58 protein-coding genes and 3 pseudogenes (1 of these 61 only partly in view) are annotated in these 55,932 nt (G+C 53.1%); 15 read left to right on the top strand and 46 right to left on the bottom strand.

The window, feature by feature from the left end:
- The 3 genes in view from fabG to fabZ are tightly spaced (at most 15 nt apart) and all read left to right on the top strand, a layout consistent with a single transcriptional unit that may run on beyond the window.
- Positions 1 to 416, top strand: partial view of a 3-oxoacyl-[acyl-carrier-protein] reductase gene (gene fabG / locus DW937_RS12850; RefSeq protein ID WP_120121174.1) — the 3' portion only. The gene continues 334 nt to the left of window position 1, outside the view; 416 of the gene's 750 nt are visible here — the last part of the coding sequence; the start codon falls outside the window, past its left edge; its stop codon occupies positions 414 to 416.
- Between the two features lie 15 nt (positions 417 to 431).
- Entirely contained in the window at positions 432 to 1,670 is a 1,239-nt protein-coding gene (gene fabF / locus DW937_RS12845; protein ID WP_097774745.1) for a beta-ketoacyl-ACP synthase II, read from the top strand.
- Positions 1,671 to 1,673: 3 nt separating this feature from the next.
- Entirely contained in the window at positions 1,674 to 2,144 is a 471-nt protein-coding gene (fabZ, locus tag DW937_RS12840) for a 3-hydroxyacyl-ACP dehydratase FabZ (RefSeq protein ID WP_005939736.1), read from the top strand.
- A 102-nt stretch (positions 2,145 to 2,246) separates the two neighbouring features.
- Here the strand turns inward: fabZ and DW937_RS12835 are convergent, their stop codons facing one another.
- From DW937_RS12835 to DW937_RS12805, 6 genes and pseudogenes are all read right to left on the bottom strand, one after another.
- Complete coding sequence (locus DW937_RS12835) at positions 2,247 to 2,387, bottom strand: hypothetical protein (protein ID WP_242959377.1); 141 nt, start codon at positions 2,385 to 2,387, stop codon at positions 2,247 to 2,249.
- Positions 2,388 to 2,389: 2 nt separating this feature from the next.
- A complete protein-coding gene (locus tag DW937_RS12830) occupies positions 2,390 to 2,872 on the bottom strand; it encodes a peptide-methionine (S)-S-oxide reductase (protein WP_097774744.1) in 483 nt (160 codons plus the stop codon).
- Between the two features lie 209 nt (positions 2,873 to 3,081).
- The gene (locus tag DW937_RS12825) at positions 3,082 to 3,579 is read right to left on the bottom strand and encodes a hypothetical protein (protein ID WP_120121172.1); all 498 of its coding nucleotides are present in this window, start codon (positions 3,577 to 3,579) and stop codon (positions 3,082 to 3,084) included.
- A complete protein-coding gene (locus DW937_RS12820; protein WP_120121170.1) occupies positions 3,560 to 5,065 on the bottom strand; it encodes a DNA methylase in 1,506 nt (501 codons plus the stop codon). Before DW937_RS12820 ends, DW937_RS12825 begins: the two co-directional genes overlap by 20 nt.
- Positions 5,066 to 5,481: 416 nt before the next feature.
- Complete coding sequence (locus tag DW937_RS12810) at positions 5,482 to 8,328, bottom strand: transporter substrate-binding domain-containing protein (RefSeq protein WP_120121167.1); 2,847 nt, start codon at positions 8,326 to 8,328, stop codon at positions 5,482 to 5,484.
- 194 nt (positions 8,329 to 8,522) lie between these two features.
- A pseudogene (locus DW937_RS12805) lies at positions 8,523 to 8,687 on the bottom strand (relaxase); the annotation flags it as partial.
- Between the two features lie 262 nt (positions 8,688 to 8,949).
- Between DW937_RS12805 and DW937_RS12800 the strand changes: the two are divergent.
- Positions 8,950 to 10,080, top strand: a complete 1,131-nt coding sequence (locus DW937_RS12800; RefSeq protein ID WP_120121165.1) for a sodium ion-translocating decarboxylase subunit beta — start codon at positions 8,950 to 8,952, stop codon at positions 10,078 to 10,080.
- 13 nt (positions 10,081 to 10,093) lie between these two features.
- On the top strand, positions 10,094 to 10,222 hold the full coding sequence (locus DW937_RS12795) for an oxaloacetate decarboxylase (protein ID WP_097778264.1): 129 nt from the start codon (positions 10,094 to 10,096) through the stop codon (positions 10,220 to 10,222).
- 110 nt (positions 10,223 to 10,332) lie between these two features.
- Here the strand turns inward: DW937_RS12795 and DW937_RS12790 are convergent, their stop codons facing one another.
- Positions 10,333 to 10,803: an Hsp20/alpha crystallin family protein gene (locus DW937_RS12790; protein ID WP_097778265.1), complete on the bottom strand. Its 471-nt coding sequence runs from the start codon at positions 10,801 to 10,803 to the stop codon at positions 10,333 to 10,335.
- 425 nt (positions 10,804 to 11,228) lie between these two features.
- Between DW937_RS12790 and DW937_RS12785 the strand changes: the two genes are divergently transcribed.
- Positions 11,229 to 11,999 carry a threonine/serine exporter family protein gene (locus DW937_RS12785; RefSeq protein ID WP_120121163.1) on the top strand — a complete coding sequence of 257 codons (771 nt, stop codon included), beginning with the start codon at positions 11,229 to 11,231 and terminating at the stop codon, positions 11,997 to 11,999.
- Positions 11,996 to 12,457 carry a threonine/serine exporter family protein gene (locus DW937_RS12780; RefSeq protein WP_097778267.1) on the top strand — a complete coding sequence of 154 codons (462 nt, stop codon included), beginning with the start codon at positions 11,996 to 11,998 and terminating at the stop codon, positions 12,455 to 12,457. Before DW937_RS12785 ends, DW937_RS12780 begins: the two co-directional genes overlap by 4 nt.
- A 535-nt stretch (positions 12,458 to 12,992) precedes the next feature.
- On the opposite strand, the gene DW937_RS12775 is transcribed toward DW937_RS12780, so the two are convergent.
- Positions 12,993 to 15,092, bottom strand: a complete 2,100-nt coding sequence (locus DW937_RS12775) for a PTS transporter subunit IIABC (RefSeq protein ID WP_120121161.1) — start codon at positions 15,090 to 15,092, stop codon at positions 12,993 to 12,995.
- Positions 15,093 to 15,185: 93 nt separating this feature from the next.
- Positions 15,186 to 16,034: a PRD domain-containing protein gene (locus DW937_RS12770; protein ID WP_120121159.1), complete on the bottom strand. Its 849-nt coding sequence runs from the start codon at positions 16,032 to 16,034 to the stop codon at positions 15,186 to 15,188.
- Between the two features lie 672 nt (positions 16,035 to 16,706).
- Between DW937_RS12770 and DW937_RS12765 the strand changes: the two genes are divergently transcribed.
- Positions 16,707 to 17,837 (top strand): SLC13 family permease, encoded by a 1,131-nt coding sequence (locus DW937_RS12765; protein WP_120121210.1) that lies wholly within the window; start codon positions 16,707 to 16,709, stop codon positions 17,835 to 17,837.
- A 23-nt stretch (positions 17,838 to 17,860) separates the two neighbouring features.
- Positions 17,861 to 18,514, top strand: a complete 654-nt coding sequence (locus tag DW937_RS12760; RefSeq protein ID WP_120121157.1) for an NAD(P)H-hydrate epimerase — start codon at positions 17,861 to 17,863, stop codon at positions 18,512 to 18,514.
- Positions 18,515 to 18,705: 191 nt separating this feature from the next.
- On the opposite strand, the gene DW937_RS12755 is transcribed toward DW937_RS12760, so the two are convergent.
- A complete protein-coding gene (locus DW937_RS12755) occupies positions 18,706 to 19,602 on the bottom strand; it encodes a selenium metabolism-associated LysR family transcriptional regulator (protein WP_165852936.1) in 897 nt (298 codons plus the stop codon).
- 185 nt (positions 19,603 to 19,787) lie between these two features.
- On the opposite strand from DW937_RS12755, the gene yedE reads away from it, so the two are divergent.
- The 3 genes from yedE to DW937_RS12740 are packed head-to-tail and all read left to right on the top strand — an operon-like array spanning position 19,788 to position 21,377.
- Entirely contained in the window at positions 19,788 to 20,888 is a 1,101-nt protein-coding gene (yedE, locus tag DW937_RS12750; RefSeq protein WP_120121154.1) for a YedE family putative selenium transporter, read from the top strand.
- Between the two features lie 21 nt (positions 20,889 to 20,909).
- On the top strand, positions 20,910 to 21,131 hold the full coding sequence (locus DW937_RS12745) for a sulfurtransferase TusA family protein (RefSeq protein WP_097778273.1): 222 nt from the start codon (positions 20,910 to 20,912) through the stop codon (positions 21,129 to 21,131).
- Between the two features lie 9 nt (positions 21,132 to 21,140).
- Complete coding sequence (locus DW937_RS12740; protein WP_097778274.1) at positions 21,141 to 21,377, top strand: DUF3343 domain-containing protein; 237 nt, start codon at positions 21,141 to 21,143, stop codon at positions 21,375 to 21,377.
- A gap of 72 nt (positions 21,378 to 21,449) precedes the next feature.
- Here the strand turns inward: DW937_RS12740 and DW937_RS12735 are convergent, their stop codons facing one another.
- The 6 genes from DW937_RS12735 to DW937_RS12710 all read right to left on the bottom strand — a co-directional run bounded on the left by DW937_RS12735 (position 21,450) and on the right by DW937_RS12710 (position 25,738).
- Positions 21,450 to 21,827, bottom strand: coding sequence for a desulfoferrodoxin family protein (locus DW937_RS12735; RefSeq protein WP_120019626.1), 378 nt, complete (start codon positions 21,825 to 21,827; stop codon positions 21,450 to 21,452).
- Between the two features lie 426 nt (positions 21,828 to 22,253).
- Positions 22,254 to 23,081 carry a purine-nucleoside phosphorylase gene (locus DW937_RS12730; RefSeq protein ID WP_120121152.1) on the bottom strand — a complete coding sequence of 276 codons (828 nt, stop codon included), beginning with the start codon at positions 23,079 to 23,081 and terminating at the stop codon, positions 22,254 to 22,256.
- A gap of 32 nt (positions 23,082 to 23,113) precedes the next feature.
- Complete coding sequence (locus DW937_RS14950; RefSeq protein ID WP_165852935.1) at positions 23,114 to 23,359, bottom strand: multidrug transporter; 246 nt, start codon at positions 23,357 to 23,359, stop codon at positions 23,114 to 23,116.
- Positions 23,360 to 23,363: 4 nt separating this feature from the next.
- Complete coding sequence (locus DW937_RS12725; RefSeq protein ID WP_347561912.1) at positions 23,364 to 24,071, bottom strand: EFR1 family ferrodoxin; 708 nt, start codon at positions 24,069 to 24,071, stop codon at positions 23,364 to 23,366.
- Between the two features lie 381 nt (positions 24,072 to 24,452).
- Positions 24,453 to 24,662 carry a hypothetical protein gene (locus tag DW937_RS12715; protein ID WP_097774733.1) on the bottom strand — a complete coding sequence of 70 codons (210 nt, stop codon included), beginning with the start codon at positions 24,660 to 24,662 and terminating at the stop codon, positions 24,453 to 24,455.
- A 92-nt stretch (positions 24,663 to 24,754) separates the two neighbouring features.
- Positions 24,755 to 25,738 carry a Gfo/Idh/MocA family oxidoreductase gene (locus DW937_RS12710; protein WP_120121151.1) on the bottom strand — a complete coding sequence of 328 codons (984 nt, stop codon included), beginning with the start codon at positions 25,736 to 25,738 and terminating at the stop codon, positions 24,755 to 24,757.
- A gap of 195 nt (positions 25,739 to 25,933) precedes the next feature.
- Between DW937_RS12710 and DW937_RS12705 the strand changes: the two genes are divergently transcribed.
- Positions 25,934 to 26,488, top strand: a complete 555-nt coding sequence (locus DW937_RS12705; RefSeq protein ID WP_120121149.1) for an isochorismatase family cysteine hydrolase — start codon at positions 25,934 to 25,936, stop codon at positions 26,486 to 26,488.
- A gap of 424 nt (positions 26,489 to 26,912) precedes the next feature.
- On the opposite strand, the gene DW937_RS12690 is transcribed toward DW937_RS12705, so the two are convergent.
- The 13 genes and pseudogenes from DW937_RS12690 to DW937_RS15225 form a co-directional block, all read right to left on the bottom strand.
- Positions 26,913 to 27,998 (bottom strand): hypothetical protein, encoded by a 1,086-nt coding sequence (locus DW937_RS12690; RefSeq protein ID WP_120019621.1) that lies wholly within the window; start codon positions 27,996 to 27,998, stop codon positions 26,913 to 26,915.
- 165 nt (positions 27,999 to 28,163) lie between these two features.
- Complete coding sequence (locus DW937_RS12685) at positions 28,164 to 28,697, bottom strand: AbrB/MazE/SpoVT family DNA-binding domain-containing protein (RefSeq protein WP_133300982.1); 534 nt, start codon at positions 28,695 to 28,697, stop codon at positions 28,164 to 28,166.
- A 176-nt stretch (positions 28,698 to 28,873) separates the two neighbouring features.
- The gene (locus DW937_RS12680; protein WP_005922522.1) at positions 28,874 to 29,110 is read right to left on the bottom strand and encodes a hypothetical protein; all 237 of its coding nucleotides are present in this window, start codon (positions 29,108 to 29,110) and stop codon (positions 28,874 to 28,876) included.
- Positions 29,111 to 29,170: 60 nt separating this feature from the next.
- Positions 29,171 to 29,416: a type II toxin-antitoxin system PemK/MazF family toxin gene (locus DW937_RS12675; RefSeq protein WP_243111481.1), complete on the bottom strand. Its 246-nt coding sequence runs from the start codon at positions 29,414 to 29,416 to the stop codon at positions 29,171 to 29,173.
- A 94-nt stretch (positions 29,417 to 29,510) separates the two neighbouring features.
- Positions 29,511 to 29,954, bottom strand: a complete 444-nt coding sequence (locus DW937_RS12670) for a hypothetical protein (RefSeq protein ID WP_243111480.1) — start codon at positions 29,952 to 29,954, stop codon at positions 29,511 to 29,513.
- 25 nt (positions 29,955 to 29,979) lie between these two features.
- Positions 29,980 to 30,471, bottom strand: a complete 492-nt coding sequence (locus DW937_RS12665) for an HD domain-containing protein (protein WP_005922554.1) — start codon at positions 30,469 to 30,471, stop codon at positions 29,980 to 29,982.
- A 53-nt stretch (positions 30,472 to 30,524) separates the two neighbouring features.
- On the bottom strand, positions 30,525 to 31,343 hold the full coding sequence (locus DW937_RS12660; RefSeq protein ID WP_120121145.1) for a 4Fe-4S dicluster domain-containing protein: 819 nt from the start codon (positions 31,341 to 31,343) through the stop codon (positions 30,525 to 30,527).
- A 394-nt stretch (positions 31,344 to 31,737) separates the two neighbouring features.
- Complete coding sequence (ade, locus tag DW937_RS12650) at positions 31,738 to 33,477, bottom strand: adenine deaminase (protein ID WP_120121143.1); 1,740 nt, start codon at positions 33,475 to 33,477, stop codon at positions 31,738 to 31,740.
- A gap of 172 nt (positions 33,478 to 33,649) precedes the next feature.
- Positions 33,650 to 34,684 (bottom strand): alcohol dehydrogenase, encoded by a 1,035-nt coding sequence (locus tag DW937_RS12645; RefSeq protein WP_120121141.1) that lies wholly within the window; start codon positions 34,682 to 34,684, stop codon positions 33,650 to 33,652.
- Positions 34,685 to 34,790: 106 nt separating this feature from the next.
- Positions 34,791 to 35,648 carry a YitT family protein gene (locus DW937_RS12640; RefSeq protein ID WP_005946315.1) on the bottom strand — a complete coding sequence of 286 codons (858 nt, stop codon included), beginning with the start codon at positions 35,646 to 35,648 and terminating at the stop codon, positions 34,791 to 34,793.
- Positions 35,649 to 35,898: 250 nt separating this feature from the next.
- A complete protein-coding gene (locus tag DW937_RS12635) occupies positions 35,899 to 36,363 on the bottom strand; it encodes an Hsp20/alpha crystallin family protein (RefSeq protein ID WP_120121139.1) in 465 nt (154 codons plus the stop codon).
- Between the two features lie 277 nt (positions 36,364 to 36,640).
- Positions 36,641 to 36,790: pseudogene (locus DW937_RS12630) on the bottom strand (ADP-ribosylglycohydrolase family protein); the annotation flags it as partial.
- A 14-nt stretch (positions 36,791 to 36,804) separates the two neighbouring features.
- Positions 36,805 to 38,004, bottom strand: a complete 1,200-nt coding sequence (locus DW937_RS15225) for a macro domain-containing protein (protein ID WP_120121137.1) — start codon at positions 38,002 to 38,004, stop codon at positions 36,805 to 36,807.
- A gap of 114 nt (positions 38,005 to 38,118) precedes the next feature.
- On the opposite strand from DW937_RS15225, the gene DW937_RS12620 reads away from it, so the two are divergent.
- Entirely contained in the window at positions 38,119 to 39,000 is an 882-nt protein-coding gene (locus DW937_RS12620; protein WP_341474312.1) for a DUF5131 family protein, read from the top strand.
- A gap of 19 nt (positions 39,001 to 39,019) precedes the next feature.
- Here the strand turns inward: DW937_RS12620 and DW937_RS12615 are convergent, their stop codons facing one another.
- The 8 genes from DW937_RS12615 to DW937_RS12575 all read right to left on the bottom strand — a co-directional run bounded on the left by DW937_RS12615 (position 39,020) and on the right by DW937_RS12575 (position 45,622).
- Positions 39,020 to 39,472 carry an aminoacyl-tRNA hydrolase gene (locus DW937_RS12615; protein ID WP_005946299.1) on the bottom strand — a complete coding sequence of 151 codons (453 nt, stop codon included), beginning with the start codon at positions 39,470 to 39,472 and terminating at the stop codon, positions 39,020 to 39,022.
- Between the two features lie 12 nt (positions 39,473 to 39,484).
- Positions 39,485 to 40,072 carry a pentapeptide repeat-containing protein gene (locus DW937_RS12610; RefSeq protein ID WP_120121135.1) on the bottom strand — a complete coding sequence of 196 codons (588 nt, stop codon included), beginning with the start codon at positions 40,070 to 40,072 and terminating at the stop codon, positions 39,485 to 39,487.
- 87 nt (positions 40,073 to 40,159) lie between these two features.
- Positions 40,160 to 40,936, bottom strand: a complete 777-nt coding sequence (locus DW937_RS12605; RefSeq protein WP_097778293.1) for an HAD family hydrolase — start codon at positions 40,934 to 40,936, stop codon at positions 40,160 to 40,162.
- Positions 40,921 to 41,382: a DUF523 domain-containing protein gene (locus DW937_RS12600; RefSeq protein ID WP_117535089.1), complete on the bottom strand. Its 462-nt coding sequence runs from the start codon at positions 41,380 to 41,382 to the stop codon at positions 40,921 to 40,923. Before DW937_RS12600 ends, DW937_RS12605 begins: the two co-directional genes overlap by 16 nt.
- An 85-nt stretch (positions 41,383 to 41,467) precedes the next feature.
- Entirely contained in the window at positions 41,468 to 41,767 is a 300-nt protein-coding gene (locus DW937_RS12595) for a helix-turn-helix transcriptional regulator (RefSeq protein ID WP_120019612.1), read from the bottom strand.
- A 331-nt stretch (positions 41,768 to 42,098) separates the two neighbouring features.
- Entirely contained in the window at positions 42,099 to 42,446 is a 348-nt protein-coding gene (locus DW937_RS12590; protein ID WP_120121132.1) for a desulfoferrodoxin family protein, read from the bottom strand.
- Between the two features lie 198 nt (positions 42,447 to 42,644).
- Positions 42,645 to 43,973, bottom strand: coding sequence for a 6-phospho-alpha-glucosidase (locus tag DW937_RS12580; RefSeq protein WP_120019610.1), 1,329 nt, complete (start codon positions 43,971 to 43,973; stop codon positions 42,645 to 42,647).
- Positions 43,974 to 44,026: 53 nt separating this feature from the next.
- Positions 44,027 to 45,622: a PTS transporter subunit EIIC gene (locus tag DW937_RS12575; protein WP_097778297.1), complete on the bottom strand. Its 1,596-nt coding sequence runs from the start codon at positions 45,620 to 45,622 to the stop codon at positions 44,027 to 44,029.
- A 264-nt stretch (positions 45,623 to 45,886) separates the two neighbouring features.
- Here DW937_RS12575 and DW937_RS12570 point away from each other — a divergent pair, with 264 nt between their 5' ends.
- A complete protein-coding gene (locus DW937_RS12570; protein WP_097778298.1) occupies positions 45,887 to 46,639 on the top strand; it encodes a MurR/RpiR family transcriptional regulator in 753 nt (250 codons plus the stop codon).
- Between the two features lie 199 nt (positions 46,640 to 46,838).
- On the opposite strand, the gene DW937_RS15445 is transcribed toward DW937_RS12570, so the two are convergent.
- From DW937_RS15445 to DW937_RS12525, 9 genes and pseudogenes are all read right to left on the bottom strand, one after another.
- Positions 46,839 to 46,967, bottom strand: a complete 129-nt coding sequence (locus DW937_RS15445) for a hypothetical protein (RefSeq protein WP_256372185.1) — start codon at positions 46,965 to 46,967, stop codon at positions 46,839 to 46,841.
- A gap of 63 nt (positions 46,968 to 47,030) precedes the next feature.
- Entirely contained in the window at positions 47,031 to 48,113 is a 1,083-nt protein-coding gene (locus tag DW937_RS12565; RefSeq protein ID WP_120121130.1) for a hypothetical protein, read from the bottom strand.
- Positions 48,114 to 48,131: 18 nt separating this feature from the next.
- Positions 48,132 to 48,650 carry an O-acetyl-ADP-ribose deacetylase gene (locus DW937_RS12560; protein ID WP_097778300.1) on the bottom strand — a complete coding sequence of 173 codons (519 nt, stop codon included), beginning with the start codon at positions 48,648 to 48,650 and terminating at the stop codon, positions 48,132 to 48,134.
- A gap of 10 nt (positions 48,651 to 48,660) precedes the next feature.
- Complete coding sequence (locus DW937_RS12555; protein WP_112144633.1) at positions 48,661 to 49,188, bottom strand: isochorismatase family protein; 528 nt, start codon at positions 49,186 to 49,188, stop codon at positions 48,661 to 48,663.
- Between the two features lie 114 nt (positions 49,189 to 49,302).
- Complete coding sequence (locus DW937_RS12550) at positions 49,303 to 49,521, bottom strand: HFLK protein (RefSeq protein ID WP_120121128.1); 219 nt, start codon at positions 49,519 to 49,521, stop codon at positions 49,303 to 49,305.
- A gap of 83 nt (positions 49,522 to 49,604) precedes the next feature.
- Positions 49,605 to 51,860, bottom strand: a complete 2,256-nt coding sequence (locus DW937_RS12545) for a DEAD/DEAH box helicase family protein (protein ID WP_120121126.1) — start codon at positions 51,858 to 51,860, stop codon at positions 49,605 to 49,607.
- Between the two features lie 495 nt (positions 51,861 to 52,355).
- Positions 52,356 to 52,691 carry a helix-turn-helix transcriptional regulator gene (locus DW937_RS12540; RefSeq protein WP_097778303.1) on the bottom strand — a complete coding sequence of 112 codons (336 nt, stop codon included), beginning with the start codon at positions 52,689 to 52,691 and terminating at the stop codon, positions 52,356 to 52,358.
- A 629-nt stretch (positions 52,692 to 53,320) separates the two neighbouring features.
- Positions 53,321 to 54,486: pseudogene (locus DW937_RS15485) on the bottom strand (N-domain protein, SNF2 family); the annotation flags it as partial.
- A 1,067-nt stretch (positions 54,487 to 55,553) separates the two neighbouring features.
- Positions 55,554 to 55,910: a TnpV protein gene (locus tag DW937_RS12525; RefSeq protein WP_120121208.1), complete on the bottom strand. Its 357-nt coding sequence runs from the start codon at positions 55,908 to 55,910 to the stop codon at positions 55,554 to 55,556.
- Positions 55,911 to 55,932: the final 22 nt, after the last annotated feature.

The raw sequence follows: 55,932 nt of genomic DNA, 5'->3' as shown, positions 1-55,932 counted from the left end.
TGCTGAACGCAAACCTTAAGGGTGCGTTCCTCTGCTGCAAGGAGGCCGCCCGCCGCATGGTGCGCCAGCGCTGGGGCCGCATCGTGAACCTTTCCAGTGTGGTGGCCCTGCGGGGCAACGCCGGCCAGACCAATTACGCCGCCAGCAAGGCGGGCCTGATTGGCCTGACCAAAAGCCTTGCCCGCGAGCTGGCAAGCCGCAATGTGACCGTGAATGCGGTCGCGCCGGGCTTTATCGAGACCGACATGACCGCCGCCCTGCCGGAAGCCGTCCGTGCCGAAATGGCAAAGGGCATCCCCGCAGGCCGCGCAGGAAAGCCGGAGGATGTGGCAAATGCAGTGGCATTTTTTGCCGCAGAACAAAGCAGCTATCTCACCGGGCAGGTGCTCTGTGCAGACGGCGGCATGGCAATATAAAAGGAGAAAACTCTCATGGAAAAACGCAGAGTCGTGATCACCGGCCTTGGCACCGTGAACCCGCTGGGCAACAACACCGCCGACAGCTGGGCCGCTGCCAAAGCGGGCAAATGCGGCATCGGCCCCATTACCCAGTTCGATACCACCGATTTTAAATGCAAGCTGGCAGGCGAGGTGAAGGGCTTTGACCCGGAAACCATCGTGGACAAAAAGGAAGCCCGCAAGATGGCCCGCTTTACCGTTCTGGCCCTTGCTGCCGCCGCCGAAGCGGTTGCAGACAGCGGTCTGGACACCGAAGCGGAAGCCAAGCAGATCGGTGTCATCCTTTCCAGCGGCATCGGCGGTCTGCCCACCATTGAGGAGCAGCACACCCGTGGTGAAGAGAAGGGCATGGAAAAGGTAAGTCCCTATTTCGTGCCCATGTCCATTGCAAACATGGCGGCGGCACAGGTGGCCATCCGCTTTGGTCTGAAGGGCATGTGCACCTGCCCGGTGACGGCCTGCGCCGGCGGCACCAATGCCGTAGGCGATGCCTTCCACCGCATCCGTGACGGCTACGAGACCGCCATGGTCTGCGGCGGTGCAGAGAGCTGCATCAGCCCTCTGGGCATCGGCGGCTTTACCAGCATGAAAGCGCTTTCCACCGCGACCGATCCGGATGCAGCCAGCCTGCCCTTTGACGCGCGGCGCGGCGGCTTCGTGATGGGCGAAGGCAGCGGTGTGCTGGTGCTGGAAGAGCTGGAGCACGCCCGTGCCCGCGGTGCGCACATCTACGCCGAGGTGGTGGGCTACGGTGCCAACTGCGATGCCTACCACTTCACCGCCCCCGCCCCCGGCGGCGCAGGTGCCATCGACTGCATGGCGCTGACGCTGGCGGATGCAGGCATCGCACCGGAGCAGGTGGATCACATCAACGCCCACGGCACCGGCACCCACATGAACGATGCCTGCGAGACCGCCGCCATCCATGCGGTGTTCGGCGAACACGCAAAGCAGCTGACTGTGGTGAGCACCAAGAGCATGACCGGCCATCTGCTGGGCGGTGCGGGCGGCATCGAAGCCGTATTTACAGCGCTGGCCCTGCATGACCAGTTTGCGCCGCCCACCATCCACTATGAGCAGCCCGATCCCGAATGTGATCTGGACTATGTGCCGAACACTGGCCGTGCGCAGGCCATGACCTACGCACTGAGCAACAGTCTGGGCTTTGGCGGGCACAACGCCTGCATCGCCCTGCGCAGATGGGAGGGCTGACCCATGGCAGAACCCCGCACCGTGCGTGCAGACGCAAACGCCCTGAACAGCGAGGAGATCGCGGCGCTTCTGCCGCACCGCTATCCCTTTGCCCTTGTGGACCGCATTCTGGACTACGAGCCGGGCCAGTGGGCCATCGGCCGCAAGTGCGTGAGCCGCAATGAGGAATTTTTCTGCGGACATTTTCCCGGCCAGCCGGTGATGCCGGGAGTGCTCATTCTGGAAGCACTGGCCCAGACCGGTGCCGTTGCGGCGCTCAGCCTGCCGGAGAACAAGGGCAAACTGGCCCTCTTCGGCGGCATCAAGAATGCCCGCTTCCGCAAGCAGGTCACCCCCGGCGATGTGCTCACCCTGCACTGTGAACTGGTAGAGCAGCACGGCCCGGTGGGCGTGGGCAAAGCCTCGGCGTGGGTGGACGGCAAGTGCGCCGCCACCGCCGAGCTGACCTTTGTGCTGACCGACCCCAACGCCTAAAAACACCCCTGTGAGTTTAAAAAAGCTCACAGGGGTGTTTTCCGTTATTTTACCATTGAGAAGCCGCTTCGCTCTCTCAGCCAAGCGCCACATCCAGAACCATCAGTGATGCCCCACCAGATAGGCCACCCGGTCGATCTGCGCCGCCGTCATGCCGGTATCCGCCAGAAATTCCCGCACCAGCGGAGCACTCTCCTGCTCCTGATACTTTCCATTGGTGTTACTGCAATGGTAGGATCGCATATTTACTGATTTCTGTATCTGTTCAGGACAGCATCCGGGATATGGCAGTAACTGCAGTCTTCAGGGTGCCGTTCCAGATGGTGCTGATGCTCCTCAGCGCTCCGGACATAATTTGTCAGCGGCAGCACTTCCAGCATGATCTTGTCCCGGTCCTCTCGGCCGTTTATAAAAGCTCTTGCTTCTTCCAGATGTCTGGGATCTGTACTGTACAGCCCTGTCCGGTACTTTTTTCCAACGTCCACGCCCTGTTTGTTCAGGCTGTAGGGGTCGATGATCTCAAACAGGTGTGCCATCAGTTCTGAAATGCTTGTGTTTTTCTCATCATAGACCACTTTTACGCATTCTGCATATCCATCGTATGGGCCATCCAGAGAACTCGTTGTTCCGTTGGCTCTGCCGGCTTCCGTCATCTGTACACCAGGCACTGTGTCAAAAAAATGCTGTACGCCCCAAAGGCATCCGCCTGCGATATAGACCGTTTCCATCTTGATTTTCCCCTCCTGTTGATCATATATCAGCTTTGCTCCTATTCTACCACGCTTTCCCACTGTCGGAAAGATGTCGGAACACAAAAATGGCCCCGGAGGGCTTATCGCAGCTCTCCGGGGCCGCTTTATGTGCGTTTTGCTTCATCTGAAGTCATTTTACTGAAAGAGCTGTCCCATAAATATCCCTTTCAGCATTTTCTCTCATCTCATTCTTCTCCGATGCCCAGATACGCATCAATGTCCATGATACCCTCCCCGCCGAGTTTCACCAGATTTTCAAAGGGCACCACGGTGTCTCCCACCTGCAGGGTGCGGAACACCGGATCGATGCGGTCCGCTTTTCCGGTCAGGGTGATGTAGTTGCCCACTGCGGGAACCTCCGGGTGGGCGGTATCCTCCTTGAAGTACCGCACTGTGATGGTCATGCCCTTGGTGACCTGTATCAGACGATCGGACAGAGCCGACATTTCTTCCTCGGTCAGAATGCGCTTGGGTACCCGCTCGGTGCGCTGCTTTTCTGCGGCAAGCTGTTCGTCATAGCCCCGCAGTGGAGAGAAGGGCGAAAAGATTTTGGCACGGTTCTGAAGGGTCATGCGAGGGTGCTTGCGAAGGGATTCTTCCGTCCGGGGGCGTTCCATCTCTATGATGTCCCCGTACTTTTGGGCGGTCTCCCGCCCAATTTTGCTATTTTTGTAGTTTTTCATCCGAACCTCCTGCGCTGTGACCGCCGATCTGCGCATTGCGCTGGCGCATGGTGGCACCCTCCTCGTAGCTGCTGGCTTTCAGCACAGCGTTTTTGCCGTACTTGTTCTTGATGCCCAGCATGGCTTGCTGGAGCTTTTTCTCCTTTTCCAGCTTCTTGGTGTCGGTGAAAAAGTCCACCTGATAGATGCCCTCGTCCGGCGTGACCTTATTGGCGTTGATGGTAATGCGCCGCACCGTCAGCGCCGGGTCGGTGATGCGCTCAAACAGCTTTGCGCTTTCGTTGATGAGGGTGCTGCCCAGATTGGTGGGGACATCAAACCGGACAGTGCCGTGTGCCGCCTTTGGGATAACTCTGCCGTAGCGGTCGGTCTGGGTCAGACCACGATAGCCGCCCTTGTCCACGTTCTCCCGGTCGTAGCCTACTTCCAAGGTGATGGATTCCGTCACCAGCTTTTTTTCGGTGAGCCGGAACATCAAGATTTCCGCCATTTCCCGGACAATGAGCTTTGCCTTATCGTTGGGGTAAGGGCAGGTCAGCACCTGCCCCTCGCTGATGCTGTTGGTGCTGGGCTTGTAGCTTTTGATTTGCTCTATGCCGCAGGGCTCGCAGCCCCATGCGTGGTCAATAAGGATTTCTGCATCTACGCCGAAAATCTCATACAGTCGATCTTCTCCGTGGATAGAAAACCGTGCCAAGTCCCCCATCGTATAAATGCCGTGTGCTTCCAGCTTTTTCACTGTGCCGGGACCTGTCATCCAGAAATCCGTCAAGGGGCGGTGGCTCCACAGCAGATACCGATAGGACTGCTCGTCCAGCTCCGCAATGCGGACACCATCCTTGTCCGCCGGGATGTGCTTGGCTACGATGTCCATGGCCAGCTTTGCAAGGTAGAGGTTGGTGCCGATGCCTGCCGTTGCGGTGATGCCGGTGTTGTACAGCACCTCCCGCACCATGGTCATGGCAAGTTCATGGGCACTCATGTGGTAATAGGGCAGATAGCCCGTCACATCAATAAAAACCTCGTCGATGGAGTAGGGGTAGATGTCTGCCGGGGACACATATTTGAGGTAAGTTTTGTAGATTTGGGTGGACACGTCCAGATACCGCTGCATCCGGGGCGGTGCAACGATGTAGCTCAAGCCCAGCGCCGGGTCTGCGTTCAGGGCGTTGGCATCGAAAGAGGTGCTGGCAAAGTGGTACTTGCCATCCTCTCCCCGAACTGCCTTTTTCTGCCGGATGGCAGTCTGCAGCCGCTGGGCGTTGACCTCTTTCACCCGCTGGACAGCTTCAAACAGCCGCGCTCTGCCGGGTATCTTGTAGGCTTTCAGGGAGGGCGATACAGCAAGGCAGATGGTCTTTTCGGTGCGGGAGGCGTCCGCCACCACCAGATTGGTGGTCAGGGGGTCCAGATGGCGGTCTACGCACTCTACCGAGGCATAGAAACTTTTCAGGTCGATTGCCAGATAGGTGCGCTGTGCTACCATACTTCAGCCCTCCTTTGTATAAGACACAACCATTTATCTTATTATAATAAATCTTTACGCTGTTTTCAAGATGAAGCGGCTATTTTATCTGTGATTCAGACAACAAAAAAGAGTGAAAGCATTTCAATCTGAAACGCTGTCACTCTTTTTAAGGGCTGCTGCCCTGTTTAATACAAGATTCCTCAAAATGTGATGTCCCTGTTTGCCCAGATACAGCTCCACGATCATCCGTCCGTTTTTGGTGTTGCAGAAATCCTCTCTGCAATAGCCGCAGAGCTTTCCATCTGCCTGTGCCACATATATAAACTGAAAATACCGCTGAGGACATCTTCCAACTGGAAAAGTTCCTCGGCGGTATTCGTTTAGCGGGTGCATTACGGCCTGCGGAGGTTCTTATGCAAAACTTTCTGTCCACATCAAAGGTATTTCTGGATGGTCGGCACAAGGATATTCATATTGATCGGCTTTGCGATATGATCGTTCATTCCGACATCCAATGCTGCCTGTTTATCTTCGGAAAAAGCATTTGCCGTCATGGCGATGATAGGGATGCCCGCCTTTTGGGGGTCATCCATCCTCCGTATCTTCTTTGCCGCATCGTAGCCGTTCATCACAGGCATCTGGATATCCATAAGGATCATCTGATACGTTCCGTTCGCAGCCTTTTCCAGCATATCCACACATTCCACACCGTCTTTGGCGCGGTCTACCGTGCAGCCCTCTTCCCGCAGCAGTTCGACGGCGATCTCCGCATTGAGGTCGTTGTCCTCGGTCAGCAGGATCCTTGTACCGCACAGGCACTTTTGATCCGAAGGGTTTGTTTCTCGTTTCGCCTGTGTTTCATCCCCGGACGCAATGCGGCAGGGAATGGTCACAGTAAACTTGGAGCCAACACCGATCTTGCTCTCCACTTCCACGGTGCCGCTCATCAGCTCAACCAGTTTTTTCACAATGCCCATTCCAATGCCGCTGCCCTCCACCTTGCTGACGGTGGAAGTGCGTTCCCGTTCAAAGGGTTCAAAGATATGCTTCTGGAACTCCTGCGACATTCCGATGCCGTTATCGGCAACCGTGACCACCATATCGCACCAGCCCTCTTTTTTGCCGGGCTTCTGCGTGACATCGCAGTGGATCGTGCCGCCGGCTCCCGTGTATTTGACCGCGTTGCTGACAAGGTTTGTACAGACCTCGGTCAGGTGCGGAATATCCGCATAGACATACGGATACAGCAGATGTGCTGTCACCGTAAGCGTCTGCCCCTTGCTGTCTGCCTGATTCTGGAACATCGCAACGCAATTACGGAAATCCTTATCGACATCCGAAACAGAATACTCCATCTCCGTCTTGTCATTCTCGATCCGGGCAAGATCCAGAACGTTGTTCAGCAGCATCAGCAGGTTCTGTCCGCACACCTGAATGTTCTCCATGTATTTTTCCAGCTTTGCAGGGTCGTCCAGATGCCGGGAGGCAAGGTCTGCATAGCCGATAATGGCGTTCATGGGCGTGCGGATATCATGCGACATATTGAACAGGAAGGTGGATTTGGCGCGGTTCGCACTCTCCGCGTTTTCCACAGCGACCTGCAATTTTGCATTCAGTTCCTGCGTATCGTTTGCGGCTTTTCTTGCAGCAGCTTCGGCTTTACGCGCCTTCTGGAGCAGCTTCAAAATCGTGAGCAGAACAACTGCAACCGCAATGCTGCTGACCAGCAGAACCATAAAGAAGTTATCCTTTATAAAATCGATCAGGGTAACCTTCCGCGAGGAGCTCTTATACATCGCCAGAGAGCTGGTAAGCATATTGGCTGGCATTGCCTTGATCGTTTTGTTCAGGATGGACAGCAGGCTGCGGTTTCCGCTATTGACCGCAAAGCAGGAATTGGCAGGGTTAGGCAGCGGAACGCTGTAAAAGCCGTATTTCTTACTGTAATTTCCCTCACTGCTGATCCCGGTGACAAAACAGTCTGCCTGTCCGTCCTTGACCAGTTTTATCGCATCCTCCTGTGTATCGCAGTCCACGATTTCCCACTGCGGATAATAAAACGCAATGTACCTTGTTAGGGAAATCTTGTTTTGGGGAACGGCAACGCGGTTCACTTCGTTTTCGATAAAGAGCTGTTTGTTCGTGACCGCCATCATATTGGAGGTCCACGTTGTGTTGGTGCAGGCAACGCGATATTCTTCAGCCAGATTGGGACTCTGGTCGAAATGGAAGACCATGTCGATCTCGCCTGATTTCAGCGCATTGAGTTCCGCCTCTTTGTCGTCATAGCCGACCAGATGGAATTCCAGCTCCTGATTGCCCAGACAATCTGTTGCAAACTGAATATAATCCGTGATTGTCCCGGTAATCTCCCCGGTGGCAGGGTCATAGGTGCTGACGCCGCGATCACTCGTCAGAAAGCCCATTCGGATCGCACCGTGCTTTCTGAGCCACGCCTTTTCCTCTCCCGTAAGGATGGGCTTATAATCCAGCGAGAAATACTTTTTACACAGATCCGCCGTATAAAAAGGAGCCGCTTCGTCCAACGCGCGCATCGCATTGTCCAGTTCTTCCTTGAGATCAGAACGGTCTTTGTTGAGCACATAGTAGATGCTGGATTTTCCCACGCGGGTTATGGTCGAGATGCCAAGCTCTGCCCATAAGGATTCTTCCAGCGAAACAAAGCAGTCGATCTCGTGGTTTGCCAGCTTTTGCTTCACATCCTCGTTGTTGGAGATGTTGACGTGCTGCGTTTTTATGCCGTATTTTTCCTCCCATTCGGTCAGCATCACTTCCGGTTCCGTTCCCATCAGAACACCGACCTTTTTGCCGTTCAGCGTTTTGAAGTTGGAGGCGGAGATGTCTGCACGCGAAAGATCGACGTAGAGGTAATATTTTTCTTCCCCCATCGGCTCGTCCGAAAACAGCATTTCCTCAGCGCGATCCTCCGTATAAGAAATACCGCCCATGATGTCGATTTCGTCGTTTTTGAGCTTTTCGAAGCAGTCTGACCAGTCGCAGGTCACATATTCGAACTGCCAGCCTGTATAGCCGGATAAGGTCTGCAGTAATTCGTAGCCGTAGCCCTTTCTTGCGCCCTTCTCGTTGCAATAGTTGAAGGTGTCCTCAAACGAGCCGACGCGGATGATCTTTATTGGGGCGGTTTCTGCGACAGCCTTCACAGGGAGCACGGCTGACAGCAACAGCAGCAGACTCAGCAGCGCACAGACGCTTTTCCGTGTCAGGGAGCGCATGGTTTCGCTCATTCCAGAGTTTTTCATTTCATCCAATCTTTCTCCGCCCCAGACGGTCTCATTCCGTTTTATTTCCATTGCACAGGTTTCGAGAAGTTCATGGCAGCCTTGATCGCATCCTGTTGTCAGCAGCTTTTTGAACAGTATATATACCAACGTATCTAGCATGTATTGTAACATTATGACAGAAGCATTTCAAGAGTTTATGCTTGTGAACACTATTTGGTCAGAAGTTCTGCGAACTCTGCATCCAACTCCTTGACCTTCGGCAGTTTTTGCAGCCCGGCTTCGTCAAAGGCAGCTTTCGCCGCCTTGTGCAGGGTGATTGCCTCCCGGTGAGCTTCCAGAAAGGCCTTGCTGTAATCAGCTTGCGTGAACCACAGCGGAAAGACCCTCATAAGATACAGAAAAGATTTCTGTATTTTTCTTGACAGTTTTCCCATATTCTGTTTTAATACATCTGATAAAAGGGAGTAAAGGGCAGTGTTCCGGCTTATTCTTCGGGAGACTGCTGCATGGCAGCGTCATCACGGCAGAAATGCCCGATGTCATGTGTTCGCTTGAGACTTTTGTCACAGACAAGGTGCTGTGGCGGGAGTCTCTTTTTTCTTGTCACCGCACCGGAGCACAATAGGAGGCAAGAAAACTATGAACTTTCTGAACACATTCGCAAGTCTGTTTTCCAATTTTGGAAACCTGACCTGGCAGATGGTGGTGATGTGGGGCATTGGTGCATTGCTCATCTACCTTGCCATCGCCAAAAAGATGGAGCCGAGCCTGCTGCTGCCCATGGGCTTCGGAGCCATTCTGGTCAATCTGCCGCTGTCCGGTGCCATCACGCAGGGCGATACCGTAGGCCCCATTTCCTCCCTGTTTGAAGCAGGCATGTCCAACGAGCTGTTTCCCCTGCTGCTTTTCATCGGCATTGGTGCTATGATCGACTTTGGCCCCCTGCTGGAAAAGCCGTGGCTCATGCTCTTTGGTGCCGCAGCGCAGTTTGGTATTTTCTTCACCCTGTTTCTGGCAGGCTTCTTCTTTGATCTGAAGGATGCTGCTTCCATCGCTGTCATTGGTGCAGCGGACGGTCCCACCGCCATTTTTGTAGCTAACACCCTCAACTCCCAGTACCTTGGTGCCATCATGGTGGCAGCGTACAGTTACATGGCTCTGGTGCCCATCGTGCAGCCGCCGGTCATTAAACTGCTGACCACCCAGAAGGACCGCCGCATCCGGATGCCCTATGAAAAGGGCAATGTCAGCCAGCTGACGAAGATCCTGTTCCCCATTGTGGTAACCATCATTGCCGGTATGGTAGCTCCTGCCAGCGTAGCTCTAGTTGGTTTTCTGATGTTCGGCAACCTGCTGCGGGAGTGCGGCGTACTGAACGCCCTCAGCGAAACCGCGCAGAATGTGCTGGCAAACCTCATCACCATCGTGCTGGGCCTGACCGTGGCCGGACAGATGACCGCTGACAAATTTGTCCGGCCCGATACCCTGCTCATCCTTGCACTGGGTCTGGTAGCCTTCGTTTTTGATACCGCAGGCGGCGTGCTGTTTGCAAAGCTGCTGAACCTGTTCCTGCCCGAAGGCAAAAAACTGAACCCGATGATCGGTGCAGCCGGCATCTCGGCCTTCCCCATGAGCGGCCGTGTGGTCAACAAGATGGGATTGGAAGAAGATAACCAGAATTTCCTGCTGATGTACTCCATCAGCGTCAACGTTTCGGGGCAGATCGCATCCGTCATTGCAGGCGGCCTGATTCTGACCCTGATGGCTTAACGGAGGTACACTTATGCTTCATCTTTCTTCGTGGATGACCACCATGCCCATGATGCTCATCGGCATGGTCGGCATTCTTCTCGTCATTGGTGTCATTGTTCTGGCTGTGATGCTGCTCAACCGGCTGACAAGTCGGAAATAATTCATCCCATCAAGTAGAGATATCAGAATACAAAAACCCCCGAAGAGCTTTTTACGGTTCTCCGGGGGTTGGTTTTATGCGCCGGTGTTCCTCACACCGGTGCACAAACGTTATTCGATTTCAATGAGATTGGGATTCGCAGGCAGAGCCTTCTGCTGCTGCGGTGCGGGCAGCACGATGTGCAGGATGCCATCCTCGAACTTTGCGTGGATGTCCTCCTTCTTCACGGCATCACCCACATAGAAGCTGCGGGCACAGGTACCGGAGAAGGTCTCACGGCGCAGATAACGGCCATCGTTGTCCTTCTCATCATTGGAGTGGCTGCGGACGGCCTGAATGGTCAGGTAGCCGTCGCTCAGTTCCATCTGAACGTCTTCCTTCTTGCAGCCGGGCAGGTCAACAGCCACATCATAGTTGCCATCGGCGGTCTGCTTCACATCGGTTTTCATCATGTTTGCGCCGCGCTTGCCGAAGGCTTCACGCTCTTCACGATTCATTGCACGCTCCAGCGCACCGTCGTTCCAGAACGGATCAAAGAAATCATCGAACAGATTTTCATGGAAAACAGCAGGCATAAACATAAAACAACCCTCCAATCCCGGCGTTCGGGTCGGGCATAAAATCAAGATCGTGCATCAGGAGCGGAGTCTTCCCGGGAGCCTTGCGGTTCCCTCATGCCCCTTTCTCCTGAGCACGCCACTGTTATAGCACCGTTTATTAGCAGTGTCAATAGTAGAGTGCTAAAATTCATAAAAGAATAATACTTTTATAATATTTCATGCAATTCTCGGCAAAATCGTTTGCACTGGATTCAATTTTTTCTTCTCTGATCGTAGTCTTTCGCTGTGACAGAACGGATGCAAGCCGTTTCTTCAGAACCAGGCGATCCATTGCCCGCGTAAACCATGCAGTTGTCAAAAAGTCTCTCTGTCCTTGCAGCGTCTTGCGTTCTGCCGGTCCACCCGCTATAATAATGTGGAAACCGAGATGAAAAGAGAGTGATATTGTGGAAGAGACCGAGATCAGTCATTTTCTCCACATTCTGGTCCGAATGGGCGAAGCTTTACAAAACAGCGGCGCAGAAGTATTCCGCGTTGAGGACACTTTGAACCGGATCGCAATCGCCTATGGGGCAGAAGATGTGAATGTATTCGTGATCACATCCAGCATCGTGGTCACGCTTACCATGCCCTCGCTGCCGCCGCAGACCGAGACCCGCCGCCTGCGTCACGCTGCCAGCAATGACCTGCTGACCTTGGAAAAGCTCAATGCGCTCAGCCGCCGTATCTGCACAGCGCCTCCTTCCATAGAAGAGTTTCAGCGCCAGCTGAATGCCATTCTGGCACAGCATCCGGACCCAAGACTGCATCTTGCCGGCAGTGTGTTGGCTGCTTCCAGTTTTGCCATCTTCTTTGGTGGAAATCTCTGGGACGGCCTGCTGGCCGGCGGCATTGCCGTTCTGATTTGCTGGATGGAGCGCTATCTCTCGCCTTTTTGTATGAATGGCGTAGAATTTCAGTTTATAGCATCCTTTCTCAGCGGTGTCTCCACTCTGCTGCTCTGCCGCTTTGGGATGCAGTTTCATGCCGATAAAGTTCTGATTGGCATCATCATGCTGCTGATTCCCGGCATCATGCTGACAAATTCCATCCGGGACATCCTACTTGGGGACATTATTTCCGGCTCTCTTCGACTGGTGGAAGCCATTCTGATGGCCGCCACCCTTGCACTCGGCATAATGGCCGCCATCTGGTTGATGGGAGGAATTTCCGCATGATACAGGTTTTTTCGCAGTTGCTCAGTGCTGCCCTTGGTTCGGTCGGTTTTGGACTGATCTTCAATCTGAACCGGCGCTACTTACCCGCCGCCGGTGTAGGCGGACTTCTGGCATGGCTGGCTTATCTTCTTGCCGCCAACACCCTGCGCAGCGTCTTTCTTGCCAATCTGTTGGCCGGTTTCTGTACCGCTCTGTATGCCGAAATTCTTGCCCGATGCTGCAATGCACCCTCTACGCCTTTCTTCATCACCGCTGCCATTCCCCTCATTCCCGGAAGCACCCTCTATTACTGCATGAACGCAGTCGTCTCCAATGATTTGTCTGCTGCAGGGCATTTCGGAGAGCAGACCTTTCTGGCCGCTCTTGGAATTGCCGGCGGTATGGCAATCGCATGGTGTCTGGCCGATTTGAGCCGGAAGCTGCACGCACTTGCAATCCGTTCTTCGGGAAAGCAGTGATCTTCCACATTGAAGAATGCCCCTGTCAGCTTTGGTTTCATCCCACACAGCTGACAGGGGCAATATTGTTATAACATTTTGATAAAATCGCTTTTAACGCTCATTCTGAAGGGCTTTCCGGGGAGCCTTTCAGCTCTCCTTTTTTGCCTTCTCCCGAGCATGCCACTGTTCTATACCGCGCCGTTTATCAGCAGCGTCCATAGCAGAGTGCCAAAGTCCGCAAAAGAATCATACTTTTTTAAATCCATGGAATCTTTTTTATACAAATCACCGTTTTTTTCGTGCAAAGCCAAATTGTCGATCGGGAACGGATCCTATAACGCCAACTGTGATTGCATCAATAACCGCTGATGTAGGCGGCAGGGCATCCTGTGCGCTGTGATCCATTTTTCGTTCCTCCCTCATGTGGTTTTCTTCATCCTAAAAAAATGAGATAGGCAACCCCTTTTGGGGAAGTCTATCTCATTTTTTCGTTGGGGCTATTTTGCAACAGCCCCCTTTATAACAACCCTGCCTTACAGTTTGGGAGAAACGCTTAGTGCTTCAGTTCCAGCAGCGCATCGCCCTGCTTTACGGTGCCACTGGCTTTAGCCGCGACAGCGGCATAGTCATCGGTATTGCAGACAATGAGCGGCGTAGTCACGGGATAGCCTTCGGCCTTAATGGCTTCCAGTTCAAAGCGGATCAACGGCTGGCCTTTCTTTACCTTGTCGCCCTCGTTGACGAGGTAGGTGAAGTGCTTGCCACCCAGCTTGACCGTATCGATGCCGATGTGCATCAGCAGTTCGGCACCGTCAGCCGTGGTCATGCCCACGGCATGGTGGGTCTCAAAGGTGGAAGAGATCTCGCCGTCAGCAGGTGCCACCAGTTCACCATCGGTGGGCTCAATGGCAATGCCGTCCCCCAGTGCACCGCTGGCAAAGGCTTCATCCTTCACATCGGCCAGCGGCACTACAGTGCCGTTCAGGCAGGCAGACAGCACGGTATCCTTTGCTGCGGGGGCCGCCGGGGCGGGTGTTGCGGTCGCCGCCGGGGTCTTAGGTGCATTTTCCAGATAATCTTCCAGCTTTGCCTTGATGACGGCCACCTTGGGGCCGTATACCACCTGCACACCGTCGCCCTTGCAGATCACGCCGGAGGCACCGGAGGCCTTGAGCACATCCTGTTTGACCAGCGCAACATCCTTGACGGTGCAGCGCAGGCGGGTGGCGCAGCAGTCCACGTCGGACAGGTTGTCGGCACCGCCCAGACCTTCTACGATCAGGGCGCTGACCGGATCATCCCCTGCGGGGGCGGTGCTGCCGGAAGCGGCGCTGCGGGCGTTCACGTCCGCACGGGTGTACAGCTTGACTTCCTCGGCATCGTCACGGCCCGGGGTCTTGTAGTTGAACTTGGAGATCATAAAGCGGAAAATGATGTAGTACAGCACAAAATACACCGCACCCACAACGACTACCCAGATCCAGTGGGTCTTGGCGTTGCCCTGCATCGCGCCGAACAGCACCAGATCGATCAGACCGCCGGAGAAAGTCATGCCCACGCCCACGTTCAGGATATGCATGAGCATGAAGGACAGGCCCGCCAGCACGCAGTGCACGGCGTACATGGGCAGAGCCACAAAGATAAAGGTAAATTCCAGCGGCTCGGTGATGCCGGTGAGGAAGGCGGTCAGGGCTGCGGAAAGCAGCAGGCCGCCTGCCGCCTTTTTCTTTTCCGGCTTGGCGCACTGGTACATCGCCAACGCCGCGCCGGGCAGACCGAACATCATAAAGGGGAACTTACCGGCCATGAAGCGGGTAGCGCTGACCGAGAACACCGTGGTGGACTTGGAGGCCAGCTCTGCAAAGAAGATGTTCTGGGCGCCGGTCACGGTCACACCGTCGATGATGGCGGTGCCGCCCACAGCGGTCTGCCAGAACGGCATATAGAACACATGGTGCAGGCCGAAGGGGATCAGTGCGCGCTCCAGCAGGCCGTAGATAAAGGTGCCTGCGTAGCCGGAAGCCAGCACCAGTGCGCCCAGCGCAGCAATGCCGTTCTGCACCACCGGCCAGATGTAGAACATGGCGATGCCGACCACCAGATACACGATGGAACTGATGATGGGCACAAAGCGGGTGCCGCCGAAGAAGGCCAGCACCTGCGGCAGCTCAATCTTATAGAACTTGTTGTGCAGGGCTGCCACGCCCAGACCGACCACGATACCGCCGAACACGCCCATCTGCAGGGTGGTGATGCCCAGCATGGTGGTGGTGGAGTTGGCGGGCATTGCGTCCACGCCGCCTGCGGCGTTGATCATGGCCTGAATGGCCGTATTCATAATGATATAGGCCACCGCACCGGACAGAGCGGCCACCTCTTTTTCCTTGCGGGCCATGCCGATGGCCACGCCCATGGCGAACAGCAGGGCCAGGTTGTTGAACACGGCGCTGCCGGTCTGGCTCATCACGTCCAGAATGGTGTAGATCAGGGTACCGGGGTGGATGACGCTGTTCAGGCCATAAGCCGCCAGCATCGTCTCGTTGGTGAACGAGCTGCCAATGCCCAGCAGCAGGCCCGCCACGGGCAGCAGTGCAATGGGCAGCATAAAGCTGCGTCCGACACGCTGCAGCACGCCAAAGATCTTGTCTTTCATCTTCAGTTCTCCTTTTCTCAAGTTCGTATCCAGCATATATATCCACACGCAGGCGTGGCCTGCGGAGAATCAAAGGTACGGCAGGCGGGCGGCTTATTTCCCCATCCGAATCCGTTTCAGATGGATCGTAAGGAACACCAGTTCCTCGTCCGAAAGCTCCTTGTGCCATGTGTTGCGGACATATTCCGCAATGCAGCAGGCGCATTTGTAGTGTTCGCTGCAATTGCGGGCGATCAGGGCGCGGAACACTTCGTCGTGGGTATCGTTTTCCTGCTCCTGCTTTCCTTGAAATACGCGTTGCGCAAAAAAGCGCAAATGCACTGTAAAGCGGCTGAAATCCAGTGCATCCCGGTCAAAATGGCAGTTGTAAAAGTATTCCACTACCTGCACGCAGCCATCCACAAAGCGGGTGACATCGTTCACCACGCTCATGGTGGTGTTGAGCTCCGCATTGACGATGTGCAGCGCAATGAAGCCACCCTCGTCGTCCGAAAGGTCTGCATGGCAGCGCTGGCGGATGGTGGCAAGGCACTCCATACCAAGGCGATACTCTTCCGGGTAGAATTCCCGAATGGGAGCCATCAGCGGGTTGGAAAAGCGAATCCCCTGCTCGCTGCGCTGGATGGCAAAACTGATGTGGTCGGCCAGCGTGATGAGCAGGCTTTCGTTCAGCGGGTAGTTCACCCGACTGCGGATCATTGCCACCAGCTCATCGGTGAGCAGCAGATGCTCATACGGGATCTGTTCCAGAAGTTCCACCAACTTCTGCTGCACGGCAGGGCTGGTCATGCGGTAGCTGCGCTCCACGGTTTCAGCCTCAATTTTATAGCCCGGCTTAACGCCAAAGCCCAGACCGCGCCCGGTGACGATCAGCTCACAGCCCGTGGGATCCACCACGCGCAGAATGTTGTTGTTGATCGGTTTTTTGACGGTATATTGCATTGTTTCTCCTCCTCAAGTTGAAAAAGGCAATAAAAAAGACCATCCTCGACACAGCAAACATACCGAAGGCTGAAACACGCTTTCGGCTTGTGCTATGCAGAGTTGGTCTAGCCCGCCAAACGGTAACAATCCAACGACGCTGCTCACGTACATTTTTCTTTTTTGTAAGGCACGAACAAATTAAGCACTTGAATGGAAATTTATTCTATGCTTGATTACAATACCATATTCTTTGCGGAGTGTCAAGATGGGAACGGGTTTCTTTTTCACTTTATCAATTTTGCCCAAACTCAGGTGATTTTCTACAGCAAATTGACAAGTAAGAATATTCCTTTTTTGCTTTATATGTGCAGTTGTTTTCAATCGAGATCATTGCGGAGAAAGCTGTGCTCCATCTCGTAACTCATCACCTTCACAAAAATTCTTTTCATTGTTTCTCGTTGCAACCACCTGCTTGGCACACCCTGTTTTCATTTAACTGCGTTTTCTTCTTCCTCAACGACCTGTTCCGCGCATTTCGTTGCACTGGCATTTTCAATGAAACATCCAACTTTTTGAATTGCGCTGTTCCATCACTCACCGCTGCAAAAAACTTGCATTTTGTTCCACATCTACTATACTAAAGGATGTATCGATTATTCTTGAAAGAAAGCGGATGCTATGGAATTTCAAATGAAGTTAAAGCGATTTCTCAAACAGGAGACCGTTCTTTCGGTCGCCGCCGTACTGGCCGTGCTCTCCATGTTCTTTGTGCCGCCGGATGCAGACTACCTCGGTTACATCAACCTGCGCACGCTCGCTATTCTATTTTCCCTAATGACCATCATGGCCGGACTGCGGCGGCAGGGCGTTTTTGACCGGATGGGCCGGGCGCTGTTGGCACGGACCGGCAGCACCTTGCAGCTGGTGCTCGTTCTGGTCGGACTGTGCTTCTTCGGGAGCATGATCATCACCAACGACGTTTCCCTGCTGACCTTTGTCCCCTTTACCTTTGTGGTGCTGAGCGGCCTTGCGCCGGACACCCGCCGGGCGCTGACCATCCCAGTGGTGTGCATGCAGACCATCGCGGCCAACCTTGGCAGTATGCTCACGCCCATCGGCAACCCACAGAACCTCTACCTCTACGGCAAAAGCGGAATGAGCATGGCGGAGTTCCTCCTGCTCATGTTCCCCTACACAATCGTTTCGCTGCTGCTTCTGGTGGGCTGGGCGGTCGCGGTCTGCCGCAAACAGGCATCCTCCTGCATCGGTGCGCTCCCGGAGCAGCCGAACACCACCGCAGACCGGAAAATCATCCTGCTGGATGCGGTGCTGTTTGCGGTCTGTCTGCTGGCGGTCGTCCGGGTATTGCCCTACGGCGTTGCCTTTGCCGCTGTGCTGGTCTGTACCCTCTGCGCTGACCGCTCCACTCTCCGCAATGTGGATTACTCCCTGCTGCTGACCTTTGTGGCATTCTTCGTTTTCATCGGCAATCTGGGGCGCATCCCGGCCTTTTCGGGCTGGCTGCAAGCCATCCTCGCCGGGCGGGAAGTGCTGGTGGCAGTTCTGGCTTCGCAGGTCACCAGCAATGTTCCCGCTGCCCTGCTCCTGTCCGGGTTCACGGATGAAACCGCCGCGCTTATCATCGGCACGAATCTCGGCGGCCTTGGCACCCTGATCGCGTCCATGGCCAGCCTGATTTCCTACCGCCAGATCGCGCGGGAGCTGCCGGAGGAAAAAGGCCGCTACTTCAAGCTGTTCACCCTGTCCAACCTGATTTTTCTGGTGATCCTGCTGGCTGAATGGAGGATCATCGGGCGATAAGACCGAAACGTGGAGGTTCCGAAATGAAGCATCGTATTGTCACGGCTGCACAGATGAAGGCCATCGAACAGGCCGGAAATGCTCACGGCCTGCCCTATCTGCAGATGATGGAGAACGCCGGGCTTGCAGCCTACGCCGAACTGAAAAACGTCCTTCCGCAGCCCGGCTCTCTGCTGGTGGTCTGCGGAAAGGGCAACAACGGCGGGGACGGTTTTGTCATCGCCCGCGCCGCCGCAAAAGAGGGCTGGAAGGTGACCGTCCTTCTGGCCGAGGGTGAGCCGAAAACGCCCGATGCCATCACAAATTTTGAACGCCTGCACGGTCTGCCGGTGGAAATTTGCTCCGACGGCTCCGGGCTTTCGCATGAACCATTTACTGCTGTCGTGGATGCGCTCTACGGCACCGGATTCCATGGCAGTCTGCGTCCTTCCGGCCTTGCCGCCTGTGCGCTGATGAATTGTCAGCATGAAAACGGCGCATTTGTTCTGGCGGTAGACCTGCCCAGCGGCATCAGCACCGACACCGGCGAGGTAGCCGAAGGTGCCGTCCGTGCCGACCTGACCGTCACCTTTGACAGTTACAAGCCGCTGCACACGGCAGTATCGTCCGCACCGCTCTGCGGCAAAATCGTCTGTGACGACATCGGCATACGAGACGAGTGGCACCCGGTGTTTTAATGGGAGGTGGTCATCCTGCACGATATCTGGAATCCGTGGCACGGCTGCGGCAAATGCCTGTGACAGCTCTGAAACAACGCACGTCCCCTCCGTGCAGGCCTGGATCTCACGTTCCGGGTATCTGCGCAGAAGGGACGTTTCGTTTTATCAGAGTTTTGTCATCCACAGGCCGGGAGCCATCGTTTCCTTTTTCAGGAAATGGCATAGAACTGCTTCATAAACGCAAAAAAGTGCGCCGTCGGTTCCGACATAAACTGTGTGGAAGAATACACGATATAGAGTTTCCGCAAGAAAGCCGACTGTTCCAGAGGAATGATCAACAGCTTTCCAAGCTGTGCATCGTTCTGAACCGTTGCGCGGGAAAGGATGGAGATGCCCATCCCCAGTGTGATGCAGCGGATCAGCGAAGCGGCATCATCCATCACAGCGATGACATTCAAATCGTCCAGCGAAAGCCCCCGGTTTTTCAGATAATAGAGCGTTTCCTGTTTTGTCCCCGAAGTATCCTCCCGCAGGAGAAATGGTTCTTTTAGCAGCATGGAAACCGGATCTTTCAATTCCAGACAGGCCTGAAAATGCGGTGTAGCCGGGGCCGCGATCACAAGTTCATCCGAAGTGACCGGCAGAAAGCGGCAGGGTGTATCCGAAATTTTCGTGCCGACCAGCCCGATATCGCAGGTTCCATCTGTTACTTTCCGAATGACATCCAGACTGTCCGAGCAGCTGGTACGGAAGCGGACATCCGGCATTTCCTGATGGTACGCCGAAAGCAGTTCCGGCAGAAGATAGAGGGACGGAACGGAGGAAACACCGATGTGCAGCAACTTCTGGTTTTTATCGGAAAGTTCCAGAATCGCTTTCTGCTGGAGATTCAGGATCTCAGCTGCGTAGTTGTAAAGGGTCTGCCCTGCGGGCGTAACCGACAAACTCTTGGTCGTTCGCTTCAAAAGCTGTGTATGAAGTTCTTTTTCCAGATTGTTGATATGCGAACTGACGGTCGGCTGCGAAAGATAAAGCTTTTGAGCCGCAAGGGAAAAACTCTGGTATTTTACGGTATACACAAAGGCTTCCAGTTGGCGGATATCCATGCTGCGCTCCTTTTTTGTGCTGAAAAGGCTTTTTCTTCTATTATAGTTCCATTCATCTATTATAGTTCCATTCATCGATTATATCAATAAGTACATACAGATTATCAATAAAATCAATTTCCCCTGAAAAATCGTGTGTGTTATACTGAACTGGTAAAGTTCACCCGCTAAAAAAGGAGGCAATCATGAAATTATTCGACAAAACATGGAAGCTGGCCTTGTCCGGTGTGGTCATCGGATTTCTGGTCATGCTTCTGGCCATGTCTGGCAACCCGGCCAACATGGCAATCTGCGTGGCCTGTTTCATCCGCGACGCGGCAGGCGCGCTCAAACTGCACACCGCTGCACCCGTTCAGTATTTCCGCCCTGAGATCGTCGGCTTTGTCTGCGGCTCGTTCCTGATTTCCATGGCAACCAAAGAGTATCGCTCTACCGCCGGTTCTGCGCCGATGGTGCGTTTTCTGCTGGGTGCCGTTATGATGATCGGTGCACTGGTCTTTCTGGGCTGCCCGCTGCGCATGGTGCTACGGATGTCTGCCGGTGACCTGAATGCGTATGTGGCGCTCATCGGCTTTGCTGGCGGTGTCGCCACTGGCTCCTGCTTCTTGAAAAAAGGCTTTTCTCTGGGAAGAGCCTATGAAACCAAGTCGCTCAGCGGTGCGGTGCTGCCGGTTCTGCTGGCTGCTCTGCTGGTGATTGGTGTGGCAACGGGTGCTTATGCGGCAAGCACGGAAGGCCCCGGCAGCAAGCATGCTCCGCTGCTGCTGGCACTGGTGGTCGCATTGGTCATCGGTGCCCTCGCACAGAAAAGCCGTATGTGCTTTGCCGGAAGCATCCGCGATGTGATCCTGATGAAGAATTTCGACCTGCTCAGCATTATTGCCGCGCTGTTTGCGGTCATGACCATTTATAACATTGCCACCGGCAATTTCCATCTGAGCTTCTCCGGCCAGCCCATTGCACATTCGCAGCATCTGTGGAACATCCTTGGCATGTACGTTGTCGGCTTTGCAGCGGTATTGGCCGGTGGCTGCCCGCTGCGTCAGCTGATCCTTGCAGGGCAGGGTTCCTCCGACAGCGCGGTAACGTTCCTCGGTATGCTTCTGGGTGCCGCTTTTGCACACAATTTTAATCTGGTCGGCAGCGCCGCCAAAGCTGCCACAGCGACCGATGCCGCTGTTCCCGGCGGCCCGGCCATGCCCGGCAAGATTGCAGTCATCGTTTGCATTGTACTGTTGTTTGTGATTGCAGCAACCAACCTGCGCCGTAAAAAAGCGGCAAAGTGATCTGAAAAAGGAGAAAGCACAATGGCTAAATTTGTTGAAGTGGACGTTCGCGGCCTTTCCTGTCCTGAACCGGTGTTGCTGACGATGGATGCGATGGAAGAGCATCCGGGCGAGATGATCCGCGTTCTCGGTGATGAAGCGCACACCCGCAAAAACATTGAAAAAATGCTGGAGTATGAACACAAGGACGGTCAGACGACCACGCGGGCGGATGGCTGTTTTGAGATCACCTTTCAGGCATAACGGCAGCGTATGAGAGCAAAAAAGCCCTATCAGGTTTTGACATTCTACACTACTTCTGCGGTCATGGAACTGGAAGCCTTTTGCAAACAGAACGGGATTCCCGGCAGGCTGATCCCTGTTCCGCGGGAACTTTCTGCTGGCTGCGGGATCGCATGGCGGATGGAACCGGATGCGTACCGGCAGCATTCCGGCCTGCTTGCAGAGTGCCCTGTTGAAATCGAACAGACCAAAGAAGTTCTGCTATAACAAAATCGTCCCCTCCGTGCAGACCCGGATCTCGCTTTCCGGGTATCTGCGCGGAGGGGACTTATTGTTTTATCAGAGTTTTGTCGTCCACAGGCCATGCAGATTGCAGTAGGCATAGACCGCCACCGGTGTCTCGTCGCCCAGCTCAAAAGCCGCTCTGGGTGCCTCGCCCGGATGGAGATAACGGATGTGGCCGCCCTGCGCCGTTTCCACATAGAGCCACTGGATATGGTGGACATCCACCATCGGGTGCTCCACCGCGCCCACCGTGACGGTCAGGGTGCTGCCGGAGCGCTCGACCACCGGCAGATGCTTTTCGCCGCTGGCTTCTACAGTGTTGGGAATCAGCTCCCGCAGTTTTTCACCGCAGCAGAGCATCGGAACGCCTGCATCGTGGAGCGTGGTGATGAGGTTACCACAGTGGTCACAGATGTAAAACTTTGCACTCATATCGAAATCCTCCCTGAGAATGTTTTGTGTTTCTTGTGTCTATATGATAACAATTCTCAGCTTTAATTTCCGTGATTGGATCACAGAAGGAAGGATTATTTTGTCAGACACGCAGGAATTGGATCACTTTTTTCCTTTTCGGAGATAAAGAATTGCGGTAACAAGACACATCCCCGCAATTCCTGCCAGAAATGAATTGGAATAGTTCTTTGTCAAAATGGCCCAAAGGTTGATTGACACAAAGACAATTAAAAATATAACACCGATTATCCTATTTTTCATCTCTGTTATCCCCTGCAACTTCCGATTTATCGTCACAAGTATATCATACTACCACCTGCAGGAAAAGGCACAGACGCAATAAATATCCCCCGGCGGAGCCGGGGGATATTTATTTGTTTATGAGTCTCTCGGAAAAAGGCGTTCTCACCCTTCCATCTTCTGGATCACTGCGCCCAGCCAGCGGCACAGGGTCTCTCCGGACTGATTGGCGATCTCCAGCACGCGGGCGTGGCTGTGCTTCACCGTCTGGATGCCGGTGGCCATGTTCGTGATACAGCTGACGGCCAGCACCTTCATACCCAGATAATTGCAGACCATGGTTTCCGGCACGGTGCTCATGCCCACGGCATCGGCACCCATGCCCGCAAAGGCACGGATCTCGGCGGCCGTTTCGTAGCAGGGACCCATGAAGCCCAGATAAACGCCCTCTTGATAGGAAATGCCCAGCTCGTCGGCGGTCTGTTTGGCGAGATTCCGCAGTTCCAAACTGTACGGCTCGGTCATGTCCGGGAAACGCGGGCCGAAGCGCTCGTCGTTGGGGCCGATGAGCGGGTTCGTACCCATCATGTTGATAAAGTCGGTGAGGAGCATCAGGGTGCCCGGCGCAAACTCCCGGTTGATGCCGCCGCAGGCATTGGTCAGCACCACCTGTTCCACACCCAGCAGTTTCAGGACATAGAACGGGTAGCAGACTTCCTTCATAGAGTAGCCTTCATAAAAGTGGAATCGTCCTTCCAGCGCATAGACCTCTTTCTCGCCCAGCTTGCCCGCCAGCAATGCGCCTTTATGGCCTGCCACGGTGGACACTGGAAAGTTCGGAATGTCTTTATAGGGCAGTTCTTCCGTCTCGGTAAAGTCTGCGGTCAGGTTGCCAAGGCCGGAGCCGAGTACGACCGCGATTTTCGGGCGTTTGGTGGTATGCGCTTTGATATATTCCGCACTCTCCTGTGCTTTTTCGTAAAGATGTTCCATTGTTTTTTCTCCTTTGCTGCTGTATGCAGTCACTATTCCATTCGTTCCTGCAGCTGTTTCACCGCGTCTTGCAATACATTGCTGAATTGCTTCAGGTCATCTTCCGTGATAATTTTCTCATGCAGCAGATTGACCAGCGTATACGGCAGATCCGGTTTACGAAGTTCCATCTGAACACCCAGACTTTTTCGATCCTCACGGATGCGTCGATTCAGCCCCCAGAACTTATCAGATGCCAGACCATCCCCGTTCAGCAGATCAATATATTGATGATTCAACTTTTCAATATACTCGACGGCCTCTTTGGGGCAATCGCAGATGCAGGCCATGCAGTGGGTGCAATGTTTGCCCCAGACCGGCTTGCCGTTTTCCAGCCGGATATTGTTCAGGGGGGCACAGCTCCACGCACTTGCCGCATCCGATACAGGCATCCGTTGCCCGGAAGGCATCCGCCTTCACAAAAAAGCGATAGAACGCCGGGTCTACCGGGCCGCTCATAAAGCGGTCGTAGCGGGTGTCTCTCAGTGGAGAAAATTCCTGCCCAGCTCTGACCTGCGCCAGCGCCTTCTGAAGCGCAGGCTCTGCCTGCTCCACGATGCTCCGGGCCTGCTCTTTTTGCGGCGCATTGAACATGGCAATGTAGTTTTCCGGCATGATGATCTGAGCTGTACCCATGTACCGCAGGTGCTTTTGCGCCGCAAGCTGCCGGTTATATTTTGCCGCATTGCCGATCTCGCTGCCGCAATCCATCACAAACCAGATGCGCTCCGCCCCGGTCAGCGCAGTCTTGCCCAGCCACTGGGACACCACCCGGGGAATACGCCATGCGTAGGTAGGCGTGACCAGCACCACATCCTGCCCGGTCTGCACCGGGGCGGTATCCCCTGCCTTGATGCAGGTGTTCAGGTCGTAAAGCGGCATATCCAGCCCTTCGGCAATGCGCCGTGCCAGATACCGGCTGTTGCCGGTTCCTGTAAAATAAAGTACCATGGCTGTTCCCTCGTTTTTGTATGGTTTTTTAGATGCCTGTCTGCCCGGCAAACTGGAAGTTGTCGGGGCGAGGCCCCTCCATCTTGCTGCCGCAAGACCGTTCGGTCGCTTGAAAGCCCCACTGGGGCTTTCATTGTTCCGCTTCGCTCCACAAACGCGAATTGTTTACTTCTTCGTCTTAGGCGCAATAAGCAACATGACTGTCACAAGAATATATAAACCATACAGTAACCAAGTAATGGTATTGTTCCAAGGAAAACTCATTTCTGGATGGTTCAATGCAAACACTATAAATGCAATAGCTATAATCAGCATTATTAAACCGAGAATCCTTGATATACGCTTTTTCATGCAAAGCACTTCCTTGTCAAACTGGAATTGTTAATCTTGAACTGGTCCTATAATGCCAAATGCTATTGCATCAATAAAAAGCACGAACGCTATCACATAAACAATTAAAATAGTTGCAATGACTTTAATAACAAGTTGTTGATTTTGTCTTAAATTACTCTTACTAACAATCCTTAAGACAAAAATCAAAGCAACGAGGATGATAAAAGAAATAATATTATAAAGAACCACTGTTTTCATCTATGTGTCCTTCTTTTTTATATCAATTCCGAGTTGTCGCTCTCTGTATATCATAGTTTTCGCACGCAAAAGACCTGCGGCAAGGTGTGCGCTTACACCTCGCCCACAAACTTCATGCCCCAGCTCATGCGGGTGTCGTACATCAGACGGGTCAGGGCAAGGCTATCCTGCGGGGTGTAGCGGTCGCTTCCGGTACGCCCCAGCTTGACGCAGCGGCTTGCTTCCCGGATCTCATACTCAAAGCCGTTGATGTCCACCGGGCAGCGGATGACCTCCGGCTCTTTGCACTCCACTACCAGCGTCATGGTCTCGGCGTGCTGGAAATCAGGCAGAAAGATGCTGCCCTTGGTGCCCACGATACGGGCGTTGCGCTCCAGCTCCTGCCCAATGGTCTGGGTGGACTCCGCCTTGCAGCCGCCGGGGTAGGTCAGCGCAAGGCGACTGTAATCGTCGGTGCCGTACTCGTTGATGTGGACCTCTTTGGTCTCCACCTTCTCCGGTTCCTGTCCGGTGAGGATGCGCAGAAAGCCCAGATTGTAGATGCCGATATCCAGCAGCGCACCACCGCCCAGACTGGAATCAAACTTGCGGTCCTTCCGGGCACCGGAGGCCACAAAGCCGTACTGACAGGTGATCTGCTTCAGTTCCCCGATGGTGCCAGCAGTAAGGATCTCGCGCATTCGGTCGTACAGCGGCAGCAGCCAGATCCAGAATGCCTCCATGAGAAAGAGGTGCTTTTCCTCCGCCAGACGATACAGCTCCTGCGCCTGCTCCGGGTTGATGGTAAAGGGCTTTTCGCACAGAACGTGCTTGCCATGCCCCAAGCAGAGCTTGCAGTTTTCGTAGTGCAGGGTGTTGGGAGTGGCAACATAGATAGCCTCCACCTCCGGGTCGGCGGCAAGGGCTTCGTAGGAGTCATAGCAGCGGGGAATGCCGTACTGCTGTGCAAACGCCTGTGCGCTTTTCAGATGCCGTGAGCCCACGGCAACAAGCTGCTCCCCTTCTGCGCCCATCTGTTCCACCGTAGACGCAAACTTTTTGGCAATGGTGCCGGTCGCTAAAATTCCCCACTTCATAACGGTACCTCCCATTTGATCACTTTGGATCCAGTATACCATGATTTCTCTCTGCGGAAAAGATTCCGCTCCCATAAAGCCCTATTTTTCTGCCAAAAAACACCGCCTCCAAACAAAATCCTTGCAATTTTTGCTCTATCCGTTATACTGATAGAAAAAGGTGTCTTGACACATCAGTTTGGGAGGTACCCCCCTATGAAATTTCTGATCGTAGTGGATATGCAGAACGACTTTATCACCGGCTCGCTGGGCACAAAAGAGGCCGAAGCCATCCTGCCGAAGGTGCTGGAAAAGATCCGCACCTATCGCCCGGAGCAGATCTTTGTCACCCAGGATACCCACCCGGACAACTATCTGGAGACCAACGAGGGGCGTCATCTCCCGGTGGCTCACTGCATCGCCGGCAGCGAGGGGCACGCTCTAAATCCGCTGGTGGCGGAGGCGCTGGAAGGCGTACCTGCAGACCACTTTATCTGCAAGCCCACCTTTGGCTCCACCCTGCTGGTGGAAAAGCTCAAGACCGCCGTCGGGACCGAAGCCCCGGAGATCGAGCTGGTGGGTCTGTGCACCGGCATCTGCGTGCTGTCCAATGCCATCCTGTGCAAAGCAACCTTCCCGGAAAGCGATGTTTCCGTGGACGCTGCCTGCTGCGCCTGCGTCACGCCCCAGTCCCATGACACGGCACTTTCTGCCATGAAGCTGTGCCAAATTGATATCAACAACCAGGGCAGCGAGCCTTGGAGACCGTGAGAGCTGCTTAGGGTTCGAGAGAAGGTGCCAACATGAAACATCGCATTGTGACGGCTGCGCAGATGAAGGAAATTGAACGAGCCGGGGATGCCCACGGTCTGCCCTACCTGCAAATGATGGAAAACGCTGGGCTGGCTGCTTAGTGGTCGTCGATGTACTCCTCCACCGAGGCAGACAGCTTGCGGCTCACCGTCAGAGAGTCCCGGTCGTAGAGCACCAGATATCTCTGGTACGCAATTCGACCGACCCGGATTTCAGAAGATGATTGCCGAAGTCAAAGCTGACCGAATCTCCGTTGTTATCATATGGTAATTTTTCTCCGGCCAAACGAAAAAGCTCGTCTGCAAGCCACGATATGTGGCAGCGCAGACGGGCTTTCGTTATGGAATCATTCTGTTTCAATTATCCTGATATTCGCTCTGACTTACATGGCGTTCCGTAAAACACGCAGTCGTTCTTCAAACGTTGCTTTCCATGCCGGATGCTCGGAGAATACGGTGTGCTCCACCTGACGGACTTGGTTCAGTCCGATGTTCCGCACCGCTTCCACTGCAGCATCTTTTTGGCTCAGATGGCATTTTCCCACGGTCAGACAGTTTGCGCCTTCTGGCGTGTCGTACTGCTGAAACGCCCGGTTGAAGTCCATCAGGTCATGCAGACGGATGGGCTGATTGGTTTCGTTGTCTACCAGCAGACCCCAATTTTCCCAATGACGGTCGGTATTGCCCACCAGATAATCCAGAATGTTCATCATATAGTAGCTGGGAGCATCCAACTCTAAGATCTTATCCAGCGTGTTCCAATCATGGTTCGTGCAGTAGACGTCATAGGCTGCATAGGTCACAAGACTGTATCGCTGAGATGTCATGATTTTGCTGATGGAAACCGGCTCATTTTCAAACATCCCCTGCTCATACAGTACCTGATGGCAGTCAAAGCACCGGCAGATTTTGCTTGCCAGCACTTCACGTTCCACCGCTTCCCTGCCACCATCCTTGTAAAGATAGAAGCCATCCTCTTTTCGCACCCACGCCTTGGGGTACAAGCCGCCCGTAGACAGGTCATTTGCCAGAAGATGGGCGTTTGTCACCGTCATTTGGTGCCCCCGCAGCGCAATATCCACAAGCGCATTGCTTAAGGAGTGTGCAAAAAGGTTGATATCCTCGAATCGAATCTTCTCGTTTTCTTCTTTCACCCAGAACACATCCAGCAAAGACAGACAATGGTAGGATAATGCGATCTGTGCTCGTTCCCTGTCCGTAGCACTCTGAGATGCACCGATACTGTTCAGGATTTCCTTGGCGTAGGTGCGATCCAACGTCAACATCCGGGAGGCGCACCAATAGTAAAAGTTCGTTACATTATTGATGCGCTCGTCAAAATCATCCGATTCCACCAGAACCAGATCATAGGGCATGAAATCCTCGAGGCAGACCCTGCATTCCCCTGTCGTGCTGAGTTGTGCCACACAGCTTTCCCGGTGCATGATCTCGTAAAACATGGTTTTCATCCCTCCCTGCGTTCTGTGTCTTGCTCTGTATTTATATTACCTTCTTTTTTCACGGGACGCAAGAGCTTTTACTTTTCAAAAAGCTTTTTCTGCTGCTCCATCAGGACGGTTTCGATACGCTCTTTCAGCAAAAAGTGGAACTGTTTTGGGTAATAGCATGCAGCGTCAAATAATTTCCAGCCATTTGTGATCCTCCGCCATTCTTCCCTGCGTCTTTTCAACAAGCAGAACCGGGTCATATTCCGGAACGCCAACAGCATCCAGATAGTAATCCAAGCCCTTTCGTGTTTTCGGAATGCATCGGTCTGCCAGAAAGGCCAGGAAGTCTTCCCATGAGGGCGTTTCGTTCACACCAAACGCAGTATCCAGTATTTCGTCAACTTTGTTTTCGATGCAGATCTGCTCCGCTGTAAAATCTGCCAGGATCACGGTACACAGAACATCTCCGTCATAATACCGATATTCTTTCAGCTGATGTCCTTTCTGTTCTGCATTTCTGCGGAACAGTTCCGGGTCTGTGGATGCAAGCGGTCGGACGGTGATTTTTTCACCGTCAAAAGAAAGTTCTACCCGGTCCTCTTTTGAAAGTCCCATCGCGCGAAGCCACACTGCCGGGAGATTGACCGAATACTTTTCTGCATTCTTTCCTGCTGTTCCCCCTGCTTTTCTTCTCATAATTTTCACGCTGCGACGATTCATGCACTTCACCTTCCCTTACAAGAAGAATACCATATTGGCCGCCAACAATCAATGATTTTTTGTCCGCAAAATTCCAAAAACTTATGTAACACAAAAAGCCCCACGCTCAACACTGCCTCTGAATCCGACCGTCTCTGGTCGGAGCAGAAAAGCATATGTTGAGCGTGGGGCTTTGTTTATCGGCTCGGCTGCCAGCCGGGCTTTTGGTGTTCCTTGGGTTTGTAAGTTCCTTTGGTAGTATCGATCACCGCCTGCAGCAATTCGAGCTTCTGCCATGTGGGGCAGTTCAGACGGTCGATTTTTTCGATCACATAGTTGGCGTGGGCGGTTGCGACCCGTTTTCCGAGTTCGTCCCATCCCTCTTTCGTTTTGGGGTAATGTACCACCACTTCAATGGGGGCACTCTTTCGCATGGCTCACTCACCTCCGATTACATCGCTATCACCTCATTTTTACGGGTTACTGGTTGTCCGCTATTCGCTGCGGTTTCCGCTCAGAACGTTCAGAGCCAGACTGACCAGCAAAGCCATATCAATGCGGAGCATTTCAGCCTTGCTGGCATAGCCCATAAAGCGTTCGATGCGGGATTTATCGATCGTGAAGATCTGCTCCAGAAGAATCATGGACGGTTCCTCAAAGGCCGGGTTGGAATCCACCAGCACATGGGTGGGCTGTTTTTTCTTCTTTTCCGTCCGGGTGGTAACAGTTGCAACGATCAATGTAATGGCCGACCGTCAGAAGTCCCACCGACATGATAGAACACCCTGTTTCCTGCTTTTCTTGCAGTAAGCAGCCCCATCTCATGGAATTTCATCACAAACGTCCGAATGGTTGCATGCCGTCATTGGCATTCGCAAAATCGACAAGACATTTCATGGCACCGGGAAGCCGCTCTGCCGGAAGTCCCGGTCTTGGTTCTTCACCGCCCACAATAAAAACCTCGCCATGCCGATAAAAGTGGTTTGGCAGTAATCGATCTTCATCCGGGAGATAACCCCCTGTGCTGATCTGATATAGGTGATGCAGATTCTCCTCGGTGATCCTATTCTGACGATTCGCGATAAACTCCAGTCCGCGCTTCATACCATAGATGCGGGCTTCTTGTTCATCACGAGGGGCATAGCCATCGAGGATATAACGGATACTGCTGCGGGTCGAGCGGATACTTTCAATTTGAAAAGTAGCATAAATTTCCTCGGTCATCGCCGACAAACCGAAGTTTTGTCCACTGACAGGGACAGAGAGCAACTGCTTCATTCAAAGCAATGCCTCTGAATCATTTTTACACTCCAAACACTGTTTTCGTCAGCCGGATACCTGCTGCCGTCTTCATCGTATGTTCCATAAAGGTTCGGATTGCCTGCTGGTCGTACCCGCTTTCGGACGCATTGACGATATAATCCGCCTCAATCAGAATCTGATAGTCAATGCCGTCGATCTGCGCCGGACTATGGTGGTGCCCTACCAGATAGGCCACCCGGTCGATCTGTTCTGCTGTCATGCCGGTATCCGCCAAGAACTCCCGCACCAGCGGGGCACCCTCCTGCTCCTGATATTTACCATTGGTGTTGCCGTACTTTTTGCGGCAGAGCGGGCAGGCGATATCGTGGGTGATGGCCGCCACCTCCAGAATAAACTGCGTGTCTGCGTCCAGCCCCTCCAGCTCACCAATGGTTTTGGCATAGGTCCACACACAGCTCAGGTGCGTGATGTCATGGATATTCCCTTCGGAAAAGGCGATCATCTTTTCCATGATCTGTGCAATGGTCATCATTTGTTTTCACTCCCGTTTTTAATACTTAAATGTTCACCTTGATAAACGCGAATTTATAGTGCATCTCTCGGACAATTCTTCACGCATTCAAAGCAAAGAATACATTCCGTACCGTTTTTTCGTTTTCTGGAATTATCTGTAACATCTACTTCCATAGGACACACATTTTTACATTTGCCGCATGAAACACATTTGCTTTTATCACATTTAATTCGGAGCAGCGAAAAATAACTCATAGGTTTTAAGAATATAGTGATAGGACATATGTATTTGCAAAATGCACGATTATCCTTAAAGACAAAAGCCAATATTATCCCAACTATATAGTATATGGCATTTCCAATGATAAACGCCCAAAACATAATCCTCTCAATGTTACCGATACGAGCAAGAAATAGCACCGAAACAAATATAAGAGAACTTGCAAATGTTATATACCTTATCCACCCAATCTTTTCCCGTGGTGTTTTGGGAACTTTATACGGAAGAAAATCAAGCACCATTGCCGTCCAACAGGCATACCCACACCAACCTCTGCCAAAAAGCAATGGTCCAAAAATTTTTGCCACCGCATAATGAATTGTTGCGGCTTCAAATACCCCTGTAAAAAGATAATACCAAAATCCCTCAATCTGCATATTTTCACCGCAAATAAAGCCCAAATACACCAACATATAAAGTCCGACTAAAAGCTGTGCAACTCTGCGGGCATATTTGTATTTTTTTATATAAAGAAATATCCCGAAAAAGATTGATATTCCAATATAGCTAAAATTAAAAAGGTAAAATATATTGTCCTGTGTCAGCCATAATGTTACTGCAATAGTCATAAATATTCCCAATACACCAAGCGGTAGAAAATACTTTTTCATTTTATTCCTCCAATCCACAAACTGGAATTGTTTACTGTTTCTTCTTTACAACGAAACCAATAACGAACAAAATAATTGCAGGAATTACCAAAAACAAAGCATTTACTAACACCCACAAATAAAAAGGCGCAGAGTTTAGCGATGTTAAGTATTGAGTATAATCAACGATGCTCTTAATAACAAATACAATCAACAGAATGAGACTCACAATGTTGCATATCATAGGTACTTTCTGTTTCATTCTAAACACCTCAATAAATTCCAATTTATCAAATAAGAATTTCCGTCAATTTTTCTCTTGATGTAGCTCGTTTCTAAGAGTAGGAACGAACTGTTCTGTTGCCGGAGACGGACCATTCAGGTCGATCTCCGGCAGTATTTTTGTTATCGCCTATTAAAAAACAGCCGGAACGACTTTCTGCTGCGCTACATCGATGATGCCGTATGTATTCAGTCTGAGTTTGGGAATGACCGGAAGGCTGACGAAGGCGAGGGTCATAAAGATGCCGATATCTTCCGCTACACCATGTGCCTTGAGGGCATCGTTCAGCGCCTGCATTTTCGCCGCAACGCTCTCTGCGCTTTCGGTGCTCATCAATCCGGCCACCGGAAGCGCAAGTTCTGCCACGACCTGTCCATCTGCCACAAACGCAAGTCCGCCTTTGTTTTTCCGCACGGTGTTGCCGGCCAGCATCATATCGGTATCGTTGTCCCCTGCCACAATCAGGTTATGGGAATCATGTGCGATGCTCGATGCAACGGCTCCGCATTTCAGGCTGAAGTTCCCTAAAAAGCCAATGCCCACATGGCCGGAGTGATGATGCCGCTCAAAAACGGCCAGTTTTACGATGTTGTGTTCCGGGTCCACACCGGGAGCTTTGCCCGGATGCCGTTGGAACGGGATGATTTTTTCCTCTGTAAGCAATTCGCCCCGGTTCAGGCAGATGACACGCTCCTGCTCCCCGCTCTCCCGAAGTTTCAGGTCCTGCAGTGTGATCTCATCCAGATCAAAGGAATCCATAACGTGGGAAAATCTCACACGGTCGATGTCAAGCGGTGCGGGTTTCAGCGTTTTTCCGTGCTCGGCCACCAGCGTGCCATTCTTGTAAACCTGTTCGACCGTAAAGGATTCCAGATCAGAAACCACAACCAGATCTGCCCGGTACCCCGGTGCTACGGCACCGCGTTGCTTGAACCCAAAATACTGTGCCGGGACCAGCGTTGCCATTTTGACGGCCACTGCTGGGTCTGCGCCCAGCCGGATCGCTTTACGGATGTTGGAATCGATGTGGCCGCCGTCCAGCAGGTCACCGGGGTGCTTATCATCCGTCACCAGCATACAGCGGCTGCAATAGGGCTCCCGGAACAGCGGCATCAGGGCCTCCATATTTTTGGCAGCCGTTCCTTCCCGGGTCATGATGTATTGTCCGCGCCGGAGTTTTTCCATGGCTTCCTCGATGTTGGAGCACTCGTGATCAGACTGAACGCCTGCCGCAATATAAGCATTCAGGTCCTTAGCGCTCAAAAGCGGCGCATGGCCATCCACGATCTTTCCCGCTTCGGTGCAGTCGCGGATCTTCTGCAGGATCTTCGGGTCACAGCGCACCGTTCCGTAGGCATTCATCAGTTCCGCAAGCCCCAGCACACGGGGATCGCCGTAGTAAGGCCGGAGCTGTTCTGCGTTCAGCACCGCACCGGATTCATCCAGATCCGTGGCCGGAACACAGGAGGGCAGCATGAAATAAACCGAAAGGGTCAGATTTTTTGTCGTTTCCAGCATAAAATCCAAGCCTTCCAGCCCCGCAACGTTTGAGATCTCGTGCGGGTCTGTGACCACCGCAGTGGTACCGTGGGGCAGCACTGCCTGCTCGAAAGCCGGACCACAGAGCATGGAGCTTTCGATGTGGATATGCCCATCGATCAGGCCCGGGCAGACATATTTGCCGTGCAGATCAACTTCTTTCCGGCCATGATACGTGCCCACGCCCACGATCGAATTTCCGCTGATGGCAATATCAGCGGTGTCGATCTCATCGGTAAACACATTGACAATTCTGGCATTTTTCAAAACCAGATCAGCCAAAGCATCTCCTCTGCCTGCCGAGATCCGGCGTTTCAGCTCATCAGACTGCATAGAAACATCTCCTCTCTCTGAAGTTCGATTTTCTCACCTGTGGATTGGTTCTGCCCTTATTCTACCACGCCTTGCCGCTGCGGAAAAGATGTCGGGAAACAAAAATGGCCCCGGAGGGCTTGTTACAGCTCTCCGGGGCCACTTTATGTGCGTTGTGCCTTGGCGCAGACCGTCAGCACTCCACTGCCACCTTGATCACGCCGTCCCGTTTCTTTTCAAACAGCTCGTAGCCCTCTGCGATCCGGCGCAGGGGGTAGGTGTGGGTGATGAGCGGTTCGGTATCGATCTTGCCTTCTGCGATGAGACGCAGCGTTTCTTCACAATCGCAGCCGTCCACGCCGCCGGTCTTAAAGGTGAGGTTTTTGCCGTACATTTCCGGCAGCGGCAGGGTCTGTGCCTTATCGTACAGCGCCACCACCGTCACAACGGCGTTGGGCCGTGCACACTCCCATGCCAGCCGGAAGGTGGAATCTGCCCCTGCCACCTCCAGCACCACATCGGCCCCGCCGTGGTCGCTGTGGGCACGCACAAAGGCGGCGCAGTCCTCCGGCTGCACGGTAAGCACCTGCGGGTAGTGCCGACGGATGAACTGCAGGCGGCTTGCGTCCTTTTCACAGACGATGATGCGCTTGGGGCTGTGCAGCATGACGCACAGCAGCGTGCAGATGCCGGTCGGCCCTGCACCGAGGATCAGCACGGTATCCTCGGGGGTGATTTCCGAGATGCGTGCCGCCCAAAAGCCGGTGGCCAGCACATCGCCCACCAGCAGCGCCTGCCGATCGGTAACGCCGTCAGGGATCTTGTTCAGTCCCTGATCCGCAAAGGGCACCCGGACATACTCGGCCTGCCCGCCGTCGATGCGGCAGCCCAGCGCCCAGCCGCCGTTTTGATCGGTGCAGTTGTTCACAAAGCCTTTTTTGCAGAAAAAGCACTCTCCGCAGAAGGTCTCCACGTTCACCGTCACCCGGTCGCCGGGTTTCACATTGGTCACCGCACTGCCCACTTCTTCCACGATGCCCACCATCTCGTGCCCTACCGTGATGCCGGGCACCGCCCGGGGCACGCTGCCGTGCTTGATGTGCAGGTCGCTGGAGCAGATGCTGGCAAGGGTCACCTTTACAATGGCGTCCCGCTCGTGCTGCAGCACCGGCTTTGGTTTTTCCATCAGGGCAAACGTTCTCTCTGAAACATAGGTATAGGTCAGCATGCTTTTTACCTCCACGCGCTTTGACCTTTCCGAACGGAGTATACCACGCAGCTATGGCAAAGAGCAAGCCGCAAAAGGCCCGCCCTTTGCGGCAGCTCTCCGCCGATCAGATCTTGGGCTGATACTGCATGCTGGACACATTGTAAATGGTAACAAAAGCCTTGGGGTCTTCCCGGTTGATAAAGTTCATCAGCTTCTGATATTCGCTCTTGTCCACGATGGTAATGATCTCGTTGTGCTTTTCCAGATTGTATGCACCGATGGCCTCGTACATGGTCGCACCGCTGTGCAGGTCATGGAGGATGAACTGACGCAGCGCCTCCTCTTTTTCGGTGATGATGCAGACTCGGCGTTTGATGCTGTTATCAAAGATGAAATGGTCCAGCACGATGCCGTTGAAGTAAGTACCGAGGATACTCAGCACCACGGTCTTTTTATCGTAAACCAGGGCCGCGGAAAGCGCCACACACATTCCCGACAGAGACATGGCTTTTCCCAATTCCATGTGCAGGTACTTGTTCATGATCTTTGCCACGATATCCAGCCCGCCGGAGGATGCATTGCGGTTGAACAAAATACTCAGCCCGATGCTGACCACCAGAATATAGCACAGCACGTCCAGCTCCTGACTGCCGGTCATCGAGCCGAACTCCGGGAACAGCTTTTCAAACAGCCCCAGAAACACCGGCAGCAGCACACTGGTGTATACGGTCTTTGCGCCAAATTCTCTGCCGCAGGTAAAGAACCCGATGATGAGAAGCACGACGTTCAGGATCATCGTAATGACCGACAAGGGCAGCGGCACAAAATTGGACAGCACGATGCCAAGGCCGGAAATGCTGCTGACGGATGTATGGCTCGGCACCAGAAAAAAGAAAACGCCCGCCGCAATGATCGCCACCGCCCCGGTCAGGACTGCCGTCTCCCTCAGGACTGCGCCGGTCTTTCCTTTTACATCACTCATCTTTGTCCCCCTAAAGTCAAATTTGTTTCACTGATCTCCTCATCTTTGTCGATGCGGACAAGGAGCTTACCGCCAAAGCGTTTGTATTCCATAGTGAAGTACCTCCATAAATTCTGAAGTTGCTGTTCTCAGTATACCATGTTTTTCCCTTGCGGAAAAGATAGCGAAACAAAAATGGCCCCGGAGGGCTTGTTACAGCTCTCCGGGGCCACTTTATGTGCGTTGTGCCTTGGCGCACACGACCGGCGTTTTACTCGATCTCGATCAGGTTCGGGTTCTCAGGCAAAGCCTTCGTCTGCTGAGGAGCAGGCAGCTCGATGTGCAGGACACCATCCTCGAACTTTGCGTGGATGTCTTCCTTCTTCACATCGCCCACGTAGAAACTGCGCGCGCAGGTGCCGGAGAAGGATTCGCGCCGCAGATAGCGGCCCTTCTTATCCTTTTCGTCGCTGCTGTGGCTGCGCACTGCCTGAATGGTCAGGTAGCCGTCGTTCAGATCCATCTGGACGTCTTCCTTCTTGCAGCCCGGCAGGTCAACCGCTACTTCGTAGCCGTTGTCCGTCTGTTTGACATCGGTCTTCATCATGTTTGCACCACGCTTACCAAAGGCGCCACGAGCCTCACGGTTCATAGCACATTCCAGTGCAGCGTCATTCCAAAACGGATCGAAGAAATCATCGAACAGGTTTTCATGGAAAACAGTCGACATAAGCATAAATCATTCCTCCAATCCCGGCGTTCGGGTCGGGGCAAAAAATCTGAAGCGTCCACTCGGAAAGGCTTTCCGGGGAGCCTTGCGGTTCTCCTTTTGCCCTTCCTCCTGAGCACGCCACTGTTATAGCACCGTTCATTAGCAGTGTCAATAGAAGAGTGCTAAAGTTCATGAAAGAATAATACTTTTATAAAATCCTATGCAATCTTTTCAAAATTCAGTCACATCATCGCATTTTATATCATCTTGGCAATCATGAAGCACAACAGTTCATACCTGCAATCAATCCCCGTGCCACCGCAGCGGTCATGACGGTATCATCGGTGAAGTGCGATTTCTCGCTCAGCAGCGGAAAATCCTTGTGCTTGTAATTGTTGTGGTCAAATTCATAGGGACTGCCCACGATGTCACCCAAAATTGCTCCTAACATGGCTGTTTTCTCCCTTACCTATGATGCCGCTTCTGGAAATCAGCTTCGATTTGTTCTTTCCACTCTGCGCCGATGGCCGCGCAGCAGGGTGCCTCCCGCATCCGGGAAACCGTCTCGCTGACAACGTGGTAGTTGACCGCCACGCCCTGTGCGTCATTCTCGAACCGCACAGCCCGGTCGGACGAGATGCCGAAGCGGGCAGCTTCCTTCACGGCGTCCATGTTGGCACCGAGGAACAGGAACTCCCAGCCGTACTGCTCTTTTTCCCGCTCGATCATCCGGCGGATCTTCTCATAGCTAAACCGTTTGCTGGCGTTTTCCAAGCCGTCCGTGGTGATGACAAAGATGACCTTTTCGGCACGCTCGTCCTCCGGCAGATGGCGCTGGATATTCACCATCTTTTCCATGCCACAACCAATGGCATCCAGCAGCGCCGTGCAGCCCCGGACGTAGTACACGGTGGAGTCCTTCAGCCCCCGCTCGTCAATGAGCCGCAGCAGCCGGGTGGTGAAGCTTTCACCGAGATTATCCATCAGGCTTTCCAGACTGCGGGCTGTCCTGGGTGCCGCGGCGGGTGCCGGAACTGCACCTAGCATCGGCAGGGCAGCATCTTCTTCCAGAAGCCTCCGCCGCTCTGACAATTCCCTGCACCGACGGTCAAATCCGTAGCTTTCATCGTTCTGTGCTACATAGTGGTCGTCAATGTACTCCTCCACCGAGGCGAACAGCTTCCGGCTCACGGCCAGCGAGTCCCGATCGTAGAGCACCAGATACACGGTCAGGTCGTGCTCCATGACGTACTGTGTGATGGTGTCCACCGCAATGCGGAAGGCCTGTTCTTTGGGGTAGCCATAGTTTCCGCTGGACAGCAGCGGAAAAGCCACGCTCTCACAGTGGTACTCTGCGGCTAATTCCAATGCGGAGTGGTATGCACCGGCTAATTGTTCAGCTTCGCCGAACCCGCCGCCGTGCCACGCTGGGCAGACTGCATGGAAAATATATTTTGCGGGCAGACCGAATGCCGGAGTACACACGGCTCTGCCCAAATCGCAACGGCCGATGGCTTCGCAGACGGCGGTCAGCTCCTGCTCCCCTGCCGCCTGATAAATGGCACGGCTGGTGCCGCTGCCCTGCAAAAGGTTCCGGTTGGCCGGGTTGACAATGGCATCCGCCGCCACTTTGGTGATGTCATTGCGGATCATCAGAAACGGCATGGTGGTTCCTCCCTCACATGGTTTTCTTCATCCTATCACATCCGGCGGGGCGGTGCAAGGGGTGCTCTTGTTTCCTGTCCGCGCAGCTATTATAATAATAGGTATCGAAAGAAGGTGAGCTTCCTGCACGACATCTGGAATCCATGGCACGGCTGCGTCAAGTGCAGCGAGGGCTGCCAGAACTGCTACATGTATTTTCTCGACCGGATGCGGGACCAGAACGGAGCCGAGATCTACAAAACGAAAAGCGGCTTTTCCTATCCGCTCCAGAAAGACCGCACCGGACACTACAAAATCCAGAGTGGTGAGCAGATCCGGGTCTGCATGACCTCGGATTTCTTCTTGGAAGAAGCCGACCCGTGGCGGGTTGAGGCGTGGGACATCATGCGCCAACGCAGCGATGTGGTGTTTTTTCTGCTCACCAAACGGCCGCAGCGGGTACGGGAGTGCCTGCCGCCGGACTGGGGCAGCGGTTGGGACAACATCTTTTTCAACGTCACCTGTGAAAATCAGCGCCGCGCCGATGAGCGCATTCCCATTCTGTTTGACCTGCCCTTCAAGCACAAGGGCATCATGTGCGCACCCTTCATCGGGCCAGTAAGCATCCGGCAGTACCTTACCGCCGGGCAAATCGAGCAGGTCATCTGCGGCGGCGAAAACTACGATGGTGCCCGCCCCTGCAATTTTGATTGGGTCAAGTCTCTCCGGCAGGAATGCGTGGATGCCAACGTGACCTTCTGCTTTATCGAGACCGGCACCGTGTTCATCAAGGACGGCAGGCGCTACCACCTGCCAAACAAGCAGCTGCAAAGCCGAATGGCCTGTAAATCCGGCATGAATTTTCAGGGCAGGCCCATTCATTTTGACCTCGTGGACGACTGGGGCTACCCCATCCCGCAGGAAGATCTCTATGTGCCCCATTTCCGCGCAAACTGCGAGACCTGCGGCAGCAAGTTGATCTGCAACGGCTGCAGCGATTGCGGAAAATGCTTATAAAATAAAGGAGTTCCAGGAATCAATACAAATGAAATTTATGGCTGATCTGATGTGCAATTTCATCCGGCAGCGGGCGGAAACCGATGCAGGTCAGGGTCATGCCCTCTCCGTTTTCATCAAATTCTTCCGGTTCCAGCTCGGTGTGGCAGGCATCCCGGATAAGGAAGAAGTCTTTGTTTTCCACAAGGCCCAATTCCTCGGCAATGGTTTTTGCTTTCAGCAGTTGATTGCGGTTCTTTGCCCCGCAGATAGTTTTGGTAAAAGAGCCATCGAACCATTCTTCATAGGTTGCTTTCTCCAACATGATTTCTGCCCGATAGCCGGTAATTTCTCCGTCTTTCTCAATGGGTTCCACGCCCTGTCCCATGCCGATGGGGTCGGTGAGGAATGCCAGCGAAGCATGGCAGCACTGCGCCGCCAGCTTACCGGGAGACATCTGCAGGTCCTTTCGGGCAATGATGAGTTGACGCATTTTCTCTCCTTCTTATGACAGCTTGATCTTCAAATCTGCCAGCAGATTCACTGCTTCCGGCAGGGAAAATTTCGCATCCTTCAGGCGGCTGCCCAGAATGTCCACCCTATAACCGGCGGCATCCCGGAAATCCGCCTTGCGCAGGTCACACTGGTAGAATTCCGTTTCGTGAAGTTCCGCGCCCTTGAAATTCGCCAGCTGCATCTCGCATTTGGCAAACATTGAGCCGACAATTTCGTTGCCGTCCGAAAAGTCGAAGCGGTTGAAGTTCATTTCGGTGAAGGTGTTATATTTCAGACTGCACTCTTTCAGCGTGTGAATGGGGTCTGGGAAGGCACCATTGGACATCAGCGGTGCCCACTCGATTTCATTCAGGCGGCAGTCCTCAAAATCCAGCGACTGCACCGAGGAATGGGTACTGCGCAGACCTGTGATCTCACACCGCACGAATTTGCACTCGTTCAGCGTGGTATGATCCAGTTCGCATTTGGTAAAGGAGCAATCCACAAACACGCAGTCGGTAAAGTCGCAGTCCTCAAAAGTCTCCTCGGTGAACGACAGGTCAGCAAACCGTCCACCCTCACAATAACGCTCTGTCATAAAATTCTCCTGTCAGCGCAGTTCTTCCAGCAAAGCCGTGCAGCTTGTATCGTATCATTTCAAATTTGGAACGTGCGCGTTCCAAATTTACGCTTGCTTCAAGAACTCCCGCAGCACATCCTCTGGGCGGGGTGTATGGTTCGGGTACTTTTCCCGCAGCGGTGCGGCGGCACCATCCATAATGTAGGGCACACCCACAATGTCCAGCATCGACACATCGTTATAATTGTCGCCAAAAGCCATCACATCGGCAAGGTCGATGTCCAGCGTCTTGCAGATGCTGCGCACACCGATGCCCTTGTTGGCAAAGGTGGTGTCGATCCAGTACGGCCCTGCCACAGCGCAGTTCGCCTCTTTCCATCGTGGGACAAACCGTTCCGTGTAAGATTCTACGCCTTCGTGCAGATACACCGATACTTTTGTGATCTCCTCCGGCACCTCAGACGGGGCATGAATGATCTGATAGTTGTTCCCGATGAACTGGATGCGCTGGAGCATTCCCATGCCCCGCTCCATCAGGTAGGCGGTATTCTGACCGGAGAGCATCACTTCGCCCTGCCCGTCGCTGCGGGTCCACAGGTCGTTGGCGATTTCTTCGGCCAATGCACGGGGCATCGGATTCTTGGCGATGCACTGTTCGTCCTTATAGATCACGCCGCCGTTTTCGCAGAGAAACACACAGCAGTCCGCCACCGGTGCAAAGAGCTTGCGCAGGCTGGTATACTGCCGGCCGGATGCCGGGCAAAACAGAATGCCGCGCCGATGCAGCTCCCGTATCTGCTCAAAGATCTCGTCTTCCAGTTCCTTTTTGCCGTATTGCAGCAGCGTACCGTCAATGTCGCTGCAAATCAGTCTGATTGACATTTTCCGTCCTCATTTTTCAAGATAATTTTAGGCAATTCCCCGGCATCCAGAACACGGACGCCTTCGTCCATCAGCATCTTGGCAAAAACGCCCTGTCCGGGAATCTTTGTCCCGGAAAACGTTCCATCGTAAATTTCCTTCACGCCGCAGCTGGGACTGCGGGATTGTAGGATGGCAAGCTCCACCCCATTTTCTTTTGCAATGGCAAGGGCTTTCGCTGCACCTGCCCGGAACTCCCGGTCCACATTGATGCCCTCTTTGTTCGTGACAACGCCCTGCACGATTTCCGCCGGGCACCGCGGTGTGGGCAGGCCGCCCAGCACCTCCGGGCAGACCGGAACCACCTGATGCCCCCGCGCAAAATCGCAAACCGCCTGATTGTAATTGTTTCCGCCGCTGTATTTGCAGTTTTCGCCCAGCAGGCAGGCGCTGACCAGAATCTTCATTGTTGCGCGCTCCGTTTTTCAGATACTGAATCTTTTCCCTATTCTACCACGCTTTTGGGCATTGAAAAAGAGGATTTTGCTTTTCCTATCCCCATACCGGGAGGTCCGCCGTAATCTTTTCTAATTCCTGTGCAAGAAACGTCAGTCTTTCCCTCAGATGGTTGTTATGCGGTGCATCTCCGTTCAGCAGATAGTCCGTTCTGACATTCAGGCAGGACGAAAGATCCTGCAGCAACTCAATCGAGCAGCAGCGGCTTCCCGTTTCAACTTTTGCAAGATGATTCGCACTAACGTTCAGCATTATACTCTGCTGTTCCTGTGTAATCCCCTTCTTTTTCCGCAAATCGCGGATACGTCCGCCGAATTCTTTTGCATCAAATCGCATTGTTCAATCCTTTCCTTTGCGCCGGAAACACAAACAGGCCGAGACTCCTTTTCCGAGTCCCGGCCTGTTTTCAGCTTGAAAATGCACAATGACCGCGACTCGATGGAGCTGCTCTTGTGAGCAGCTCACGGAGTATTATCAGCCTTTAATGCATTTCAGGCAATTTTCCCTCTTGCGCAACTGAAACTTGCGCCATGGCGATATTATAGCAAGTGTTTTCATCACTGTATCCATCCCATTTATACACAGTTCCGAACCAAAAGAACCGCATAAAGTTCTCATCAAAAAACAGGGAGTGACATCAAATCACTCCCTGTTTGCATTGATTGTATCAGAGTTTCGTCATCCAAAGGCCATGCAGGTTGCAGTATGCGTAAACAGCCACCGGCTTTTCACTTCCCAGTTCAAACACCGCGTTGGGAGCCTGCCCCGGATTCAGATAGCGGATCTGCCCACCGTTCTCAGTCTCCACAAAAATCCACTGAATATAGTGAACATCCGCCATGGGGTGCTCCACCGCGCCCACTGTGACCGTGAGACGACTGCCGGAAAGCTCTGCCACCGGCAGATGCTTCTCGCCGCTGGCTTCCACCGTATTGGGAACCAGCTCTTTCATCTTCTCCCCGCAGCAGACCAGCGGAACGCCTGCGTTATGGATGGTATAGAGCCACGTTATCATAGCGGACAGATCGTATGGGTAAAGCGCTGCGAAGAACTTGAATGCGGAGATATCGGGATATTCGTATATGATGACTGCAGATACCTGTAAATATGACAGCAAAAAACTCCCCGGCATCCTTCTTGGAAGGAATGCCGGGGAGACGTTCAATGTTTTATGGGCTCAGTTGTCCGGTATCAGCCGCTGACGAAGTACTTATCAGTGCAGCTCCGGCCAGTAAGCCTTGTTGGCAACGATCATATCGTCCAAGATCTTCTTGGCGACCAGCAGGCTGGGCACGGTCTTGGACAGAGTAAAGGCCATCAGTGCCTTCTCGTAGGAGTGCTCCACAGCAGCATCCACGATCAGCTTCTCCACAGCCTCCTGCTGCTCGATCAGACCCTTGTAGAAGGTGGGAATCTCGCCCACACGCACGGGTTCCGGGCCGCGGTCGGTGATGTAAGCGGGAACCTCCACCATGGCGTCGGAGGGCAGGTTCTCCACAGCACCGTTGTTTTCCACCATGACCAGATAGCGCTTGCGCAGGTCGAAGGCAAGGCTCATGGCAACGTCCACGATGAACTCGCCGTGCACACCGCCGAAGAACTTGGTCAGGTCTACGTCCTTACCGGCACGATAATCTGCCACAGCATCAAAGATGCGCTTCTCGCGGCCTTCCATGACCTCATTGGCACGGGTGTGGTTGGGATCGCTGCTCTTTACAACTTCATCGCCCAGCAGGTAGTACTGCATATAGGTGTTGGGCAGATAGTCATGGAAAGCAGAGCAGATGTTCTTGGCGTTTGCGTAGGTGTGCAGCCAGGACGGATCGCTGTGCAGCACATCGCTCTTGGCGTTCTGGGGCATATAGCCGTGCTCTGCTACATAGCTCTTGAGCTTCTCGGTCACATCCTCACCGTTCAGGCGCACCTTGGTGAACCAGCCGAAGTGGTTCAGACCAAAGTAGTCCACTTCCAGATCATGACGGTCGCACTCCAGAATCTCGGCCATGTTGCGCTCGATGGCAACCGGCATATCGCAGATGTTCAGGATACGAGCCTTCGGGCGCAGACGGAAGGTTGCCTTTGCCACGATGGCAGCGGGGTTGGAGTAGTTGACGATCCAGTAGGTGGGCTTTGCGTACTTCTCGCAGTAATCGATCAGCTCCACCATGGGGTAGATGGTACGCAGACCGTAAGCCAGACCGCCAGGGCCGCAGGTCTCCTGACCCACAACGCCGTACTTCAGCGGGATTTTCTCGTCCTGCTCACGCATAGCGTACAGGCCGACACGCATCTGTGCAAAGATGAAATCTGCATCGGTCATGGCAACTTCCGGGTCGGTGGTCAGGGTCAGCTTCAGTTCCGGGTCGAACATTTCCACCACATGGCGGACGATGACACCCACAGCCTCCTGACGCTCTGCGTTGTTATCGTAGAGCACCAGCTCATTCAGCTTGAAGCGATCCTTCTGCACCAGCAGGCTCTTGACGATGCCGGGGGTATAAGTGCTGCCGCCGCCGGCGATGACCAGTTTGAACGTTTTCATAAGGCAAGCCTCCTATTATAATGTTTTTTGTATGATGAATAAAAGCGGATATCTTATTCTGCGCGGCCAAGGTAGCTGTCCACGATGGCACGCATCTTTCCCACTTTGGGGCCGTAAATGATCTGGATGTTGTTGCCCTTTACCACAAGACCTGCGGAGCCGGTGGGCTTGAACCACTCCTTGTCCTTGACCAGAGCGGCATCCTTGACCTGCACTCGCAGACGGGTCATGCAGTTATCGGTGTTCAGGATGTTCTCTGCACCGCCCAGTCCTTCCACGATATGGGCTGCGGTCTGTGCATCGTTTGCGCTGGCAGCAGTCTTTTCGGCTGCGCCGCTGCGAATCTGCTGCTTGACGGCAGCTGCGTTTGCGGCAAGGTCGGTGACTTCTTCGCCGTCCTCACGGCCGGGGGTCTTGAGGTTCATCTTCACGATGAGGAAGCGGAAAACGAGGTACATTACCACGATCTCCACCAGACCCACCAGCACGTACAGCGGCCAGTGGGTGCGGCCAATGCCTGCGGGCAGGTTCAGCACCAGAAAGTCAATGATGCCGTTGGTGGCGCAGACCCGGACGCCAATAAGGTAAACAATCATCTGGAACAGACCGTCCAGAACCGAGTACACCAGCCACAGCGCAGGAGCTGCAAACAGGAAGGTAAATTCCAGCGGCTCGGTCACGCCCACCAGACAGGCGGTAAGGGTAGCCGGGATGATCTGTGCCTTGGTGGCAGCCTTCTTCTCCTTTTTGGCGGTGGAGATAAAAGCCATTGCCACGCCGATCACGCCGAAGGTCTTCATCAGACCGTAGGTCAGAAAACGTGCGGAATCCCGCATCATTGCCACGCTGGGGTCACTGAGCAGGGCAAGGAACACAGGCTTTGCGCCAACGATCTGCTCACCGCCGATGATCATGCTGTCGCCCAGTGCGGAGTAGAGGAAGGGCGACCAGACCAGATGATGCAGACCCGTGGGGATCAGCACGCGGTTCAAGAAACCGTACAGGAACACGCCGAACGCGCCTGCACTTGCCATGACACCGGTCAGGGCGTTGATACCCGCCGCAGCCACAGGCCAGACGTAGCTGGCAACCACCGCCATGACCAGAACGATGGGCAGCAGCACCACAAAGACGAACTTGCTGTTGCCGTACATGGCCATGGCACCTTCAAACTCGGTGTCGATGAAGCGGTTGTGGACCAGCGCCACCACCACGCCAAGGATCATGCCCAGAAATACGCCCATGTCGGTAACGTGATAGCCGAGGCAGATGGTCTGACCGGTGCCGTACAAAGCGCTTGCCGTATCACCGGCGATGGTCAGTCCTGCCACATCCAGCCAGCGGGCATTGGCTGCCAGCCAGACCAGATAGCTGACCAGTGCCAGAAATGCCGCATCTGCCTTGCGCTTTTTGGCAAGGCTCATTGCGATGCCCACGCAGAACAGGATACCCAGATTGCCAATGACTGCACTAACGCCGCCATTGATGAATTTGCCGAGGGTCCAGACAACACCGCCCTCTGTCACCAGTGCCGTGTTGCTCATGACCGAAGAAATCGCCTGCAGCATACCCGCAATGGGCAGGAACAGAACGGGGCCCATCAAAGCTTTGGAAAAGCTCTGCATCGCATCCATAACTTTTTGTTTCATTGGTGTTCTCCTAACGTTCCATGAATCTCTCTTTTCAAATTGTCTCTTCGTTTCGGGGGTGCACCTTACCGTTTCGATGGCTTGATTATATCACTCTGCACAAAAAAATCTACCGAATTGGACTTTTTTTGAACTTGTTCGCAAAAGCTGAAACATGTTTCGCTTTCATGTTGGATACATCGAAATGTTTATTGACAAAATACGCGATTCAGCGTATACTTTATGGAATCAAGCCGTTCTTTGATTCGAAAATCGGAGTAAAATATGAAACACGACCTTTACAAACTGGCAGATCAGCACCATCTGAATGCCAACGAGCAGCAGCTTTTGCAGGCGGTGCTGGAAACCGCAAAAAACGGCGGTCAGTGCAGCGTGCGAGAGTTTGCAGCGCAGAATTATACCTCCCCGGCGGCCGTGATCCGGCTGAGCAAAAAGATGGGCTATACCGGCTACACCGATATGATCTACCGCATCGGTTTTCTGATCCAGAACGAGATCGATAACAAAAACCACGCCTCCGACATTACCGCCTTTATCGGGGATATCCCCGAAGAAAAAATGCACAGCTTTGTGGAGCTGCTCCACGAAAACCGGCAAAAGCCCATTCTTGTGACCGGCACCGGGTTCTGTGCCCCTTTGCAGGAATTTATGGTGCGGAAGCTGCTGGTTCTGGGCTACTGCGCCATCGGCTCCAACAGTTATGAGGTCTACGAAAGCGGTGCACTGAATGCCGGGCTGGTCATCGCCATCAGCAAAAGCGGAAAGACCAATACCATCCTGAAGCCGGTGCAGGACTCCTTTGCACAGCACCGGAGCATCATTGCCTTTGTGGGTGCCGACAATTCTCCCATCGCCCGCTGTGCAGACCCTGCCTTTGTGCTGCTGGACGACAAGATGCTGGACGACCGGAACCTTACCGCCAACTATTTCTATGCGCGCGTGCTTATCACCTTTGAATACCTCATGGATCTTGTTCTGGAGAAGGACGAGCATCCGAACGGAAAAGAAGGGCAGTGAGCGGTTTTCACGCCTGAGAATACGGTCTCTCCTTTCCAATGCCACCAGAAAAGCCGCCCCGGCTAAACCCGGAGCGGCTTTTCTGGTGCAGATATAAAAAGCTAATTATTCAATTTTGACCCGGTGTCCAGAAAACTGGGTACACATTATTTCAAGCTGAAACGCTGTCACTCTGTAGGAACTGCGTAATGTCTGACGATTATCCTTCTACTTTGACCGTAGCACGATTGCTCTTTGCGTTTCCATCCGCATCCAGCGTGATCTGCACAAAATGTTCCGGCTTGTCGTAATCCTTTGTCTCGCCGTCATCGGTAAGAAACTCTGACATTGGCTGGAGCAATTGGGGCTTCAGCCTTATTTTCAATCCAATAGCTGCGGTTGTGCAGCTATTTCAATACAATATCCTCGAAACGTGATGTTCCTGTTTGCCCAGATACAGTTCCACGACCATCCTGCCGCTTTCACTGTTGCAGAGTTCTTCCTTGCAGTAGCCGCAGAGCTTTCCTTCCGCTTCCGATACATAGCGGTGCAGCGATTCCTGCAGGTCTTTCGGGATGCTGCTCCATGGAATGACATAGCTCATGCCAGTATCCCCCACATCCACGGTGCAGGCCCGCTCACTGTCCTCATCGGACAAAATCAGGTTCACCAGAAACACATCCGCAAACGGTGCTCCCTGATACTCTGCCTTTTGCCGTCTGCGCTCTGTCCGAAGCTCGTCCAGTGCCCGATTCAGGTCATTTTCTGTCAGCGTGGACTTGTACAACAGGACATGCAGTTTCTGCTCCACCGCCCCACTGTCATTCTGACCGTTGGCCGGGAGTTCTACATCTGCATGGATGGCGCAAATTTGTTTCTGCATCGCAGTGCGCAGAGTTTCCAGTTTCTGCTGCCGTTCTGCTTCCAATTGCTGTGCGGACTTTTGATGTACTTCTTTGGCTTCTGACTGTTGCGCAGCATGCTCCTGCTTGGGCTCTGGCTTAGGCTTTGACCATTCGCTGTGCTTTTCTGCGTCAGCCTCCGAAACGTTTTGCCCTAGTACAGTCGGCACCGACACGCTTTTGGCACCGCTTTGTGCTACCGATGCTTTCTGTGCCGCAGAAGGACGCTCCGCTCTCTTTGGTTTTACCGACCGCGTTGCACCTGTGCCCGTGTTTTTCGCTTCCGGCCTTGGTGTTTTCACTTCAGGAGCAGAATTCTTGACACTTGCCGGTCGAGCCTGTGTCTGCATCTGCCAGAAATCGCCGCCGGTGCGCTGACAATAGGATGTCTCCGCTCGTTTCCGGCTGCTGCGTACACCTTCACAGATCCACGAAAAAATCAGATAGCGCTCCAGCGTATTCCAAAAGCTGCTGCGCCGATAGCGGGGTTTATGACGTCCACGGGACGCATACACAATCACCGACAAACATCCGAAGAACAGAAAACCTGCCGCAAAACCGATCCCTGTAAACAGCTTTTTGAAAAAGCCCATCTCTCACACCTCTTCCGGTTACAGCCTTGCCTGATACACCCGCTCCGTCCGGGCATCGAAGCAGCAGAAAATCACCTGCATTGCGTAATCCGCATGTGCTTCCAGCCACTGCGCCACTGTTTTGACCGCAATCTCCGTGGCATCTTCCAGCGGGTAGCCATACACGCCGGTCGAAATTGCCGGGAACGCAATGCTATGGACATCATGCTCTTTGGCAAGGTTCAGCGAATTGCGGTAGCAGTCCGCCAGCTGCGTGGCATCCTCTGCTGTGCCGGAATAAATTGGCCCTACTGTATGAATGATATACTTTGCTTTCAACTGGTAGCCCTTAGTGATTTTTGCTTCTCCGGTGCGGCAGCCGTGCAGCGTGCGGCACTCCGCCAACAGTTCCGGCCCTGCTGCCCGGTGGATGGCACCATCCACACCGCCGCCCCCCAGCAGACTGCGATTGGCCGCATTCACGATGCCGTCACAGTCCAGTTTGGTAATATCACCCTCCACCACTTGAATCTGATTTTTTACTTTTTCAGAAATCATTGTAAACACCTCACTTTTTGAGCAGCTCCAGCGCCTTGTCCATAGGCACGCAGTCAGCATAGCGGTCCGGCCAGAGGAACTCATTATAATAGCGGTAGCTCTGCTCCCCCGTCATGTACTCGTTGTCCTGCGTGGAATTTGCATAGGCAGGAACGATCATGTGCAGGCCATGCTCAAAGCCCGCCTCCACCGTTGCATTGATGCAGAAGTCGGTCATGATGCCGCAGACCATCACATCTTTTTCGCCCTTTTCCGTCAGATATTCCAGCAGACCGCTTTCTTTTTTGAACGCACTGCATACGGTTTTGACGAACCGTTTTTCAGTCAGCAGCGGTGCAAACCCGGAATAGACCTCAAATTCATCGTCTCCGATGGAAAAGCCTGTACCGGGCCCATCGTCATGCTGGACATAGACGACCTCGATTCCCTGTTCGCGGGCAGTCCGGATTAGTTTCCTGATGTTGCTGACAAACTTTTCAAACGCATACAGGCGTTCATCCACGATACCTTTCTGTGTATCCACAACCAGTAAAACCATGTGTAAGCCCTCCTGTGTATCTTTGGTTTCATCCTACCATAGACCGTTGCTTTCTACAAGCGGATTCAAAAAATCCCCACAGGGAAAACCTGTGTTTCACCTGCAGGGATTGATTCAACCACCCGAGACGATCAGGATCAGCACCACGACCACTGCAATAGCGATCAGGCAGCCGTACCCGCTGCCGTCCCCGCCGCCACCGCCATTGTTGTTGCGGTTTCCACCACCACCACCGCCGCCGGACGAGCCGCCGAAGTTGCGGTTGAACGCCGTCATGTACTGGGCATAGCCCGTATCGCCTTTGCCGAAGTAACCATAATCACCGTTTGACATTGTTTTGTCCTCCTCAGAAGTCTGTTGTCGCTTCTTCTGAAGGCATCTTACAAAAAGTGATGTCCAATAAACATCCTTTCTAATTATTTTTTGAACCTCATATAATATTTTTCAAGGCTCTTGTCGCAGACGTCCACAATATGCAGCCAGTCTTCCCGTGTCAGCTTGCGGAAGATGATGGGATTCACTTCAACGGTCTCTACATCTTTGCAGCGCATCAGAAAGCGCATGTCTTCAAAACGCTTGAACGGATTGGACAGAATGTTCTTCTCCACATCCTTCTTAGTATAGCCACCCTTTTGGTAGATACTGTTGGGCTTTTCCGCAATCATCCCATGCGCCTTACGGTCTTCATAGAAGTCAATGAAGTAATCTACCACATCCGGCAGGGCAACTCTGCCATTGCTGTCCATATACTCATAAATCGCTTTGAGCAGGACCGGCTTATAGGAGAAGCTCATATCCATCGTTTCAATGAATTTCATGAACTTATCTGCCATATTTTGCGGCGTGATGAGATCCCAGCCGTACTGCTTGGCAATGTTTCGGACACTTTCTTCGCGGAAATAGTGGAACATCCGCTTGTCGCCAAACGGGACAGAAAGATCCGGCTTGATTTTTCCATCCTTGATATAACGATCTACCGTTTCGGATTGCACATCTACCATCCGAACAAACTCAATCTGCGAGATCATATCCTTGACGCTGTTCTGCCAATTGAACAAGTCGATGATTTCGTAGTCGTCTACATCAATCGGCACATCCAGCCACGCTTCCGGCTTTTCTCCCTTGAACAGCATGTCCTGATCCAGCTTCCGCTTGTTCTCCGGGGCCAGCACATAGGCCATGGGCTGATATTTTGAAATATCCAGCACCCGATGCAGACTGTAGGGCATATTGAACATATTGGCGTTGTCTACAAAATCAATCACCAGCAGGTCATCTTTTCCCGGACAGCGGCGGGTGCCTCGCCCAAGCTGCTGCATATAGATTGTTTTAGACATTGTGGGCCGTGCCATGAACAGCACTGTGGTATGAGGACTATCCCAGCCCTCATTCAGCAAGTCACAGGCACAAAGAACATTCGTAGAACCGGTTTCGTAATCTTTCAGGATCTTATCCCGGATTTCTACCCGGTCACGCCCGGAAACAGCCTCTGCTTTCACCCCATTGTCGCGCAGCAGCTTCGCAATCTCCGCCGCATGATCTACACTTGCGCAAAAAATCACAGTCTTCTTGCCATTCACGTACTTCAGATAGGTATCAACAATCAACTGATTGCGTTCCGGAATGAACAGCTTACTTTCCAGATCCTGCGAGTTGTATTTGATGCCGTTGATCCGCACATCGGTTAGATCAATGTTGGTTTTGACCCGGATGCAGCGAATCGGCACCAGTACACCGCGCTCCACTGCAGTCTTCAGGTCCATTTTGTGGGCAACATTCTGGAACAACTCCAGCATATCCTCGCCATCACTGCGCTCTGGTGTTGCAGTCAAGCCCAGAATAAACTTCGGATGGAAGTAGGTAAAGATTTTTTGATAAGTATTAGCCGCTGCATGGTGGCATTCATCCACGATCAAATAATCAAAATCTGTCGGGGAGAATTTTTCCAAATCCTTGGAGATGCTCTGCACCGTTGCAAAAATGACCGTCTGGGTCATATCCTTCTGGCTTCCGGTGTACTCTCCCAAGCTTGCTTCCGGCCAGACCTTGGCGAAAGTCTCTTTTGCCTGAGATGCCAGCTTCAGGGCGTTGACCAGAAACAGCGTGCGTCCGCCCACTGCCTTGGCATCCGTTGCTGCTGTGATAGTTTTACCTACGCCGGTTGCGTGGTACAGCAGCGCGATGGTTTTACCATCCTCACGCATCTTCTTCAGGTTGTCGATAGCCTCCTGCTGGTAATCCCGCAGCTCTATTGTCTGCCCCATCTGAACCGGAAGATCTGCTTCAAAAGCCTTGAACATGGGACTGCTGCCCAAAAAGGTAATCAGCTCATCCTTAACCTTTTCCGGTTGTTTTTCAAGCTGGCTGTAAATCCAACGATATACTTTCCAGTTGTCATAGATCAGACTGTTCTGCTTCAGGAGATCATCCGCATACTTGTTCTCAGACACCTTGCTTGGGTTATGGTAGGTTTCGCCGTCTATCTCAATCGCAATTTTGGATTCAGGAGATTCCAGCGCAAAATCGATATAACGGTGCCGACCATAAATGTCCACGCAGGGGTACTGAACCTGCAAATTTTCGGTCTTTTCCGGGCCAAAAGCCTCACAGAACAACTGCACAAACAGCTCCTCCGCACGGCTGTTGACACTGGTCGCTTTTGATGGCTCCATGGTGGCCTCCCAGTCATATCATAGCTGCTTCAAACGAGTACCCCATCGCCCGCGAACATTCGCAGTTGGTTTGTTTTCTTTCAGTCTTGCCATGATTCCATCTTCTTTCTACCAAAATAAAGCAGTAATTGACAATTTTCAATTTACTATATCAAAGTATACTCTTTGCTTAATTTTCAGGCAATGTTTTTGTGAAAATTCCAACATTTCAAGTTGCTTTCCGTACCTTTAAACAAAAAATTTCCGTTATCTTTGTGGATTGTAACAGCTTGCGCAAGCAGGGCGTCTGTCTATACAAACGCCATTTTTGCTTCGCAAAATGCTTGTTGGGAATTCCCAAACCCTTTGTGATCTGCATCGTACCGCTGCAGGCTGCGCGTTCCTGCCGAACGCTTTTTGATGGAGTTCATGATTCAGTGATATATTCGCTGGGCACAGCCCCACTTAAAAGAAAAAGTGCCGACAATGATTTTGTCAGCACCCACTGTAACCTATTTACTTCTCTTTGATGTACGGTATGTTATCGATATATGCGTTCAAAATATCGGTTGCAGCTTTCTTCTGCCCCGGTGTAAGACGGCTCAACTTCCGGTTCAGCTCATCATCTGCCACATAAGATGCTGGGGCTGCGGAGTCCCGGATCAACACATCTGCGGGAACATCCAATGCTTCAACGATCCGGATGAAAGTGTCCAGACTTGGCGTCTTCACCCCACGTTCCAAATCACCCACATAGTTTACAGACAGATCTGCTTTCTCGGCCAGTTTATCCATTGTCCAGCCTTTTTTCCTGCGTTGTTCTCTGATTCGTTGGCCTAAAAGTGTTTTCATAACATCCTCGCATTCTATTAGCGTTAGTTACACACCACTAGAATAAAGGCCGTGTATTTCTTTATACACAATCAGTTGGCGTTTGTTTAACTCAATTAGCGTTTGTTTCGGACAGAAAATTTTAGAGCATTTCTTTGTTCAAATCATCAATGGCCTTTTTGAACCGGGCATGCTACAATAGCAATGTTGTGCAATGCACATCAAACAAGAATAAAGGGAGCTGCCGAACGTGGATTCAATCTACCTGCTGCCCGGTGAAGAACGCTGTGTCAATTTCAGAGATTCCGATGGCATCCCAAAGGTACACTACACATATTGTTCTTTGCACGGCAGACTTTTCAACTGCACCTGCCGCTCAAAGGACGAAGCGCAGCGGTTATGTGAGGATTGGCTCGTCACGCAGGACCGCTGCTATATAAACTAAAAAAGCCACCGAGGATTCTTTCCCAAAACGGATTGGGATCGAATTCTCGGTGACTTTCGTTTTATCGGGTCTGCTGCTGTTCCTGTTCGCTCCTGTTGTCTGCAAAAAACATTTCTACGTTTTTCTGCGCCTTCATCAGTTCCTGCATTCTCTCTCGTGCTTTCCGATAGCTCGGATATTCTGCTTTTTTCTTTTTCAGAAGCTCAACATCTCCTTCCACCACGGTATAACTGAAGTTCTTCACATCGGGGTCTGCAGGCAGGGTCCTGCGCTCCGCTTCCGTCTCTGCAATGTCCGGCACCTCCGCAGCAGCTTCCAGATACTGCCCTTCCAACTGCTGTACAGCCTCACGGAGCTGGTCTGCCAGATTTGCACCTTCTATCGGGACGACCGTAGCTTCTTCTTTGCCATACTGTGTGTTTTCAGTGGTCAATTTGCCCAGAATCATCTCCGGGTGGTCCGCAAAGTAGCTGTTGATGGCGATGCCATCTGCCGTCTTTCCCAGCTGCACCCATGCAGGTTCATGATCCATGGGCCGGTCGCGTTTCTGCAAAAAGATGATGTCACTGACAACATCAGTGCCCGCATTGGCGCGGAATGCGTTGTTTGGCAGGCGGATTGCTCCCAGCAGATCCGCACGCTCCGCAATATGCTTCCGGGCAGCAGAATCCTTACTGTCCAGCGTATAGCGGCTGGTGACAAATGCCACAATGCCGCCGGGCCGCACCTGGTCGATGGCTTTCGCAAAGAAATAATTGTGGATGCTGAAGTTCAGCTTGTTATACGCTTTGTCGTTGACTTTGTAATTGCCAAACGGTACGTTGCCGACCGCTAAATCGTAGAAATCCCGCCTATCCGTGGTTTCAAATCCGGCCACTTTGATGTTGGCCTCCAGGTACAGCTTTTGGGCAATCCGGCCCGTGATACTGTCCAGTTCCACACCGTACAGGCGGCTGTCTGCCATGCTCTCGGGCAGCATCCCGAAGAAGTTGCCAACGCCCATGGACGGTTCCAGAATGTTACCGTACGGAAACCCATGCGTTCCACCGCATCATAGATGGCCCGGATGATAGTGGGGCTGGTGTAGTGAGCGTTCAGAACAGAGCCGCGGGCAGCTTTGTATTCCTCCTCGGAGAGCAGCCCTTTCAATTCGGCGTACTCCTTTGCCCAACTGTTCTTGTCCGGGTCAAAGGCATCCGCCAAACCACCCCAGCCTACATACTGCGAAAGCACCTGCTGTTCTTCGGCAGTGGCACCGCGGTGCCCCTGTTCCAGGGTGAACAGCGTTTTGATGGCTTTGATATTCCGGGCGAACTTCTGTTTGGGACCGCCTGCGCCGAGTTCCTCATCCGTAATACGGAAATTTCCGGCGAGCTCCGGAGCACCTTCTTCATTCAGACCTTCTTCTGCAGCGGCCGCCTCCGGGGTCGTCGGCACCTCATTGACTTCTATCGAAACGGGCAGCTTATTCGAATCTTCACCGGGCAGCCCCAATCCATCCGAGACCAAAACCGGCGGTTCCGGTTCCTGCTCATACAGTTCCCTCACAACTGCCAGCGGTGCTTCCCGAAAAATCGGCATCCGCAGGTCGGCCAGTGCCATATCCTGCAGGGCAACACTGTCCTTGTCAAAATCAACCTTGTCTACCCGGAATTCCCGGCCTTCCATGTGGACAATGGAACCGACCGGCAGATACTCCTCTCTGCGCAGATATTTGGTCTGATGGTGAGTGCCATCTTCATTCAGGCCGGCAAGGTAGATATTTTCACCGCACTCCCACAGCTGCTTGGCACGATACACCCACTGCTCCCTGAGAAAACCTGTGACTGTCACAGTTCCCAGCGCCGTTTCTCTTTCCAGCAGCTTTCCGCCGGTCAGTTCACAGATTTTCCTGGCATCCTCGCCGTAGAACTCGAACTGTCCGTTTTGCTCAAAACCTACCAGTGCATCCGGGTACTGTACTTTCAGCGCATTATATTCGGCGGCACTGTCGGCATTTAGTCCAAAATACAGTTCAATCGCGCTTTTTTCTTTATCTGTCAGATAGCGGTCGGCCTGCATCATCAGATCAATATATTTTTCCACCTGATTCCAGCGAAGAAATATCTTCTGATGGTCCGGATAATGTTCAAATGTCAGTCCCTTGCTGTCGTGGTCAAGCCAACCACTGCTTCCATCCAGATAGGTGTGCGAACATCCACCGGGACCGTGCGGTGCATATTCTTTGGCAAGCGCTTTTGCCCGGAGTTTTCGGTCAGGCTGTGTCTGATAAATCTCCCAAATCCAAAGCTTACTGTTTTCAAAGTTAGAATCTCTCCGCAGTGCTTTTTCAATATCAGCTTGTGACAAAACAAAAGCGGAGGACGATTTCTCGTTCTCCGCTTGGTCGATGGATTCGATTTGCTGTGCTTCCGTGGGGATGGCCGCCTCCAGAAAATTCAGCTGTAAATCAGCTCGGTCAGGATCATTTCCTCTGCCTGCGCTTTCAGACTGTTTATGTGCTGCACCCACATCAGTTGGTTCTGCGCTTTGTCCGGGGCCGGGTTCTGCTTCAGCAGTTCGGCCATCATCTGCTGCATCCGGCTCTCTGCCGTCTGCTCCACCTCCATCAGATGCGGGTACAAGCTCCCCGACAGGAGCATCGTGTGGTACAGTACCGGGCGCTGCTCCTTCAGGTAGGTCCGGCGCAGCCTGCCGTACTTGCCCAGCGGCTTCCGGGGCTGGTTCAGAATCAGGTTCGGGAGCTGGTAGTCCCCGACGGTCAAGTAGGTCACGTTCCTGCTGTTCGTATTCATATTGGCTCCTTTCTGCATTGCG

The organism is Faecalibacterium sp. AM43-5AT (assembly GCF_003603345.1).
Taxonomy (GTDB): domain Bacteria; phylum Bacillota; class Clostridia; order Oscillospirales; family Ruminococcaceae; genus Faecalibacterium; species Faecalibacterium taiwanense.
The sequence above is the reverse complement of the archived record's forward strand: the minus strand, read 5'-3'. Positions and strand labels throughout refer to the sequence as shown.

Excerpts from the sequence above, each read along its gene's own strand:
- DW937_RS12550 (WP_120121128.1), bottom strand. The coding sequence starts at position 49,521 with ATGTCAAACGGTGATTATGGTTACTTCGGCAAAGGCGATACGGGCTAT.
- DW937_RS12595 (WP_120019612.1), bottom strand. The coding sequence starts at position 41,767 with ATGCGATTTGATGCAAAAGAATTCGGCGGACGTATCCGCGATTTGCGG.
- DW937_RS12615 (WP_005946299.1), bottom strand. The coding sequence starts at position 39,472 with ATGCGTCAACTCATCATTGCCCGAAAGGACCTGCAGATGTCTCCCGGT.
- DW937_RS12795 (WP_097778264.1), top strand. The coding sequence starts at position 10,094 with ATGCTTCATCTTTCTTCGTGGATGACCACCATGCCCATGATGCTCATC.
- DW937_RS12690 (WP_120019621.1), bottom strand. The coding sequence starts at position 27,998 with ATGAAAACCATGTTTTACGAGATCATGCACCGGGAAAGCTGTGTGGCA.
- DW937_RS12730 (WP_120121152.1), bottom strand. The coding sequence starts at position 23,081 with ATGGAACATCTTTACGAAAAAGCACAGGAGAGTGCGGAATATATCAAA.
- DW937_RS12545 (WP_120121126.1), bottom strand. The coding sequence starts at position 51,860 with ATGGAGCCATCAAAAGCGACCAGTGTCAACAGCCGTGCGGAGGAGCTG.
- DW937_RS12640 (WP_005946315.1), bottom strand. The coding sequence starts at position 35,648 with ATGAGTGATGTAAAAGGAAAGACCGGCGCAGTCCTGAGGGAGACGGCA.
- DW937_RS12565 (WP_120121130.1), bottom strand. The coding sequence starts at position 48,113 with ATGGGCTTTTTCAAAAAGCTGTTTACAGGGATCGGTTTTGCGGCAGGT.
- DW937_RS12570 (WP_097778298.1), top strand. The coding sequence starts at position 45,887 with ATGAAACACGACCTTTACAAACTGGCAGATCAGCACCATCTGAATGCC.
- DW937_RS12790 (WP_097778265.1), bottom strand. The coding sequence starts at position 10,803 with ATGTTTATGCCTGCTGTTTTCCATGAAAATCTGTTCGATGATTTCTTT.
- fabF (WP_097774745.1), top strand. The coding sequence starts at position 432 with ATGGAAAAACGCAGAGTCGTGATCACCGGCCTTGGCACCGTGAACCCG.
- DW937_RS12670 (WP_243111480.1), bottom strand. The coding sequence starts at position 29,954 with ATGAAGCAGTTGCTCTCTGTCCCTGTCAGTGGACAAAACTTCGGTTTG.
- DW937_RS12710 (WP_120121151.1), bottom strand. The coding sequence starts at position 25,738 with ATGAAGTGGGGAATTTTAGCGACCGGCACCATTGCCAAAAAGTTTGCG.
- DW937_RS12610 (WP_120121135.1), bottom strand. The coding sequence starts at position 40,072 with ATGACAGAGCGTTATTGTGAGGGTGGACGGTTTGCTGACCTGTCGTTC.
- DW937_RS12760 (WP_120121157.1), top strand. The coding sequence starts at position 17,861 with ATGAAGCATCGTATTGTCACGGCTGCACAGATGAAGGCCATCGAACAG.
- DW937_RS12800 (WP_120121165.1), top strand. The coding sequence starts at position 8,950 with ATGAACTTTCTGAACACATTCGCAAGTCTGTTTTCCAATTTTGGAAAC.
- DW937_RS12820 (WP_120121170.1), bottom strand. The coding sequence starts at position 5,065 with ATGGTAGCACAGCGCACCTATCTGGCAATCGACCTGAAAAGTTTCTAT.
- DW937_RS12830 (WP_097774744.1), bottom strand. The coding sequence starts at position 2,872 with ATGGAAACGGTCTATATCGCAGGCGGATGCCTTTGGGGCGTACAGCAT.
- DW937_RS12775 (WP_120121161.1), bottom strand. The coding sequence starts at position 15,092 with ATGAAAGACAAGATCTTTGGCGTGCTGCAGCGTGTCGGACGCAGCTTT.
- DW937_RS12580 (WP_120019610.1), bottom strand. The coding sequence starts at position 43,973 with ATGAAAACGTTCAAACTGGTCATCGCCGGCGGCGGCAGCACTTATACC.
- DW937_RS12740 (WP_097778274.1), top strand. The coding sequence starts at position 21,141 with ATGAGAGCAAAAAAGCCCTATCAGGTTTTGACATTCTACACTACTTCT.
- DW937_RS12835 (WP_242959377.1), bottom strand. The coding sequence starts at position 2,387 with ATGCGATCCTACCATTGCAGTAACACCAATGGAAAGTATCAGGAGCAG.
- DW937_RS12715 (WP_097774733.1), bottom strand. The coding sequence starts at position 24,662 with ATGAAAACAGTGGTTCTTTATAATATTATTTCTTTTATCATCCTCGTT.
- DW937_RS12705 (WP_120121149.1), top strand. The coding sequence starts at position 25,934 with ATGAAATTTCTGATCGTAGTGGATATGCAGAACGACTTTATCACCGGC.
- DW937_RS12645 (WP_120121141.1), bottom strand. The coding sequence starts at position 34,684 with ATGCTGACCTATACCTATGTTTCAGAGAGAACGTTTGCCCTGATGGAA.
- DW937_RS12540 (WP_097778303.1), bottom strand. The coding sequence starts at position 52,691 with ATGAAAACACTTTTAGGCCAACGAATCAGAGAACAACGCAGGAAAAAA.
- DW937_RS12600 (WP_117535089.1), bottom strand. The coding sequence starts at position 41,382 with ATGAAGATTCTGGTCAGCGCCTGCCTGCTGGGCGAAAACTGCAAATAC.
- DW937_RS12575 (WP_097778297.1), bottom strand. The coding sequence starts at position 45,622 with ATGAAACAAAAAGTTATGGATGCGATGCAGAGCTTTTCCAAAGCTTTG.
- DW937_RS12665 (WP_005922554.1), bottom strand. The coding sequence starts at position 30,471 with ATGATGACCATTGCACAGATCATGGAAAAGATGATCGCCTTTTCCGAA.
- DW937_RS12770 (WP_120121159.1), bottom strand. The coding sequence starts at position 16,034 with ATGCAATATACCGTCAAAAAACCGATCAACAACAACATTCTGCGCGTG.
- DW937_RS12680 (WP_005922522.1), bottom strand. The coding sequence starts at position 29,110 with ATGCGAAAGAGTGCCCCCATTGAAGTGGTGGTACATTACCCCAAAACG.
- DW937_RS12825 (WP_120121172.1), bottom strand. The coding sequence starts at position 3,579 with ATGAAAAACTACAAAAATAGCAAAATTGGGCGGGAGACCGCCCAAAAG.
- fabZ (WP_005939736.1), top strand. The coding sequence starts at position 1,674 with ATGGCAGAACCCCGCACCGTGCGTGCAGACGCAAACGCCCTGAACAGC.
- DW937_RS12780 (WP_097778267.1), top strand. The coding sequence starts at position 11,996 with ATGATACAGGTTTTTTCGCAGTTGCTCAGTGCTGCCCTTGGTTCGGTC.
- DW937_RS15225 (WP_120121137.1), bottom strand. The coding sequence starts at position 38,004 with ATGCCGTTTCTGATGATCCGCAATGACATCACCAAAGTGGCGGCGGAT.
- DW937_RS12810 (WP_120121167.1), bottom strand. The coding sequence starts at position 8,328 with ATGAAAAACTCTGGAATGAGCGAAACCATGCGCTCCCTGACACGGAAA.
- DW937_RS12525 (WP_120121208.1), bottom strand. The coding sequence starts at position 55,910 with ATGAATACGAACAGCAGGAACGTGACCTACTTGACCGTCGGGGACTAC.
- ade (WP_120121143.1), bottom strand. The coding sequence starts at position 33,477 with ATGCAGTCTGATGAGCTGAAACGCCGGATCTCGGCAGGCAGAGGAGAT.
- DW937_RS12725 (WP_347561912.1), bottom strand. The coding sequence starts at position 24,071 with ATGGTACTTTATTTTACAGGAACCGGCAACAGCCGGTATCTGGCACGG.
- DW937_RS12635 (WP_120121139.1), bottom strand. The coding sequence starts at position 36,363 with ATGCTTATGTCGACTGTTTTCCATGAAAACCTGTTCGATGATTTCTTC.
- DW937_RS12555 (WP_112144633.1), bottom strand. The coding sequence starts at position 49,188 with ATGGTTTTACTGGTTGTGGATACACAGAAAGGTATCGTGGATGAACGC.
- DW937_RS12685 (WP_133300982.1), bottom strand. The coding sequence starts at position 28,697 with ATGAATCGTCGCAGCGTGAAAATTATGAGAAGAAAAGCAGGGGGAACA.
- DW937_RS12590 (WP_120121132.1), bottom strand. The coding sequence starts at position 42,446 with ATGATAACGTGGCTCTATACCATCCATAACGCAGGCGTTCCGCTGGTC.
- yedE (WP_120121154.1), top strand. The coding sequence starts at position 19,788 with ATGAAATTATTCGACAAAACATGGAAGCTGGCCTTGTCCGGTGTGGTC.
- DW937_RS12735 (WP_120019626.1), bottom strand. The coding sequence starts at position 21,827 with ATGAGTGCAAAGTTTTACATCTGTGACCACTGTGGTAACCTCATCACC.
- DW937_RS15445 (WP_256372185.1), bottom strand. The coding sequence starts at position 46,967 with ATGTCAGAGTTTCTTACCGATGACGGCGAGACAAAGGATTACGACAAG.
- DW937_RS12560 (WP_097778300.1), bottom strand. The coding sequence starts at position 48,650 with ATGATTTCTGAAAAAGTAAAAAATCAGATTCAAGTGGTGGAGGGTGAT.
- DW937_RS12605 (WP_097778293.1), bottom strand. The coding sequence starts at position 40,936 with ATGTCAATCAGACTGATTTGCAGCGACATTGACGGTACGCTGCTGCAA.
- DW937_RS12765 (WP_120121210.1), top strand. The coding sequence starts at position 16,707 with ATGAAGTTAAAGCGATTTCTCAAACAGGAGACCGTTCTTTCGGTCGCC.
- DW937_RS12745 (WP_097778273.1), top strand. The coding sequence starts at position 20,910 with ATGGCTAAATTTGTTGAAGTGGACGTTCGCGGCCTTTCCTGTCCTGAA.
- DW937_RS12660 (WP_120121145.1), bottom strand. The coding sequence starts at position 31,343 with ATGAAAAAGTATTTTCTACCGCTTGGTGTATTGGGAATATTTATGACT.
- DW937_RS12755 (WP_165852936.1), bottom strand. The coding sequence starts at position 19,602 with ATGGATATCCGCCAACTGGAAGCCTTTGTGTATACCGTAAAATACCAG.